The sequence below is a fragment of the Peribacillus sp. NPDC097284 genome, assembly GCF_044761765.1.
Classification (GTDB): domain Bacteria; phylum Bacillota; class Bacilli; order Bacillales; family DSM-1321; genus Peribacillus.
Window position 1 is genome coordinate 1 of sequence record NZ_JBIWCZ010000020.1, and the last position, 41,773, is coordinate 41,773.

Consider the following 41,773-nt stretch of genomic DNA (forward strand, 5'->3'; position numbering starts at 1 on the left):
TCAATATACTTGCCAAAATCCTCCGTGTTATCCCCTTTGGTATCAACCACGGAATACTGGGTACCCAACGTCACGTCTTTGATATCTAGTGTCCCATCATTATGCAGTTCAAAAACACGCGTCATCGAGTCTCCAGGAGCGATGTTGCTGATATCAATAATCTTTGTGGGTTGCACAGATAAATCGAGTGTCCCCGCCGCAAACGTACCGCTCGCATCTGCACTGTCACTAAAGTACGCGAAAGTTCCCCCCCCAATTAAAGATACCCCCATTATTCCCGCCATAATTCCCATACCTAACTTCTTTTTCAATTCCATATTTACTCCTCCTTAAGCTTTTTCCCCTTTTTTAGGGATGTTATTTTTAAACGACTATCAAGTTGTAGTTTTATAACCGAATCTAATTGATATTGTTCCTTCGCTATCTTCTTTACTTTCAATTCCCCTTAAGGTCTACCAAATGGTAAAACCTGCATTAAGAATAACAACACCCCCAGTAGAATAAGCAGTAAAGCGCTAGTCTCACTTGAATTGATAAAGTGACTGATATAACCAGTATAAGGAATTGTACCCCCAATATAGATGCCCAATGATATATAGGGGCATCCGGTACATTGTTGTGATTGCCCTTTGTTATGTATTGCGTCCCAGTCCCTTAACATTCCGATGGGTAATCAGGATTCCGTCACTTGTTTTATAAGTAACGATCTCCCCTTTTTAACATGATCGGGTTGTACACTAACCGGCTTTCTCTTCATAAATTGTCACTTTCACGTTTCCCCCCCTACGCCGTGCCTCCCCCGGCACAGAAGGCATATCCTGACATGTGTAATCTAACCTACTGCCAGACCTCAATCATTGCATATTCGTATTTTTTTGATGATCCAACATCACTTTGAAACCAAGCATTTGTTTGACAACCTTATCCGTAGATTCTGATTTTTCATTGTACTTACCGCCTATCATACTGTTACGCCAGTCCGGTTAGGTAATTGCTAGGTGTTAAATCGTTATGTTTATACCGTGGAGCCCGGTTCGGCTGAATTTACTGCCTTGTAGGTATTTCACGCGAGATAATATCCGCAAATACCGTTCCAGACGCTTTTAAATCATTACTATTTAGCTGGAGGCTTCAACATTGGTTAGAAACACGCTCCTTAATCGCCTCGCCTCCTGTCACAGCTTAATGCCTTACCTAGTTTATCCCCCCTCCAAAGCCATAAACCGTATAGTCATAAATCGGACAACACCTGCATGAAATTTACCATTTGGTTATATTTGTAAATTCAGATTTTCCAGGTGCATAGATATGATGATCTCTTTAAAAAATATTTAATAGATTCCTTTAAACCTTAGTGTTAATCATAAGCATTACTTAGTGAAAATTTTGTTGGTTTTCGGATTTATAAAAATGTTTTATTTGACAAAACCCTACATTCAATTTGTTTAATAGGTAGGAATCGACGTATTTAATGGATACCTTTCAAAGTATTTGTCAGTTGTTCATAGGTTTTGACCTGTTTTGTAGAGATATTTTTGATATAAAAAAAACTTGTCGATACCTTTAATAATCAAGTCCATGTAGAGCCTGACATTTTATACTCCGGGATATTGGCATGCTATAGAATAGTTAGAGGAGTCGATGGTTACTGAATGTGAAATGGTGCATAATTTGGATTAAAGTTAATACTTCAGAGATAAAAATGCTAATCGAAGAATGTCCAAAAATGAATGTCTAAAAGTGTAGAATTGGAGGATTAAAGAAATTATCAACGCACAGCACTCCACATGTAGTGAGTGTGGATGGTGGACATTTTATATAAAAGAGATGTAGTAGAGTCACCTTTAAACTAAAAGTTTTTTTAAATTTCTCTATATTAGAAGGTCTAGAGAAATTCGTTCCATAACCCGTCTATATAGAGAGAGATTGCGTCTTGATAGCTTAAAAATTATTATTTAGAAAAGAGTTAATAATTTCTTTATTATCTACACCTTTAATTGCAACTTTAAGAACGTCAAATTTACTATCAACATATTTTTTTATAAGATGATACAACATAGCCTGTTCTTGCTCACTTATTTCATAAAATCCCTCTATAATTGTGTTTTATTTGGAGAGGGCGGGAGTTAACCTACACCTTTTTCCTTTCAATTTCATGGAACAAAATAATCTAGAACAACTAATTACATTAAGTCTCGAAAGTTGATTTATCAAAATTCTGTATTGATTATTTCCGGTTATTAAATTCAGCTAAGAAAAATAACTATGTTAGCAATTCACTCTAGCCGATTAAAATGCAGTTAGTACGACAACAACAAAAAAGGTTAGAACCCTTGATTTATCAAGTATTCTAGCCTTTGGAAAGTGATGACCTATGAGGGATTCGAACCCCGACCCCTTCCCTGCCAATCTTATTGAGTATATTCACTGAAGTTCAACTGCGTTAAATAAGTATCAAAAAGTTTGATTCATGGATTGGATAGTTAGCAATTCTTGTTTATCCCATTCAAAATAGGCTTTGTTCCCGAACCAAATCATTCCTCAAAATGATTTGGTAATTGAGTTTCTTCACCTATGACTTGTAAACCAAACTTTTCTTGTACAACATATATATTTGGTTTTCAATTTTTATTATGCAAACTCCAACCACTCCACCGCTTCACAGTGTGTCGACTGTATGTGGCAACATATTGTGCTGATAGGTTTAATTGATTGGCTAAGTCCTACTAAAGTAGAACCTAGCTTTTTAGTATTTTAAATTTTTTATATTTGAATGTTAAAGGGAAATTTCCGTATGCTTTATAAATCCCTTCTTCCTAAGGGATCCGTTAGTTGAATGGGAAAAGAGGTACTTATTCCTGAATCGCGCCTGATAATTTTAAGGTGCTATTTCGATTGTTTAATTTAAAAAGGGAAATAAATAAAAAAATGAAAAAAGTAATTAAATTGCCTCAATCAGAAAAGGGGAAAGAAATACTCATGAAATATATGTCTGATTTTACTTTAATCAGTGAAGATGAGCAGGCAATCCCTGAAAGTATACAATTGATAAATATAACAAAAGAAAATCTCTTCTTAGGCAGGGAGATACCACTTCCATTATATGTTGTTTCATATTAAAGTGATGTGTTAGGAGTTTTTTATAGTGGATTTGATACCATCTGCCCTAGCAGCAAAATTGCGTTACCCAGAGAAACAAGTTCTAGTAATCGTTGGAGGTATGGTTTCTATCCCTCGATATATAAACATTAGCGTACCGAAAAACAGGCACCGACATTCAGCTGCCTCTATATATCAATCAAATTATGTTTAAAAACGAATTCAACCAGTTCGCTTTTTTTAGTAATGTTTAGTTTATTGAAGATTCTTGTTTTATGTGTGTCTACTGTTTTTATACTTATCCGTAGTTCACCTGCAATTTCAGTTAATGAATGTCCCTTAACAATCAGCTGTAGTACTTCTTTCTCGCGGGGGCTTATTGTAGAATACATCTTGTGAATCTTTTCTTCACTCTGCTTATTTTTTATCATTGACGTCATTTCCTTTGGCCGCAAGTATATATAGCCATCCATAACTGTATCAATAGCAGAATACAATTCTTCATCTACAGCTACTTTCGGGACGTAACCCGATGCACCCGCTCCCATAATTAATGATACATATTCCTCATCTTCGTACATTGTTAAAACAATCACTTTTGCATGTTCATATCGTGCCCTTATATTATTTAGTACCTGTAGTCCGTCCATACCGGGCAAAGAAATATCGAGGATCAAAATATCCGGCTCTAATTTATCATAAAGCTCAAGAGCCTTATACCCATCATCAGCTACTCCCACAATTTGATAAGAAGTCCGTTTTTGCAATAAAAGTTTTAACCCTGATATAAGAATGGCATGATCATCAACTAGCATAATACTAATTTTCCTTTTGAAACTCTGTTTCAACTTTACCAACTTCTTTCTAATTTAATGGTAGAGAAACGGAAATTTCTGTCCCTCCCATCTTGTTCGTCCTGATAAAAAATGTACCACCCTGCAACTCTGCTCTTTCCTTCATTCCATGTATACCAATCCTATTTTGTTGCTTAGCTTTTTCAAAATCTGCTTCATGAATTCCCTGACCATTATCATTTATTGTCAAATTGATCCATCGTTTATTAATATCCAAGCCAATCATAATTTCAGTAGCATTGGTATGTTTCACCACATTACTCATGCTTTCTTGAACAATTCGGTATAGAGCCAACGTAACATGTTCAGCTATTGTAACGTCATCATCAGGAACAAATAAATGAACTTGGGTTTTGTATTTTCCCTCAAAATTTCTCGCATATTTTTTTATCGCTGAAACAAGCCCCATCTTATCAAGAATCGGTGGCCGTAATTCGACGGCTAGATCCCTTATCTGTTTTAAAATTCCTGCAGCTATATCTCTGCTTGTATAAAGTAACTCACGTTGTTCACCATCTTTCGCCTCATTAGCCATAATTCGCATGGTTACCATTAATGAGGTGAGAGCTTGACTTGTCTCATCATGAAGTTCACGTGAAATTCTTTTTCTCTCATCCTCTTGAACAGATAATAACTTCGATATCAACTTATCACGCAATAAATCCTTTTGTTGAAGTTCCTTAAGTAAATAGTCCACTTCATTATTAGAATTAATAAGATGATCAGTCATTTCATTAAAAGCTTGTGCCAGTTTTCCAATCTCATCGTTATTGGTTCCTTTTGCTCTTAAGGAAAAGTTACCTGCCGATATGCCTAAAGCTACATCTACTAAAGTATTGATTGGTTTAGTTATCATACGGGTAGCAAAATAAGCCATTCCCATGGCACCAATTGATACTAACAATGTGGCAATCAGTAATTTAACGATTCTAGAATATATATATTCCAACGATTTTTCCTCTGACATCCCCACTCGAACATACCCTACTTCTCCTTCTTCGATAGGAACAATGACATCGTGGATATTACCTTCGTCTGAGGATAAAGTTGTATACTCTTGTTGGGTAATCCCTCTAGGCGTATGTGCCTTTAATATTCCTTTTGGCAGAATCTCAGGATTCGGAAATGTATGGGCATAAAGCATGCGACGACTATCAAAAACTAAGATATAGCGAATTTCTTCATCTACCTTTTTTGTTTCTTTAATAAGATTATCCACCGCATATTGATCGTCAAATAGAATGTAGTCTGAGCTTGTTTCTGCAACATTTTTTGCGATATTGACACCACGTTTCGCGAGATCCTCCGTCATCATATTTGTAAGTGAATCCCATATGATCCATCCAAAAATGCTAGCTAGAAAAAGTGAGGAGAACATGATAGCCCCAAGTATCTTTTGGTTTATTTTCAAGTTATTTATCCATTTCATAAAGAACCTCATAATATTCCGAGTCGAATGGGATAAAGCGATCAATATATAAACCTTGAAGTGCTATCTTCATAGAATCCTGTTCGTGCATAGTAAGAAAACTCGCTTTAATCATTTCCTTTTCTTCCTTAGCTAAATTACTTCTGATAACAACAGGTCCAGTACCTAATGGCATCGATTTTCCGATAATTTTTAATGTTTTGACTTCTTTAGGGTTTTCACGTTCCATCGTTTCAAAAACTAGGGAATTGACAGCTGCAGCATCTACGGTATTATTTAAAACGGCACTAAGGGATCGTTCATGGCTATATGTGTATACATGTCTCCCAAAAAAGCTTTTGATGTCTTCCCCCAAATTTTCCAACTCTTCTTCCACAAAAAGATATCCAGAATAACTTGAAGGATCATAAAATGCAACATCTTTGCCTTCCAAATCATTAATTGTCGAGAAACCGCTTTCAACACTTGCAACAATGTAACCATAATAATAAGGGCTCCCAAATCTTTCTTGCGTTGCAATTCCTTCAAATCCTCCGTTTTCTCTATACGTGATATAAGCTCCTGTTGGAAGCAGGGCTATATCAGCTCCCCCATTGATCATTAGGTTGTTTATTTCATTATAACTTCTGCGTTGGATTAAAATGGCTGGTCGGTTAAGTTTTTTACCGATATAATTTGCGATTTTTCGATAGTAAATAATCGTATCTGTTGGAGAAAGCACACTCGAAATGGCTAACCGGATTGGATCTTGTTTATCCTCTTTACTATCTGTAGGTTGCTTTTCATATTCTGAAAAATCAATTTTATAGGTTGATAGGTTTGACCCACAACCTATTAATAAGGTGATTATTAATAAAACCGGAATAACCTTGAATAATTTTCCCATAGTATCCCTTTCTAGGTCGAATTCCTCAACAACAATTCGCAAATTAGAGTTTTATTCCTAAATTAGTATTTACTATTATATCACAATCATAGTTTCACATTGTCACAATTTTAATAGTATTAGTCGCACAGTGTAGGATATTTTCTGACAGGTAATAGGAAATCTGCTGATAGTTTAAAGGGTTAAAAAGTAAGATAATACTATTATGTAAAACACTTGTGTTACCTACCTTTTTTTAAGCGCTTCCATTATAACAGGAGGGATGCCAATAGAAGATATTTCAAGCAGCTTAATAAAATATGCTAATAGAATCAAGACTTTAGAACTTATAATATACTGTATTGGAGTGGTTTCAGTAATGGAATTAGTTAACCAAAAACAAAATACCGAGAAATTTGCACGCTATCTCTTTCGGCGGAAAATAATTTTTCTGATTGCATTTTTAGGGTATGTATGTGCATATCTTGTGCGGAATAATTTTAAGTTAATGTCAAATAGTATCATGACTACAAATGGATGGGATAAAACAGATATTGCTTTGTTACTTTCTTGTTTAACTATTTCTTATGGATTAGCTAAGTTTTATATGGGGGCGTTAGGAGACCGTGTTAGTATAAGAAAACTTTTCTCGATTTGTTTGGGAGCAAGTGCCCTAATCGCAATTCTCATTGGCTTTTTCAACTCATCGATTGCAGTGTTAGCCATTCTCCTAATATTGAGTGGAGTTGTACAAGGTGCTTTAGCTCCTGCCTCTCAAATGATGCTTGCTAATTATTACTCGAACAAATCTCGTGGAGCAGCCATTGCAGGTTGGAATATCTCACAAAATGCTGGGTCAGCTTTACTTCCTTTGATCATTGTGGCCCTAACCAGTATGGGACTAGTCGTTCCTGAAACAGGAAATATTTTCATGGCATTTTTAGTTCCAGGAGTTTTGGTGCTGTTTTTTGCATATATATGTTGGCGTTATGGCGGAGATAGCCCTGAATTTGAAGGCCTCGATTCCTTAAGAACGATGTATGGTGACGCTGGGGAATCCAATGTGGCAACTGAAGAAGAAAAAGTAGGACTGAGCTATTGGCAATTAATTTGGAAATATGTTTTTACCAATCCACTATTATTGCTAGTATCTGCTGTGAACGTGGCCTTATATTTTCTCCGTTTTGGAATTGCAGATTGGATGCCAATTTATCTTAGTGAAGTGGGGAACTTATCGAATACAAGAGCACAATTGGCTGTTTCAGTTCTTGAATGGATTGCGATCCCGGGGTCACTTGTGTTCGCATGGTTAGCTGTTAAATATCCAAATAAAATGGCTAAAATTGGATCAATTGGCTTGTTTGCCATGGTGGCGTTTGTCTTTTTCTACGAGAGGTTAGTTAGCGGTGGTGTTACAAATTACGCATTATTCTTAGTAGTTTGTGGAATTTTAGGAGCCTTAATTTATGGACCACAATTAATTGTTAACATTCTAACAATTGACTTTGTTCCTTTGAATGTAGCTGGGACGGCAATTGGTTTTGTGGGTGTTACGGCGTATTTAATTGGAAACATGGGTTCCAATTGGTTAATGCCAATTTTAGCTGATCAATTTGGTTGGTTCTGGTCTTATATAGTTGTAGCCTTCTTATCAGCATTCGCAGCGGTAGGCTATCTAGTGTTGTCAAAAGCCGAACAGAAAGTAAAAGTTGTTTAATATCTATATTCTATTATTTATGGTGTTGATGAATCAAAATTCATCAACACCCTTTTTTGTTGTTTAGGAAATTTGAAAATAATCGATTTGTGGATAACTGTTCGGTATAATGTTCGTAATTGAATTGAAAGGTATGAGTTGGGTGATGAAAAGGAATAGTGGGGTCATTAAACGAATACTTAAAGAACATTTCGATGGTTACAGACTTAGGCTATGCAAAATGCCTTGGCTGTGAATATAATTCCGAACCCGTATTTTTTACTTTACTTGTAAAAGCCGTTTTTGTCATAAGTGTGGAAAGCAGTACACTGATGATTAGTCAGAAAAAACAACAAGAATTATTATTCGATGGTCCTCATCGTCATATCGTATTTAAAACTAAGTATTCTTTAGTTTACTAAAGGGTAACAAATTGTGAACAAAGCAAATATCTTGCAAAAGTATCTAATCATCCTAACATTTAGTGCCTTTTAAGTTAAAATAGCGTCATTTGGTTACCTTTCACAAAAGAATGTTATTCAACAATCTGGCCCTTTAGCTGAAGAAAGCATAACCCCTTTTTAGGAATTGCGCCCGATTGTTGAACATCACATTATTCTATTCAAAATAAGAATCAGAATTATTTTACCCTTAAACTTTCACAACATAAAAAGTACTTTATGTGTATACTATGTTGCCACATACCGTATGTGGCAACACATTGATGCTTGTGGATTTAAGTAATTGGCTAGGTCCTACAATCGTAGAACCTGGCCCTTTTTAGTATGCCTAAATTTTTCTTTTGGAATGTTATTAGATTAATTTTTATATGTTTTATTATAAATCCTTTCTTAACTAAAGCATCCCTTTAGTTGAATAGTAAAAGAGACGCTATTTCTATTGTTTCTATCTAATAAAGGTGTTGAAATGATTAAGATACATTTAAATTGCTTCAATTAGAGAGGGATAGAATATATGATTTATATACTCTTAAAATAAATGTCTGACTTTACTTTAATCAGCGAAGATGAACAGCGGGCAATCTGATGGATATAAAAAAGGATAATATCTTCTTAGACAAGGAGAACTTTCCTCCATTAAATGTTATTTCGTATTAATGGGGTGTGTTAGGAAGTTTTTTATAGATGAATCAGGTAAAGAAGTAACATCAAATTTTTTTACTGAAGATCAATCTATTCCAATTATCAACGAAAAGACTCAAGATGACTTATCTAAGTATTCATTAGCGTGTGTTGAAGATTGCATATTAGTTGTTGGTGATGTTGATTCTGAAAATACGATGTTTAACAAATACCCACAACTTGAAATAATGATACGCAAAATGATGGAAATAAACGTTGGTGAAATACAAGAACAATTCGGTGAATTTATTGGTTCTTCTCCAGAAGAACGATACGAATCTGTTTTAAGGAAACGCCCCGAGTTAATTGACCGTGTACACAACATCATTTAGCTAGCTATCTTGGAATTACTCCTGAGTCGTTAAGTAGAATAAAAAAACGAATTAAAAAAAATCATAAAATAGATTTCATCCTTAATTATCCTGCTTAAAAGTAGCAACTAAGCACCGAAGACTGACTCACCAAATATCATTGAACCATATATCACACTTAACCTTTGTGATACCAGCTAAAAATTTTATAAAGTATCTAGAAATTAACTTAAGTCAATGAACGGTTTTTATCTCCTTGTTATTATTAAATTTAATCAAATATATTAGCATTTGGAGGGGATTTTTATGAAGGCGATAGTTTGTGATAAATATGGTTCGCCCGATGTACTTGAATTAAAGGAGGTAAAAAAACCTTTCCCTACCAAGAATCAAGTATTAGTTAAGGTTCATTCAGCATCTTTAAACTTTGGCAACTTAGTTCTTTTGAAAGGTAAACCCTTCTTAGCCCGTTTTGCCTTTGGACTAACAAAACCAAAATACTCAATTCCAGGAGGTGACATAGCTGGTACAGTTGAAGCAGTTGGGGAAAAAGTTAAACTATTTAAAGTAGGTGATGAAGTATTTGGTGACCTCTCTGGTTGTGGCTGGGGTGGTTTTGCTGAATATGTAACGGCCCCCGAATTTGCTTTAGCCATAAAGCCAACCAATATCTCCTTTGAGGAAGCTGCTGCTACTCCTATGGCAGGCGTGACTGCCTTACAAGGACTACGTAATAAAGGTGAAATTAAATCGGGGCATAAAGTATTAATCTATGGCGCATCTGGAGGCGTTGGTACTTTTGCGGTACAAATTGCTAAATCATTCGGTGCTGAAGTAACGGGCGTATGTAGTACACGAAACGTTGAAATATTGCGTTCTCTAGGAGCAGATCATATCATTGATTATACAGAAGAGTATTTCGCACAAGATAAGGAATGTTATGATTTGGTTCTAGGCGTGAATGGTTCTAATTCCCTTGCAGCTTATAAACGTGTACTAAAACTAAATGGGAAATTTGTTCACGTAGGAGGTTCCGAGTCTCAACTTTATCAAACATTATTTCTTGGACCTTTTATTTCATTGACTGGAAGCAAGAAAATAAGTAGCCTGTTACAAAGAGCAAATCAAAAAGACTTAAATGATATAAAAGAGTTACTTGAAATGGGAAAAGTAAAACCAATAATTGATAAACGATTTAAGTTAAGTGAAATAACGGAAGCATTCAAATATTTTCAAGAAGGTCACGCTCAAGGTAAAGTGGTGATTACTTTATAATGAGTTCCTTGCTCCACCATAAATAAATTAGAAATGCGATACCAAAACTTCTAAACATTCTACTTTTTATTTTATTTCACTATTAAACCAATTCTAACCAAGTGAACTTCTCACAATTTGTAGAATGTATGTGGCAACACATTGGTGCTGATGGGTTTAATTAAATTGATCCGATTCCCATTAAAGTGGAATCGATATTTTTTTATTCCTCTTTATCGGTATATTTTATATTATTGCGCCGCAAGTGCAGTTATTGCTGTACTATTATATCAGCCGTTACTATCAGGAGATTGGTATATGGCCGTGGTGAATGGTTCGGAGACAGCCGTTTTGGTTGGTGTAATGAATGACATCGTATTTTTTCCGTTGTGAGCGAAATCTTCCTGGATATAAGATGTACTACAAACTGCGGTTACTTCAGCGCCAAAATCCACAGCAAGCTGAACAGCAAAATGCCCCACTCCACCCGATGCACCATAGATTAAAACCTTATCGCCTGCTTTTAGCTTCCCTACATCCCGTAATGCTTGTAGAGCGGTCTGTGCAGCGCATGGTATTGCGGCTGCCTCTTCAATCGTTGCATTATTTGGCATAAATGTTAGAACATTTTCTTTTGGGCAGACATATTCAGCATGGGAACCGACGCAACTTCCAAAACACGATCGCCAATTTTAAACTTTTATACATTTTTTTCCACAACTTCAACGGTACCTGCACGTCTATTCCTAGAATTTGCGTTTTTGTTTTATAAGACCATTCTCCATTCTTGTTGGCAAATAACCTTTTCGATATAGAGTTTCATATTTATTTACAGAGGCGGAGACCACTTTAATTAATACCCTATCTTCATCTTTGATGAACGGTTTCTCAACATACCTACTCTCCATTACTTCAGGGGAACCATAAGAACTATAAATTGCTGCTTTCAACTGTTTAACCTCCTGTAATTATCAAATCGTTCGATATCATCAATTCCTTTCAAAAAAAAATGAAACCACTTTATATGCTGTTTACTTGATACCTTATTGATAAATTCACTCAGTAAATTTAATTCAGCTTATTCCTTAGATATTCCTCATAAGTAATCATCCCTTTCTTTTGCATAGGATTTGTATTTTTTCCTTCAGTCAAAGAATTGTATAGTTTTCCTGAAAAAGGAATGCTTAAAACATCATTGGTTTCATTGTTAACCTTAATTTTCAACTCCGCCATTTCTCTTAATGTCATTATCTCTGGACCACAGAAATCATCTAATTTTCCTTGTGGGCCTTTATTAACTAAATCGATTAAATGTCTAGCGAATTCATTAACATCCACGCTTTGAAATTTAATCTTTCCAGGGACTATATATCTTTTAAAGAAAGGTTTTGATAAGAATAAATTCTCAACAAAGCTATGAAACTGAGTTGCACGAGCAATTGTATAAGGTACAGAACTATTTTTTAATAATTCTTCTGCTTTGTATTTAAGTTTATAATATTTGAAGGGGATTTCCTCAATACCTACAATTGATGGATAAATAAAAAGTTTTATATGATGCAACTTGCTTAAAAGTTTTTCAAACCCATCAACCTCAATGCTTTTAGAATTTTTTATCGGACTAGTTGCTGCGTGAATAATTACATCAACATCTTTTACCGCTTCTTCTAAACCTTCGCCAGATAATAAATCGCTGTAAACCCATGTAAAGTCTACTCCTTCTGGTTTTCTTCTCGAAGTTATTTTTACTTGATAATCTAAACCTTTTAATTGCTTTAACAAAGCCGACCCTAATTTTCCTGTTGAACCAGTTACAAGTATTCTCAAGTACAACTCTCCCATTCAGATGGATTATCTTTGTACTGTATATTCAGAAGTTGGTTACTTTATTCTACTAACCTCCCTATATGATTGACCAATTGTATGCTCAAAAGTTAAATGAAGGACGATCAAATGCTTATGTAAAGAAGATCCATAACTTGTTATCAAAAGCATTGCAAAAAGCGTTGAAATGGGGTCTAATTCAAAGCAATCCTTCTAAAGATGCCGCTCCGCCATCCATTCATAAGAAACACAAGCAAGTATGGACATTGGATGAAGCAAAAGGATTCCTAAAGGTTTGTGAAGCAGAAAACTGCCTCGCTCTTTTTCTAGTTGCACTGTTCACTGGCATGAGAAGAGGTGAAATCCTTGCCTTGCGCTGGAATAACGTTGATTTAGAAAAAGGTGTGATTCATGTTGCTGAAGCTTTAGCACGAACAAAAGCGCATGGGCTGAAACCGAAAGAGGTGAAAACCGCTCATTCAGAACGAGCAATATTTCTTTCTCCCAGCCTCACAGAAGCTTTGACCATACACAAACAGCACCAAACCGATAATCCTTTGGATCTCGTTTTTCCTTCGAAAAAAGGAACGTATGTCGAACCAAGGAATTTGCTGAGGATGTATAAAAGCTTAACGGAAAAAGCAGACGTTCCGTATATTTCTTTTCATAATCTTCGTCATACACACGCAACCATGTTAATGCGTTCCGGTGAGAACCCAAAGGTTGTATGTGAGCGATTAGGGCATGCACGAGTCAGTATCACGCTCGATATTTATTCACATACAAATGAGGAGATGCAGCGAAAAACGGCCGAACGATTTGACCAGAACTTTTGGACATAATGGACAAAAAAGAAAATACGACACAAGCTGGAACCCTTGACACGATTGATGTAAATGGATGTTTTGTGCAGTGTTTGTCCAATTTCTGTGTAACGCATAAAAAAACAGCTAAAAATCAAGGTGTCAGAAAATAAACAAAAAGCCGCAAACCCTTGATACACAAGGACTTGCGGCTTCCAGAAATGATGATTCCGACTGGGTTCGAACCAGCGACCTCTACCCTGTCAAGGTAAAGGTCTAATCTCCTTTTACCAACCCTACACCAAAATCCCCATCCAAATCTTTACTGCTGTTGCTAATATTAATAGTGCCAATATGACTTGAAGGATTTTTGTGTTCATTTTCTTCCCTGCCATTGCACCAAGTGGAGCTGCGATGATACTTGCAACTACCATGATGATTGCCGGATAATAGTCAACTTGGCCTGTAGAGATCTTGCCGACGGTTGCCCCAATGGAGGAAATGAAGGTAATGGCTAGTGAAGAGGCAATGGTTACCCTCGTCGGTATTTTCAAGACAACGAGCATAATCGGAACAAGTAAGAAGCCTCCGGCCGCCCCGACAATCCCGGAACCTAAACCGACGATCAGGGCAAGTGTTGCAGCTAACCATTTATTAAATTTGACCTGGTCTAATGGGATATCATCGATACCTTTTTTCGGTATGAACATCATCACCGCCGCTATTAAAGCAAGCAGGCCATAGACGATATTGATACCGTCTTCCGACATCGATTGCGAACCGAAACTCCCAATTACGCTTCCTATCAATACACTGATACCCATGTAGAGGATAAGCGGCTTGTTTAAATAACCACCCTTACGGTAAGCCCATACACCCCCGATGGAGGCGAATAATACTTGTACGGCGCTGATACCTGAAACTTCGTGGGCACTGAATGACGCTAAACCGAAGATCGGCGGGATGTATAAAAGCATCGGGTACTTGATGATCGACCCGCCTATGCCAAGCATTCCTGAAATATAGGAGCCAATGAAACCAATTAAAAATATGGTGATGATAAAAGTAATGTCCATGTCAGTCTCTCCTTTAGAAGAAGGGAACCTAATTGGTCCCCTTATCTTTATCAGCCTTTTCTAATCCAGAATTTCAACACGCCATTATCTTCTGCCATTTCAATTAGCTCATGTCCGCCTGATTTTGACCAAGCCGCTAAATCTGCTTTTGCGCCTTTATCTGTTACATGTATTTCCAATACTTGACCGGATTCCAATTCATTCATCGCTTTCTTTGTTCTTACGATTGGCATTGGACAAGCCAAGCCCTTAGCATCTAATATCTTTTCTGATTTCATCATGATAAATCTCCTCTATTCATAGTTTTTTGTGATGTTTTATCGTACCGCACAACGATTCGGTCCAATTTCCATTTCACGTTGTTTTTCCTCATCAGGCGTGATTTTCCCCATGTTCGTTTGACGGATTTCTTGGTAAGCATTCGGTTGTGGAGGTAGGTTTCCCGTTACCATCTTTCTGAACTCTGCTTCGTCTGCAATATTCAGGCCATGATTTTCTTCAAACAACGATCCTAACTTCTTAGCGACACTGCCGTCTTCGTTCAATTCTTCAATGATCATGAAATGAGATGGAAGGACAATCAACTCGTCTGATAGTTCTTTGTAACGTGTATAAAGGGTTTCTCTCAAGTCGCCAACCCAATCCTCAGCCAATCCAGCTAAATCCGGTCTACCAATCGAATCGATGAATAGAATGTCCCCTGTCAAAAGGTATTTTTCATCGACAACAAATGAAGTAGAACCAATTGTATGTCCTGGAGAATATAGAGCTTGGATTTCAATATCTGTATGACCGATTTTGACCACTTTACCATTCTCTAAAGGCTCATATTCAAAGACCACTTCCGTTGCATCTTTTGGCGGCAACCAATACGTTGCATTCGTGCTTTTTGCGATTTGTCTACCACCTGAAATATGGTCAGCATGTAAGTGTGTATCAAATACTTGTGTGATCTTTGCACCGATGCTTTCTGCAAAATCAAGGTAAGTATCAATCATCCTAGTGGAGTCAATAAGGGCTGCTTCTCCATTGGAAACGACCATGTAGGACAAGCATCCTTTTCCAAGACGGATAAATTGATAGATCTCCCCACCATCCTTCAAATCGCCAATTTTCAATGGCTCTAAGTGTTCACTCCACGCTTTCATTCCGCCCTTTAAGTAAGAAACTGTTAGCCCTGCATCAGATAGCATTTCTGCTACCATAACGGATGAGCCTTCTTTTGCACATACAACCAGAACTTCCTTATTGGTAGGAATTTTATCCATGATTTCTTCCACACCATCTAGCAATTCGAAGTACGGCATATTAAAGTAGTCGAAACCCGCTCCTTCAATTTTCCAATCGTTAAAATCATTTTCATTACGAACGTCAAAGATAAATAGCTCATCTTTATTGATTACTTTCTTTGCCACTTCTTTAGCTGTCATTTCATTGTATGGCATTCTATATACCCCCTATAGTATATTCCATTTCAAATTTTTTTCTTTTTTTTAGCTATTAAAATGTTAAAGTAACATCCGCATCTTTAGCGAATTCCAAGAAGGTTACAGCGCCGCCGACTTCAATTCCGTCAACGAAGTCTTCTTTCACTAGTCCCATAACATCCATTGTCATTTGGCATCCGATAAATGTAACGCCTAATTCTTGGGCCATAGCAAGTAATTCTGGAATGGCCGGTACATTGGCCTTTGCAAATCCTTCCGCAAAATGTTCTTTGCCTTCTGGCATCGGAAGTTGTTTATTGCCTTCCTTGTGGATTAAGTTTAATCCTTCAAATGTGAAGAAAATGGCAACCTTTTGATCTGTTGCTGCCGCTGCTGTGGCAATATTAAAAACTTTATATGCGTCAAATAATCCACCGTTACTAGCGATGATTGCTACCTTTTTAGTCATCCTTCATTCCTCCATATTAGTAGTAGTTTTTTATTAATTCACTGATTTTTCTGTCGGACCATTCCATTGGCTCATGCCAGGCATGACATTGATTACTTGCTTAAATCCTGATTCTGTAAGTTTTTGTGCAGCTAGGTCACTCCTGCTCCCAGTACGGCAAATCACGTATATCTCGGATTCTTTATCCAGTTCACTTAGACTGCCATCCAAATCACCCAGGGGAAGGGATTTCGCCGTTGGAATGTGTTCAAAAGCATATTCTGCCGATTCTCTTACATCCAACACAACAATATTTGGATTTGCCTCTATTTTTTGTTGAAGCTCCTCATTCGAAACAACGTTCGGGTGTCTCTTTTCCATACTTTCTTCTCCGCTTGACTTACGAAGGTAATGTTTCAGAACAGTTCCTTCTTCGACTGTACCTAAATATTGATGACCTGTACTCTCTGCCCAAGCTTTCATGTCGGCCGTTGAACCTTTATCCGTTGCTTGGACTTCCAATACTTCACCGGACTCCAAGGCATTTAAAGCCTTTTTGGTTTTGACAATGGGCATCGGACATGCTAATCCTCTTGCATCTAAAACAGAATTTGTTTTAATCATGTTTCTTCCTCCTCGATTTATACTGCATGGGGTATTTAACTATTCAAAAAAATTACGCGGTTGGTCCGTTCCAGGCAAGCATTCCGCCTGTCATATTGATTACTTGGTACCCATGATCCTCAAGTAGTTTTACGGCCTTTGAACTTCTTCCACCAGAGCGGCAGACCATGATATATTCTTTTGACTTGTCCAGATCTTGCATCTTGAATTCTATTAGTCCTAAAGGTATATGCATGGCAGTCGGGATTTTCCCCGTTTTCACTTCATCCACTTCACGTACATCGATAATATTCACTGGTGCCTTTTGATTTAAAAGAGTTTCGACTTCCTGTGTTGAAATTTCCTTCATAGCAGACTTCCTCCTTTTATTAGTGCCAAGCACTCATTCCGCCTTTAACATTCGTGATTTCTTTGAATCCCATTTTTTTCAATAACTTACTTGCCTTACTGCTTCTCATACCACTTTGGCAGATTACGAAAACTTCTTGGTCTTTAGAGAGTTCTTTCACTCTATTTTGCAGTTCGTATAAGGGAATGTTTTTAAATCCCTTGATATGGTTTCCCCTAAACTCATTAGGCGTCCGGACATCAATATATTGCTTACTTTTATTATTCAATTGTGTTCTTAATTCGATCGTAGTAATCTGTTTAATCCCTTTTGCCGGAATAAATCGTTCATACAAGAACCAGACAATTACAGCAATCATGAGGATATTTAATAGTGTACCCAATATAGCTTGATTCCTCCCTTACCTTAGATAAATAAGTTGACGTTACCATCTTCTGCGTCAGCTAAATAAGCAGCCACACCCGCATATTCAATGCCTTCTAGTAATTCCTCTTGCTGCAAGCCCAGTAAATCCATGGTCATTGTACAAGCGATTAGTTTCACTTCTTGTTCTTGGGCCATTTCGATTAAACTAGGGAGGGACATGGCATTATGCTTTTTCATGACATGCTTGATCATTTTAGGACCCATGCCTGCAAAGTTCATGTTGGATAATCCCATTTTATCTGCACCACGCGGCATCATTTTGCCAAACATCTTTTCAAGGAAGCCTTTTTTCAGTGTCAATGGCTCATCTTTTCGTAATGCATTCAACCCCCAGAATGTATGGAAAATGGTCACTTCATGATCGTAAGCCGCCGCTCCATTCGCAATAATGTAAGCAGCCATTGCCTTATCGTAGTCTCCACTAAATAAAATGATCGTCGTTTTTTTCTGTTCTGTCATTAGTATTTCCCCCTGAATTTAAATTACCCTATTGGGTATTTTTTAAAAGTTACCTTTATTCCATTATACACCCAGGGGTATATAATAAGCTAAAAAATAATAGTAGTCAACCCAATTGGAGAGCTGGCCAGTCTATATAATTGTGTTATTTATTGGACAATATTATCTACTTTTAATTAGTAATTCAACAGCTTCTTTGACAAGGCTATCTGTATCTTCGCCTTTCATGACATTCTCCCTCACACATTGTTCAAGATTTGCGCTAACAATGACTCCCATCGTCCTATCAATGGCATTTCGAGCTGCTGATAACTGAGTGACGATATCTCTACAGTCCTTACCTTGTTCCATCATGCCTAGCACACCTTTAATTTGACCTTCAATTCGTCTTAACCGATTGATGACGCTTTTATCGTATTCCATGATCTATACCCACCCACCTATCTATATAGACAAACAAAGAACCTGTGGAACAATTTATATCCCAATAATATACCTATAGGGGTATATTGTCAAGCCAAGTTAATCCACTTTTATTTCGAACAAAAACTAAGGACAAGACGGTTTCTATTAATCAAAAAAAGGGCTACCCCAGAAGTCATTATCCATGCCTTTTGGGACAGCGCCTTTTTATTGTTTCATCCTTTTCTTACGAATCACTTTGATTTTCTGCTTTTTAACTTTCTTTTTGTTTGGGAATTTGGGTTCTTTTTCTTTTATATATCTCACCACAATTAACAATATATAGGTTCCTAAAGCAATATAGAAAGATATCGGCACAGATTCAAATTTAGATTTAGCCACTAAATAAAATGAATAGAATAAAAACAAGGTAATAAGAACACTATTCTTCGGTCTGCCAACTTTTTTAAAGCTTGGGATTTTCATTGTACTTACCATCAATATACACAGTCCATAATATAGGATAATAAATATCCATAATGGTACGGACCCGGAAAACAAGACGAAGAAAGCCACAATTCCGCCTGCTAATGTGATGGGAACCCCTTTAAAGTATTTTACAGATTCCGCTTGGTCGGTAATGTTGAAACGAGCTAATCGGTATGCACCGAATAGAGGGAACAAACTGGCGATTAGCATCCCAACTTGTCCAAAGTCGTTGAAATATGTATGTATGGCTAAAAAGGCGGGGGCTACTCCAAAAGATACGATATCGGCAAGTGAATCCAATTCTTTCCCCATTTCATTAGATACCCCAAGGATCCTTGCTACCCTGCCATCCAATGCATCCAGCATTAACGCGATAAAGATCAATATTGTCGCATTTCTAAGATCACCAGTAATAATACATCCTATCGATAAGAACCCACATAATAAATTTCCCAAAGTCAGCATATTAGGTATATGTTTTTTCATCCTACACTTCCTTAATTCCTAAATTAAACTTTCCTTTGCTTTTACATTGATTTGAAAAAGCTTAACTTGTTCTCCTCTAATTATAACTTCATACCAGTATTATGGCTAAGATTATATTTACAAGTCCCTCTATTCCCAATTATAGGTTTCCAGGCACTATTCTTAAATATATTCTTAGTAATAAAAAATAGGACATAAACAATGATGAACATCGTCTTGTCCTTAATGTAGAATATGTAGTACGACCAAGATTTTTCAGGATTGTGAATCGTGCGGAAAGTGTAAAGGCCTATCGACGATAAGTCCTTAAACTATTTGTCCTCTTGCCTTCTTCCTCAACCAAAACCCGTCGTAAAATTTTCCCGACCGCTGACTTCGGCATAAGTTCCCTAAACTCTATCACTCGTGGAACCTTATAATTAGCCAAACGTTCATTGCAGAACTTTATGATATCCTGTTCTGTTGCAATTACCCCTTTCTTTAGCACGATTATAGCTTTGACGGTTTCCCCGCGATAGGTATCCGGAATGCCAAATACGCAAGCTTCTTCCACTCCGGGATGCTGATAAATGACTTCCTCTACTTCAATCGGATAAATATTATAGCCGCTTGCAATGATTAGCTCTTTTTTCCTGCCCACAATAAAGAAATACCCTTCTTCATCCATTGTGGCTATGTCTCCGGTATATAACCAACCCTCCCTTAATGCCATTGAAGTTTCCTCTAGATTTCCCCAATACCCCTTCATCACCTGTGGACCCTTAATGATTAGTTCCCCTGCCTGATTGTACGGCAGCACCGCTTTCCCCGTTTCGATATCGACGATTTTGGCATCAGTGTTAGGATAGGGAATACCAATGCTTCCTATCTTTCTTTGACCTTTTACTGGGTTTCGATGGGTGGTAGGTGAAGTTTCCGACATGCCAAAGCCTTCTGATATTGACACACCGAATTTACGCTCAAATTGATGGATAACTTCCACTGGAAGGGGCGCCGAGCCACAGCTGCAGTATTTAAAACTGCTGAGATCTTGCGCTGTCAAATCCGGATGATTTAGTAAAGCGATATACATGGTAGGAACACCTGGAAAAATGGTCGGTCTATGTTTTCTAATCAAATCGACGACCTTGTTTATTTCAAATCTCTCTAGAGTGATGTACGTTGCTCCCGCATAAACGGCACTGTTCATCCTGCCATTACCGAATACATGAAACAGTGGCGTCAATCCAAGCATACGCTCACCCGGTTTTTGCAGTTGAAGGGCGTTTGCTGTATAGGTAAAATCTTGTATGACATTGGCAATCAGGTTGAAATGAGTGAGCATGACCCCTTTGGCTCTTCCTGTGGTTCCTCCTGTATATTGAAGTAACGCAATATCTTCTTTTGGATTAATATCCAGCTCAGGGAGTTCATTTTCCTCTTCTGCTATCCATGAATAGTAGCTGTCTTCCTGCAATTTATTTGCTGAAATAATCGTGAGCCTATCTGCCAAACCAGTTTGTACTATCTTTTTCTTTTGTTCATCATTTCCAATCAACCATGTGGCATTGGAATCCCGTAATATATAGGCTAGTTCATTTGCCTTATACATCGGGTTCACTTGTACCACCACGCCTCCCAATCGGTGGATTGCATAATAGGCAATGATATATTCTATACAATTGGGTAACATCAATGCGATTCTATCCTTTTTTTTTAAACCCCCGCGAGTATAATGAACCTGCAAAACGATCAATTTTTCTCTTCAATTCCAAATAAGAAAGTTCTCTTTCTCCATCAATAACAGCTTTGGTGGAGGGTAATGTTGTGCTGAATGGTCCACTATTTCGTATAGAGACATTAAAGGAATTTCTACTTCAAAGGGGGTATCTTCCGGATAAGATTTCTGCCACACTCTCTTCATTGGCTTCACTCCTTCTTCTTTTTCCACCGCCAATCACTATTTTCATTCGTCTCGAATCAATTTGAATACCCCTGTACCTTTTGCAATGAGATTTCCAGCGGAATCTTTTATTTCTCCTTCTGCAAAAGCGGTTTTGTATCCCTGCTGAAGAACCTTGGCTTCCGCAAATATTTCTCCTGCTGACAGGCTGCCGAGATAATGAACAGTTAAGCTCGTCGTCACAACACGTGCTTTAGTCAGAGAACGTATCACTATCCCAAGAATGGTGTCAAGCATGGTCGCATGAATACCCCCGTGCAGCGTTCCATTTACATTAAGCATATGTTCCTCGATATTTAATTTCAGACGGACATTTCCTTCTTCAAATTGAATGACTTCAAATCCAATATATGCAAAGAATGGACTGCTCTCGAATTGGTTGCGAATATCCTCCACGTTAGTAGTCAATTTTCACTTTCCCCCTCATGATTTCCGCTTCATCAAAAAACAAAATCCTATTACCTTCCACGTTTGGAACTAGACAGATTCCCGTAGAACTGTCCAGCTCCCTTTCCTGAGATGCAGTCCTGATTGTATGCGCTCTTACATTACTTGATTCTAAAAAACACGAATCAATACTCATCCAATATATTTCTGGCAATGATGAGCCGTTGAACTTCGTTTGTTCCTTCATAGATCTTTGTAATGCGAGCATCACGATAAAAGCGTTCCACTGGATATTCTGCCATATACCCCATACCCCCGTGAATTTGAACCGCTTTATCCGCTACTCTATTAAAAACATCGGAAGCGAACAGTTTAGCCATGGAGGCTTCTTTGATCACCTTTTTCCCCTCATCAATCTTTTGTGCTGCCATCATTGTCAAGGCCTTTGCGGCTTCTGTTTCTGTTGCCATATCCGCTAGCATCCATTGTATGGCTTGATTATCAGCAATTGGTTTACCGAATTGAATCCGCTCTTTTGCATATTTGGTAGATAGCTCGATTAATTTGCCGCATGATCCTACCGCTCTTGCGGCAAGTCCGACACGTCCTTCCCCTAATATTCTAAGAGCTGATATATACCCCATGCCCACTTCACCAATGACATTTTCTTCAGGAATGATACAATTTTCAAAAATGACCTGAGATGTATACGAACCTCTTAATCCCATTTTCTTGTCCTTTTTACCGACAGTGACCCCAGGGAAATTTCTTTCTACCAAAAAGGCAGTGATCCCGCCTTTTGCCCCCTTATCTTTATCCGTTAACGCAAAAACTGTGTAAACATCAGCAATCGGTCCATTGGTGATGAAATGCTTTGTACCATTCATCACCCAATAATCGCCCTTTTTCTCTGCAGTCGTCGCCAAATTGGTCGCATCCGAACCTGCACCAGGTTCGGATAAAGCGAAAGCGGCTATTTTATTACCCGCTGCCATCTCAGGCAGATATTTATTTTTCAACTGTTCAGATGCAAGCTTTACCAGGCCCGTGCTTCCAATACCGGTATGAGCACTTATTAACGAAACAAACCCATTGTGCGTTCTGCCTAACTGCTCTAATACCGTCGCCTTTTCTACTGTATTCAAACCAATTCCACCGTATTGTTCCGGTATGCTAATCCCAAATAATCCGAGTTCTTTGGACATTTCAACAAGATGTTGTGGGATGAGATCCTCTTCTTCAATTTGTTGGGCTAGAGGCTCTACTTCCTTTTCAACAAAATTCCGAATCATTGCTTTCATTTGTTCCATTTCTTTCGTTAAAGTAATGGTCATAATTCAAATGCCTCCTAATAGTGGATTTTTTTAATTCGTCTGATTCGCAAATGGAACAATTCTATTAAAAAAATGCTAGTGAATTTCCTTCCGAATTTAAGAAAAATCAACCTTCCCGTTCTAAGATTGTGGCAATTCCTTGCCCACCACCAATGCACGCCGTAATGAGAGCATATCTTCCTTCAGATCGTTTCAATTCATGGGCCGCTTTCGTGATCAGAATTGCACCTGTGGCACCAAGTGGATGTCCGTGAGAAATCGCCCCTCCATTCACATTCACTTTGGCTGGATCCATTTCCAGTTCCCGATTACAGGCAATTACTTGCGACGCAAAAGCCTCATTAATTTCGATAATATCCATATCGTTTAGCGAGAGCCCTGATTTTTCCATGACCTTTCTTACTGCTGGAACCGGTCCGATTCCCATGATGTTGGGATCGACACCAGCAACCGCGTGTGCTCTAATCACCGCTAGAGGTTTAATTCCCAATTCATCTGCTTTCTCCCTAGACATAATGACAAGAGCAGACGCCGCATCATTTAAACCCGAACTGTTTCCGGCCGTTACGGAGCCACCTTCAAGGAATGCAGGAGGAAGTTTCGCTAGCGCTTCTTTGGTTACTTGCGGACGTGGATGTTCATCTACTTTGAATCCTACCGGCTCTCCATTTCGAACCGGGATGTTCACTGAAACAATTTGTTCAGTAAAGCGTCCCTCTTCCATCGCTCTCGCCATCTTTTTCTGGCTCTCAATGGCGAACTCATCTTGTTCTTCCCGGCTGATCTCATATTTTGCAACTAAATTTTCGGCGGTAATTCCCATCGGTGGATTGCCTACCTCTTTTGGAGATAACTGAGATTTCCTGAAATTTGGTGGAGAAGAGCTATATGGTTTATCCGGACGATCCATCAAATAAGGAGCCCGGCTCATGCTCTCCACTCCTCCAGCGATATATACGTCCCCATCACCCGCCCAGATTGCTTGTGCAGCCAAATTGACCGCATTGATTCCGGACCCACATTGGCGATCGACCGTTAAACCCGGTAATTGCATGGAAAGACCTGTCTGAAGGGCGGTTAATCGAGCGATATTGCCTCCTCCGCTTAAAACATTCCCCATGATGACATCGTCCACCATTTCAGGAGCTACATTTGCGCGTTTCAATGCCTCTTTTACCACTTCTGCCCCAAATACGTGTGCGGGTACTGTCGCTAGTGCGCCCCCTTGCTTCCCAATCGCCGTTCTTACTGCTGAAACAATGACAGCCTCTCTATTCACATCTCTATTCATTTCCTCATCCGCTCCTCTTTTATATTTTTTATGCTGGGTAACTCTTATGAAGATTTCAAATCATAATCTTCTGTTGGTCTGATTTCCTGCCCATCTTTTGACTTAGTTGGCTTAACGAACATGGCAAACAATAAGCCGAATACCAGAACAAGGGCAGCCATGAACAAAATGGACAAGTTATAGCCTAGTATTTTATTCCCCGCCGCTAAACTAATGATATAACCCGTTAGTAGAGGAGCTACAATGCCTGCAAGATTGCCTGAAGACGTTAAGATACTTGTCATCAGTCCGCCGCGTTCACGCATTTCATTGATCATGATCGTTGGTCCAATCGGTAATATGGAATAGGTGAGACCTTTAGCCAGGCACATTGCAAAAATCACCCAAATTGGATTTTGAAAGACCATGATGGAAGATAGGAATAGTGAACCCATGATCATTGCTCCAGCTACAACCAAGACCCTGGATGAACGCCAATTCTGATTTTTCTTGAATAAGTAATCCGATAACATGGAAACACCCATATAAATACATACGGAAATGACTCCAATGATTGCTATGCTCGTGCCCATCTGTCCGGGTGTCATATTTACCACTTCCACTAAATAAATCGGTAACCAAACGGAAAACCAGACGACCAGAATATACGTTGAAAAATATGCGAGTGTCGTAAATAAAGCGGTTGGAGACGCTAAAAGTACAAGAAAGTCTTTCAGTTTGAATTTCTCCATCTTTTCTTTCTTTTTCTTCTGTACCTTCTCATATACTTCAACGGGATTTTCCTTTGTTAAAAACTGAAATAAGAAGAACCAGATAAGACTTGCTACTCCAAGACTAGCAAAGGCCACTTTCCATCCAAAAATGGTAATCATGGAAACAAGAAGCGGTGCAACAATCATCGCACCAACCGTTCCCCCTCCCACCACAACCGAGTTGGCTAATCCCCGTTGTTTCGGGGGGAACCACTTATCCGCATGGCTATAAGCAATAGGGCTATAGGGCCCTTCGAATGCCCCAAGTAAGATTCTATAAATAATTAATAGTGGCAAAGCAGCGATGGCCAAAACACCAAATTGTAAAACAGTCCATGTCAGCATGATGAACCCCAGTACTTTCTTGGCCCCGAGCTTATCAGCCCATGCTGCTCCAAAAATGCCCGTTACAGGATAGAGCCAATAATAACTGCTTCCTACAAGTCCCCATTCGGCATAAGAAAGATCGAATTCCTTCATGATCGGCACAGCGGCCAGTCCGATTATTGATTTATCGGCAAAGTTAATGACCGCTCCGAGGAATAATAGAGAAAGAACAAACCAACGCATGTGAATCCCCTCGTTTCTTTGTGAATAGATAATCTTGTCTTCTTGGTGGTTGAATTATCGCTTCTGATGGTCGAATTACTTGCTATCATGGTTGAATTATCTGGCTGTGTGGTCGAATTAATGCCTTTCTTGGTTGGATTCATTACGAAACTAGAAATCTCATTAGAACCTCCAGTCACATATAGCAGTAGTACCTGGCCACTGAGGAATGAAGAACATTCATCTTCGAAAAAAGCATATCTTCCGACTTCCCGATTTTCTCCACTGGAATGCTATTGATTCTTGCTTCCACTACCTCCATTAAAAAGCTGGGTCCGCTTCAATCCTTCTTTGTCCTCTTTTCCAGTTCCTCTTTTATAAGCAACCTTTTTAATAGTTTGCCAACGGTGTTTCGCGGCAGTTCCTCCCTTACTTCAAATTGCTTCGGAACCTTATAGGGTGTCAGCTGGGTATAGCAATATCCTTCAATTTCCTCAAGGTCAATGTTGGCATCCTTCTTTGGAACAATGAATGCCTTTACGACCTCTCCTAATTCTTTATGCGGTATCCCCACCACAGCCGCCTCCTGAATATCCGGGTGCTGATAAAGGACACCTTCCACCTCTTGCGGATATATATTAAACCCGCTAATGATGATCATTTCTTTTTTTCTGCCGACAATGTAGAAATACCCCTCTTCATCCACTGAAGCAAGATCGCCTGTATACAACCAGCCATTTTGGAGAGCTTTTCTCGTTTCCACCTCGTTATTCCAATATCCCTTCATAATTTGTGGGCCTTTTATAAGCAGCTCTCCCACCCCTTTGGATGGCACTTCATTATTGTCCTCGTCTACGATCATACAATCGGTTCTAGGAAAAGGAATGCCGACACTCCCGATTTTCCTTTTACCTAAGGGTGGATTACGATGTGTGGAAGGAGAGGCTTCTGATAACCCAAAACCTTCTCCTATAGAAGCACCTGTCAGCTTCTCGAATCGATTAATGACTTCAACTGGCATGGGTGCTGAGCCACAGGAACAATTTTTCAGACAATCCAGTCCATATTTTTCGATTTCAGGATGATTGACGAACGCATTGTACATCTTTGGAACGCCTGGAAAAAAAGTCGGACGGTACTTTTGAATATTCATTAGTACATTTTGAATCTCGAATTTAGGAAATAATAGAATGGCAGCTCCCATATAAATTCCGAGATTCATGGCACTTGTCATCGCGTAAACATGATAAAGCGGTGTCGCTGCCAGCACGACTTCCTTTCCGGGCACCATCAAATCCCCATACATTTCAAAGCTCTGTATAACATTGGAAGTCAGATTGTAATGGGTAAGCATCGCTCCCTTCATTTTCCCCGTCGTCCCTCCCGTATACTGGATGACCGCAATATCTTCAAGAGGATTTATCGTTTCAACTTCCTTGATTTTTTCTCCATTTTCTATCAAAGAACGTAGGGATAGGCCGTCTAATTGGTCATCGTCCGTCTTTATGCAGATTGAAAAATCATATATCGCTTTTGTTTCTTCAATGGTAGTAGCGGCCAATTGGTCATACACAATATATAGAGCATTAGAATCCACTAATATTTGGAGCAGTTCCCTAGGCTTATACATAGGGTTCAGTTGAACAACAATGAGTCCCAGCGCTTGTGCAGCGTAATAACTGATGATGAAATAAGGATGGTTGGCCATCATAAGGCCAATTCTTTCACCTTTCACGAACCCCATTTCTTTCCACTTACCTGCAAGTTTATCTACCTGTGATTTCAGGCTTTTATAATCCATGAGATGGCCTTCAAAAATAATGGCTGTATGATCAGGGAATTTCTTTGCTGATTGGTCCAGTAGTGTATAGACGGAAATTTCCGGTAGAAGTAATGACGACATTCCTTCTGCATACCATTGCTCCCATGGTTGTTTTACTGTTTTTCGCACCTTTAACCCCTCCATTTTTCTCAAATCCGATTCTTCTACATATGGTTTACACATATAACAATGCAAGTTTCATGCCAAATCACACACTGGGGAAACAGCTAATTTTTTAGAGTGATCAAATTCATTTTTGAATCTTACTCGTTATAAAGCCTTTGTTTTAAAGGATTCATCCATAACCTGATAATTCATTTTTGAATTTTTCTCATTTACCAGAAAATCAAAAAACCCAACCTTCTACAATAAGGATGGGTATACTAGCATATTAAGAGAAAGTGCAGGTATAATCGGTGGCTAAGTTTTGTGTTTTAATGAGTTAAGCTTAGTGAAGAGTTTTTCAAATCCCTATTAAGCCAATTCCAATAAAATGGCCATCCCTTGTCCACCGCCAATACATAGGGTTGCCATTCCGTATTTCTCTTGGCGCCGTTGCATCTCGTGAATTAATTTGGTCATGATAATGGCCCCCGTTGCCCCTAGTGGATGGCCTAATGCAATGGCTCCACCGTTGACATTGACATTAGCGGGATCTAGCTTGGCTTCCCGTATAACAGCCAATGATTGTGACGCGAATGCCTCATTCAACTCGAACAGTCCGATATCTTCAACTGCCAGTCCAGTCTTTTTCAATAGGTTCTCGATCGCGGGAACGGGACCGATTCCCATATAACGTGGATCGACACCAGCTGTAGACCAGTTTACAATCTTGGCAATCGGTTTGATATCAAGATTAAAAGCCTTTTCGCGGGTCATCAAAACTAAAGCACTGGCACCATCATTACGGCCACAGGCATTACCAGCCGTGACTGTTCCATCACTTTTGAAGACGGGCTTCAAATGGGACAGTTTTTCTATCGATGTTTCTCTTGGGTGCTCGTCCACTTGAAATACTGTTGTGCTTTTCCTAGTCTTTATTTCAACCGGAACGATTTGAGATTCGAAGGAACCAGACTCAATCGCCTTTCTTGCCCTTCTTTGGCTTTCTACAGCAAAGGCGTCCTGGTCTTCCCGGGAAATTTGGTAGGTTTCCGCTACGTTTTCTGCTGTTATCCCCATCCCCAAATCTTTTCCATACACTTCGGTTGGCTGCTGTCCATTTTCAAGATTAGAATCAACTAGATGAGGGTTTCCTTCTCCAAATCGTGAATTTCTGAGGTAAATGGGGGCTCTACTCATATTTTCCGCTCCACCTGCCACGACAATATCATCCGGATTAAAAGCTAGATGCTGAACACCGGAAATCACTGCCTGTATGCCTGAAGCACATAGGCGGTTTACTGTATAAGCCGAAGCTTCAGGAGGGATACCCGCTCTTAACGCGGCAACACGTGCTAGATTTGAAGATTCGGTCGACTGGCGCACTTCACCAAAAATCACTTCATTTATCTGCTCGGGTGCCAGACCTGCTCTCTCGATTGCATCCTTAATGACCGTTGCCGCTAGATGACCCGCTTGTACATCTTTTAGTTGTCCTCCCATTTTACCTATAGCCGTACGGTTCGCACTTACAATGACAAATTCATGTTCCATTCCAGTTCCTCCTAGCTTCTTAAAGAAAAAAAGGAAAGCAGGTCAATCTGCTCTCCTCGATTTTTCTGTTTATACTGTTATCTTCTTCATGAACGAGTCTAAATCCTCTTTAGTTTCGTGCATTAATTTTGCTTGTATCGATTAATGGTTTTGCCAGCACCAAAATTTTATCGGTATTCACTTCGTATGGCTCGTATGGCGCAAAGATAATAATCATTGCACTGAAAGAAAATCACCGTTGTGTTTGTATCTAATCCACATATATTTTAGTTAAGTTAGAAAGTTTTCCTAATTATCACCATTTTCGATACTTCCAACATATAATACAAACAAAGGCAAAACCGGGGGTATCCACATGCAAGATAAACTACATGATGTACAGATGAATGAGGTAAAGGTTTTTGATGAATGGGTGAAAAAGTTTTTTCTTAATCCGGAGACAAGTAAATTGGACCATCAATTATTTACAATTGACATTTACGAAAGTGATGACGAGTATATGGTGGAAGCAATATTGGAAAACCATGAAGCAAAGGATATTAAAGTGCGTTTAAAAGATAACGAAATTTTGATTACCGTTGAAAAGCCTCACAAACCTTTTCAAAAGCTATTTCATAAAGATAAAGCGATTACATCACCTACACAACGAAAAATTTCTTTCCCTTTTTCCATCTGTTCACGAAGGATCACTGCCGAGTTTACCCACCCATCATTAGTGATTCGTATTCATAAGTATTCCCCCGGTAAAGACCAAGATAGTATTCAGATCGAATAGCTTTAAATAAAAAAGAATGGCTCCTGAAGCTACTTGCTTCCAGAGCCATTCTTTTTTTATTAGCCAGCAAAATTAAATGTTGTGGTGCTTCCATTTTGAGTGGATGTGACTTGAAGCTGTGCATCGATTCGTTCTTTCAATTCAGGAACATGGGAAATGATGCCGACTAACCGTCCACTACTCTGGATATCCATTAATGCTTCAATGGCATGATCCAGTGATTCAGGATCGAGAGTACCGAAACCTTCATCTATGAACATCGTTTCCAGGGAAATTCCTCCTGCATTCTGCTGGACAATATCTGCAAGCCCAAGAGCAAGGGCAAGCGAGGCTTTAAAACTCTCTCCGCCAGAAAGCGTTTTGACATGCCTTTCCTGTCCGGTATATTGGTCATATACTGACAGCTCCAACCCACTTTGAATATTCCTGCGAGTTAGGTCAAGCTTTCGCAATAGCTGATAACGACCGCTCGTCATCTTTAACAGTCTCAGATTAGCTTCTTTAAGAATATCATCTAAAAAGGCAGCCAATACATACCGTTCAAACGTAATTCGGAATGAATTTTGGCCTTTTGAAATCTCTGAAAGATGCCCAACGATGCTATATTTTTCATCCAGGCTTTTCTGCTCTTCTCTAATATATGCCAATTTCTGCTCGATTTCCTGGTTATTCTTTTGTTCAGCCTGTAGTTCATTCTGTGTGTGACGCAACTTTTCCAATTCACCGTCAATGAATTCAAATGTTTTCCTTAACCCCTCCAAGTCCGGTTTTGGTACATCTTTTAACTTCATTTCCAGATCATGAAACAAGCTTATGACACTTTGCCAATTTTGTTCGTATAACTGTACTTGTTTTTCCATAGATTCAAGCACATCTTCAGTCCTTTTGGCTGCTGTATATTCCTTATAAGTAGCAAATCCTTGGTTGGACATTTCCACAACCAGCTTTTCACGCTCTTGATTTAATTCAAGCGTCAATGCATCTATATTCCCTGCGAGCGATTCCTTTTTCGCATGGATGCCCGATTCTTTTTCTTTAACCAATTGAAGGGCTTTTTGTGCCTCTTCCAATGATTTTTGTAACTGCTTCTGCCTTCTGACTGCCGCATCAAATGCCCTTGCATATTCTACTTCAGTACGAATTCCTTCTGGAAGGGAATTCGTTAGGCCTGTAAGCTTTGTTGAGTTCTCAATATACCTGGTCTTTGTAACATCTTCCATTTTCTCTAAAGATGCCAAGTTCTCTTTCAATTGAGTACCCTTCTCTTTTAAGGCAATCAATCGTTTCTCCAATTCGCTTCCTGCATCCTTCTTATCCATTAATGATTGTAAATGCCCTTGTAACTCTCTTCCTTTTTCCTCATACGACTTCAAGTATTCGTCGATAAGCTCGGAAGCGAACTCCGGAACGTCATTTTGTAAATCTGTGTATCTTTCATTCTTGGTGTCTGTGAGTGCCTGGAATTTCGATTCTGCCTGGTAAAATTCACTTTCAGCCTGACTTTTTTGTTTATCGGCCATTTTCACTATATTTTCCTGCTGTTTCAATTCTACATCCGATGGCATATTCTCATGCAAGAGTGCAGGCTCAGGGTGATCAATCGAACCACAGACGGGACAGTTTTCACCATCATGAAGCATGGATGCTAGCATACCAGCCTGGCCGGCACGCCAGTTTTGATTGATTTCCTCTAGTTTTTCTTTTTCCTGGAGATGATGATCGAGCATCTTTTGAAATGTAGACTTTTTATTTTCCAAGACATCCATCATGCATTTACATTCTGAATAAACAGCTTGTAGCTTTCTAAGTTTTGAAAGAAGCTGTTGATTTCTTTCAAACTCTCTTTCTTTCTCTCCATAAAGGATCGCCACTTTTTCGGCTTCCGCCTTTTCAAGGCTGATTTTCTCCATGTCCGTTTCGATTCTAGCAAGCTCTGAAACATTATGTTCACGGAGTTGCTTACTTTTCTTCCACTCTGTTTCATCTAAAGTAACCTGTTCTCTAAGACTTGAATAAGTCAAAACGGCTTCTTTCACTTGTTCAAGCTGATGTACATTCCGTAATGCCTGTTCTCGATCCTCTTCCTTTTTAAGCTCTTGCTCATAAACTTCCTGTTTCTTCAGGCGCTCCTCTAACAATAGTTCGGCCTGCTTGGTTAAATTTTGAAGTTCAGACGTCACCTCTTTTACCTGTTTACCGATTCGCAAGTAATATTGCTCTTGTTTTTCTAGAGAGGCCGCTTTATGAGCCATTTTCATTTGTTCTTTTAACTCCATAATTTCCGGGCGCCTGTTTTCTAAGTCTGCTTTTTCATTTTGTAATCTGTCTTTCTCAGCAAATCTATTCAATAAATCGGCCGCTTTGGATAGCTCTTGGTTGACCTGATCACGGGCATTCTGCTTTTCCTTTAGAAGCTCACCTAAATGTTGATGCTTTTCTGTAGCCGTTGATATCACCGAATGAAGCAAAGGAAGAATTTGTTGTTCATTTGGTTCAGCTGCTTCCAATAAAGATTGAAGCTCCGCATGATCACCCGGTTTGATGCCCTTCATTAATTCAATGCGACGCTGTGCGCTTTTTTCACTTTGTTTCTTAAGAAGTGATGCTTCCTCTTTTAATCTTTCTTCTATTCTCTTATATAATTCGGTATGGAATAACTTTTGCAAAATCTGTTCCTTATCTTTACTATCAGATGTTAATAGTTTACGGAATTCATTTTGCGGAATCATCAGGATTTGCCTAAACTGGTTCGCATCCAACCCAATGAGTACTTTGATTTTCTCTTCAACCTCGCGAACATTGGCTCCCAGTAACTTTCTCCCCTCGCCTTGTACCAATTCATATAGTTCTGCTTTCGCACTAACGGTTGTGGTACCCTCTCCTGATTTCTTCTTTCGTTCCTGCTGTGGAGATCGGGTAACCAAATATGTTTTTCCACGGAGAGTGAATTGCAATGAAACCTCCGTCAAGACGTCATCCTCGGCAAATTGACTTCGTAAATCTTGTCCACTACGGTCTTCACCGCTCGCTTTCCCATATATAGCAAAGCTAATCCCATCAAAAATGGTCGTTTTCCCGGCACCGGTCTTTCCTGAAATGACAAACATGGTCCGTTCTCCCAGTGTATTAAAATCAATGATTTCCTTACCCGCATATGGACCGAATGCTTGCATCGTCAAAATATGAGGTCTCATTTCAAAGCCTCCTCTTTCTTGACAGCTTCAATGACAGAAACCATCAGTTCCTGCTTTTGAGAATCGAACTCTCTATCTGTCATCTCCTGATAAAACGTCTCAAACAAGTCTATTTCAGACTTCCTTTCATCTTTTACGGAGGAATATGATTTTTTTCGTCTCAAATCGGTCAGATCCCATTTCCGTTCCAGATGAAGCACATTCGGGTAAACTTGACGCAATCGGTTAATGGGATCGATGAGCGATCCCTCGTCATTCAAGGTAATCTTCAAATAATCGTCTACTTTTTGGTTTTGATAAAAAGTAACGTCAAGTAATTCTTCCATCGTGCCTGAAATCTCCCTCATATCATACTTAGGGGTCAGGGACCGATAGCGAATCTCAAAGTTACCATCTTCTCTCATTTCAACGATGGATAGCGACTTATTTTGTTTAGCTTCAGAAAATGAATACTTTAAAAGTGATCCGGAGTAATAAACCTTTTGATGTCGAATTGCATCCGGGCTATGTAAATGCCCAAGTGCCGTATAATCGAATGCATCGAATAAATCGGCTGTCACACAACCAGATCCACCCACTGACAGAACCCGTTCTGAATCGCTCGTTTTACCACCCAATACAAAAGCGTGTCCCACCAATACATTCGGCTCGTTTGGATTAAGCTTTTCCTCTATAGCCCCTGTTATCCTTCTCATCGCCTCTTGATGGGAATGGATGCTTTCATCCTCGAAAACGTGACGAACCGTCCCTGGTTCTGCATAAGGAACACAGTAAAAATTAACACCTTTGATATGGACTGGTTCACATGTTTTTGTCAGTTTCCCGTGAATGTATAACTGGCTATGGCGGTACCATGATGAGCCAAATGATAACCTTTCAGCCGAATCGTGGTTCCCTGATATGGCCACAATGGGGATTTTCATTTTTACATTGATCGTATAAAGAATCTCATCAAGTAGCTCAACCGCCTCAGTCGGTGGTACGGAACGGTCATAAAGATCACCGGCAATGACCACCGCATCGGGTTTTTCCTCTTCGATTATCTCAATAAATTGTAGCAGGGCATGACGTTGGTCATCCGTCATATGGACCCCGTGAACAATTTTCCCTAAATGCCAATCGGCCGTATGGATAAATTTCATCGTTTCACTCCGTCCTCGTTTTTCTTACTACTATTATATCAAATATTAAAAAGAAAGCCTTGATAGAGTACAAACGTTCTAATTATTACCACAATCCATAATAAAAAAGGCACACTCTAAAGAGTATGCCCACCCTGCCTTCAGCTAAATAAATGCTGATAGGGATCCATATTCACTTGTCGTTCCGTCAACTTTTTTTGTAAAAACTTATGATCTCGTTTGGGTGTGGCAATGATATACCCACGAATCACCAAATCTTCTGTTATATCCGGTGCCTTTTCTTTCAAAGCCAATTCACCGATTTTACCAGCGATTTTATGACGGGCCACATCACGAAAAAGTTCCGGTACAGGGCTTACTAAATCTTCAAGTAAATCCTTTTGCTGTTGTGACCATAAGTGGTTCGTTTGTTCCAAGTAATACTCTTCCCAATCCATATCTGATTTCCCGTCTTCTTTCGGGAATCTCTTTAAGAACTTCCGAAACATGAAAAAGCCACCAATGCTCATCAACGTTACTAAAAGGACTACCCAAAAAAGGATAAACCATAAAAACCAGCCTCCTAGCAAAGAACCACCTCATATGTATAAATTAATTTATCGTTACCATTATTATAGACAATAACCCATTTCTTTACAAGGCTGGTAATGGAATCAATCTTGAGAATCTACTTCGATTAACGTAAGGGAAAAGTCTCCCACAGCATTTTCTTCATATAAATTCGTAAGCGATGTTGAATAGTTGAAGATTTCTGCCCGGTATTCTTCTCTTGTCTCAGGAATCTTTAAATCAAAAACCATTTGATAGAGCAGCGTTGTGATATCATGATACTCCTCGCTCGTTACTTTAAAATCAAAACTAATCTTTCTAAGTTCTCCGCTTTCAGGGTTCTTTATAGATTCGGCATGAAAATTTGTGACCTGCAGCGAAACATCATTCAATACAACTTCATCAACCATTTCATTAACAACTCCTTAGTATATTAGATTAAAGTTATGTTACCACTCCGACTGCTTAACGCCAACGATTTAGCTTCAAAATAGAAAAAAACGTGCTAGGGAATCCCCGGCACATTTTTTCTATTAATTCCCTTTTTTAACGATTATACGCCATTGAGCGTCATCGACTTGTTCAAATTCCGTAATTTCATGACCTTCCGTTGCAGCCCAGCGAGGGATACTTTCCGTTGCTTGGGTGCAATCGAAATTGATGATCAATTCTTCCCCTTTTGTCATACCTGCAATTGCTTCTTTAGCCTCTACTAATGGAAACGGACAAACCATTCCTGATGTCTCTAATACCTTTGCCATTTTACTCCACTCCTCTAATTAATGTGATAAAACTCAGGCAGCCTTTGATGCACTTGAACTCTTTTGCTTACGGATGATAGTGAAATAAGCCGCTACCCATGTTCCTAATAAGAAAAAGACAATCGCGACCCAGCCTTGCCACGCAAATAATGCTGAGTTAACCAGTCCATTACCTATGGTACACCCGCCGGCGATACTCGCGCCAAATCCCATAATCACTCCACCAAAAGCATTATTACGCAATGTTTTCATATCAGGCAGTCTCCAACGGAATTCCCCGCTGCCTTTGGCTGCAATGAAAGCACCCAAGAAAATGCCCAATACTAAAAATGTACCCCAATCGATGAGCGCGTCATCTCCTGTGATAAGGAACGTTAAAATATTCGCAGAAGGTGTAGTAATCCCTAAACCGAACATTCGCCCGGTCATCGCACTTAAAGGCCAAGCCACGATGGCAATAAGTCCTACCAATAATGCAGTGACAAAGGGATGCCAGCGTTTTTCAAATAAAATATGAGCCAATCCCGTTTTTTTCGGTTTCATCTTGAACATAGGAAGTTTAGGCTTTTTAAATTCCCTGATGACCAAGATACCAACTATGATTATCAAAACAATGACCAATAACCAAGGTGACACATTCAACGTTTCATGAATATACGTATCACTCGTACGATAAGAAACCAGATGATCCCCTGTAGCTTTCCACACGCCGTACTTCGTCATTGCAGCTCCAAGCATATAACCGAAGAGTGCGACCCAACTACCGATCATACCCTCTCCTGCCCGGTACCATGTTCCTGTCGCACAGCCTCCTGCAAGAACCATCCCGATACCGAATATAAAGCCTCCGAGGATGGTTCCTAACCAAGGAAAACCATCATTACCAAATTGAATGATTCCTGTATCCCGTAGTGCATACACACCAACGCTTTGTATCGCAATGACAATGAACGTAGCTAAAAACATTCGCCCGTCTTTCGCTATAAGCAAATCACGATATGCACCAACAACACAGAAACGGCCTCTTTGAAGCACAAATCCTAGTAGTAAACCACAAATAATCCCTAACACAATCATTTGTAACATAAACCGTTTCCCCCTTAAGTAAACAACAATAATATTAATATAATATAATTCGCATGAAATTACTATGATTTTTAATGAATTTCTCCTCTAACCTAATTTTGAATAGAACAACTAAGTGTTTTTACCAAACAAAAAAACCACATGTGTCAACATGCGGTTTTCACTGGGTAAAAGTCAAATCATCTTACCTTCACTAAAAGAAGCTGCTTTGACTTTTTTATATTGGTAAAGCATCACAACTCGCCAAGGAACAATCATACCGAAAGCAAGAAGGAAAAACATCCCACCAAGCACTCCAATTTCAATCGTGCTTCCCAAAATCAATTTAGCTACCAAACGAATTACCATAATACCGATTAAAATAAAAATAAATGCTTTGGAACGCTGGATATATATTTGTTCATCACGCACTTCGAATTTCGAAGTCTTGATTAATAAGATAGAAAATAACATACCAGCTATAAGAGCTTCTAAAAGTTCAGAACGTGTTACTTGAAACATCGGAAAAAGAAACATCAAAGCTCCTGTACTCATGAAAAGAGGCGGTAGTATAATCTTTTTCGCATTCACCGGTCTTTCCGTTTCCTTCATACGCAACTTAAAAACAACTAAAGCCATCAAAATAGCCATTCCTGTTGTTATATATATCATTTAACTCATCCTTTTTAGCTAATAGTAAGTAGGTACACACTAAGAAAACTATATAATAATTATAACCTTAAACAAAGTATATAGTACCTAAATCAGATTAACAAGGCGAGTATTTAATCCAATACCCTATTAACGGCATCCAAGACTCGATTCTCATCAAAAGGCTTTACAATAAAGTCCTTTGCTCCAGCCTCAATGGCTTCCACAACCATTTTTTGCTGCCCCATAGCTGAGCACATAATAACCATTGCAGAGGAAAACTCCTTTTTTATTTCCTTAACTGCATCAAGCCCGCTCATTATCGGCATTGTTATATCCATTATGACTAAATCGGGATTCAGTCTTCGATATAGTTCAATCGCCTCTTTTCCATTTTCACCTTCACCAACCACTTCATGGCCTGCTTTAGTCAATATATTTGAAAGTGTCATTCTCATAAATTTAGCATCATCAACTACTAATAATTGGGCCATAGCCGCTCCTCCTCATTTCAAACAACAAGCAGAACAAATAAAAGATATTCAAAGTTATATATTCCTAGAATATCTAACTTAAGTCCTAAAATCAACGAATTTTATAACTAAAGGAATAAAAAAAAGAGACCAAAGACTCAATGAAAAGCCTATACAATTCAAAAAATATATTTTTTTACATGAAAATGCACTAAAATCCAATAAACCCACCGAATAGTGTAGTTAAAACGGCAATGATTTTAGTCATCCAATCAAAAAATAAGATAATCCCCATAACAATCATTAAATAACCGCCAATTTTCATAATGTACTGACTGTAGGTTTTTATCCATTTTAATTTCCCTACAAAAAAGGATAAAACAAAGAATGGGATGGCAAATCCTAATACATAAGCAATCATATAGTTCATAGCGGCACTAGGATTTGTTACCCCTAGCGTCATGACAGTACCTAAAAGGGGACCCGCACATGGCGTCCACCCAGCTGCAAAAGCAAGACCAATAAGAATCGATCCCAAGTAACCACCAGGCCTGTTCTTAAATTCAAACCGGCTATCCTTCATTAAGGACTTCGGTTGGAAGATTCCCACTATGAATAACCCAAAAAGGACTATTAAGATGGCACCAATTTGACGAATTAACTCTTTATAATCCGAAAAGAAAGAACCTAAATATGTAGTACCGAATCCTAGCGCTATAAATACCAACGAGAACCCTAGCAAAAAGAACAACGTATGCAACATGCTTCTTTTTTGCAGCATAGTATTATCCGACTTGATTTCTCCCACGCTCATACCTGTGATGTATGATAAAAAAGCAGGATATAACGGCAAGCAGCATGGAGAAATAAAGCTCAAAAATCCAGCTCCAAATGCTAAGAAAATATTAATTTCATCCAAGACTTCCACTCCTATGTAAGACAACCTATAAACATTGTATCAAATTAGATAAAAAAATACATTTTTGGAATTGATAATTTTTCGTGACACCTGAAAAAGCTAATTAAAATGATCTTTACCCATAAGTGAAAAACTTATTTGATAACAATTCATCAAGGCTTTATAATTGTTATATTCATACATATTTTACAACAAATCTAAAAAAACGCCAATGCATTCGGATTAGAAAGGAATAGCTATGTTAAAAAGTAATGAATGTCTTGAACAAATCGAATTAAAACGAAGTGAACTTATTACTATAGTGGAGCGAAATGGGTTAAGTTCACATCTTGCCATCGAACTTAGTCAACAGCTTGACCAATTACTCAACATCTATCATGAAAAACATTATAAAACGGGTACTTGACTAAAGTGATACTGGTTTCAGTATATGACGTATATTCATCTTCATTCCTCAATGACGTGCACTTATTGCTTACCTCTCTTCTTCTCATTCCTAATCATTAATAAATAAAGACAAACTCCGCATAATAACATGTATAACCGTATTTCCTGGAGGAAACTATTGTGAAAACTTTATTTATTGCCCTATCCCTCATTATTTTGTTTCCTGCCTCGTATAACGAGTCCCAGGCAGCAACAGACAGCAGAGCAGTTTACGAAAAAACAGGAAATGTTATTTGGGAAGTGAATACTCAAGAAAAAATTGTTGCCATTACATTTGATGATGGGCCCCATCCAGACTATACTCCTCAGATCCTGGATCTTTTAGCAAAATATAACGCAAAAGCTACTTTCTTCGTAGCGGGTAATAAAGTGAAGAGCAACCCCGATGTTTTAAAAAGAGAGATTAAGGAAGGTCATGAAATTGCCAACCATACTTATACTCATCCATATGATAGGAATATAACTGCTCATAGACTATCATCGGAATTAGATGATACGGATAAGATTATATGGGACCTTGCACAATATAAACCCTCTCTTTATCGTCCTGTAGGTGGTTTCCATAATGACACAATCATCAATACTGCGGTTAATAAAGGATTTAAAGTGGTACTCTGGTCTTGGCATCAGGACCCAAAAGACTGGGCTAGGCCTCCAGCCAATAAAATATCAAACCACATCATTAAATCCTTGCGACCCGGAGATATCATTTTACTTCATGATTGGAGTGACCGCCCCCAAACAGTTCGTGCTTTAGAAACAACACTAGCTTATCTTTATAAAAATGGGTATGAATGTGTAACCGTATCCGAATTATTGTATCGTTCAAACCTTACCTTACCTGAATTTTTCAGGGTTTTCCCATTGAAATAGGAAATATAATACGTTTTATTTATTCGGTCAACACTAGTAATAGGCCACTCTAATCCAATCGATATGTCACCCCAGTATCAGTCAGGATGTTTCAATCACTTTAAGCCCTTATATAGTGGAGGAACATCTCTTTTAAAAACTGTTGTTGATCAATGGGGGTAATTCCCGAAGATGGTATAGCTACCTTTTCATGTAAAGTGATTCTCGTTGAAAATATGCTAAAACAATTTGTTATTGTTTGAAGAGCTAGCTCCATATTTATATCCGAACGGAGAGAGTCATCTTCAACCCCTTGCTTTATGATTTTGAAAATTTCACGTGATAACTCTTTTTGTATGTCGATATAGGATTCAATATTTTCTAGAGGCTCGTTTTTATATGAGGAATAGCTTTCAAAAGCCTCACGAAATAAGGTGACTTTTCTAGCTGGTCCATTCGCGATCTCTAAAAAATATTCGAATAACTCTTCAAATTTTTCGTATGCGTTCTTTTCTGAATCAGCAATCTTTTTTAGGTCGTCTTGGAAATCACTTAAAATGAATACAGCAACCTCAACGATTAAATTTTCTTTTTTAGGAAAGTAACGAAATAAGGTGGCTATACCGACATTTGCCTTTGTAGCGACATCTTGCATCTGTACATCATATAATCCTTTTTCTGAAAATAATTCCTCCGCTGCAAGGATTATTTGTTCTGTCCGATGCTTTTTATTTTTTTCTCTAGTATTTGAACTCACGATTCATCGGTCCTTTCTCCTATTGCTTGATATATTCTGTTAAATAGTATAAAATAAAAATGCATAAAATGATAGTTCAACTATCAAAAAAATAATAATGAGGTGTTATTTATGGAAAGGTTATTAAATAAAGTAGCGATTATCACTGGCGCAGCAGCCGGTATGGGTGCGACTCATGCGCGTAAATTTGTTGAAGAAGGCGCAAAAGTTGTTTTAACCGACTTAAATGAAGAAGCCGGAGCAGCCCTAGCGAAAGAACTAGGCGAAAACGCCATATTTATTAAACAAGACGTTTCTAGCGAAGCCGATTGGCAGACTGTCGTTACCGAGACTGAAAACACATTTGGCCCAGTAAACATTTTAGTAAACAATGCAGGAATAAGCCTTAATAACTCCATTGAAGATACAACCTTAGATCAGTACCTTAAAATCGTAAAAATTAACCAAGTATCCGTATTTTTAGGAATGAAAACCGTTGTTTCATCCATGAAGAAAACTAAAAACGGATCAATCGTCAATATTTCTTCAATGAACGGGCTAGTGGCTGGTGCAATTGGTTATACGGATACAAAATTTGCCGTTCGCGGAATGACAAAAGCAGCCGCAATTGATTTTTCACGTTATGGAATCCGCGTGAATTCAGTACACCCAGGTGTGATTGAAACACCAATGGTAACCCAAGGCGATGCTGTTGAAGTCATCAAAGAATTTGCCAAACATATTCCTCTTAAACGCGTGGCACAGCCAGAAGAAGTCTCCAATCTCGTTCTTTTCCTAGCTTCCGAAGAATCAAGCTATTCTACAGGAGCTGAATTCGTAATTGACGGCGGATTAACTGCACAATAATATAAAATGACACATACAACACAGGTTGCCCCCTTTTATCTTGGGGCAACCTCAGTTTGTCGACAAAAGGGGTCCGGAATGATTTCATTCCGGACCCCTTTTTGATATTTTCTTGAAATTTCGCTCAAAATTTAGAATATAGGTCT

43 protein-coding genes, 1 tRNA gene and 2 pseudogenes are annotated in these 41,773 nt (G+C 38.6%); 10 read left to right on the forward strand and 36 right to left on the reverse strand.

Going from position 1 to position 41,773, the window contains the following annotated elements; genetic code table 11:
* Positions 1-317: TasA family protein (locus tag ACIQXU_RS19830; protein WP_402991875.1), on the reverse strand; the 317-nt coding region annotated here is incomplete at its 3' end.
* A gap of 2,578 nt (positions 318-2,895) precedes the next feature.
* On the opposite strand from ACIQXU_RS19830, the gene ACIQXU_RS19835 reads away from it, so the two are divergent.
* A complete protein-coding gene (locus ACIQXU_RS19835; protein WP_402991878.1) occupies positions 2,896-3,120 on the forward strand; it encodes a hypothetical protein in 225 nt (74 codons plus the stop codon).
* A 167-nt stretch (positions 3,121-3,287) separates the two neighbouring features.
* Here ACIQXU_RS19835 and ACIQXU_RS19840 read toward each other — a convergent pair whose 3' ends face one another.
* Genes ACIQXU_RS19840 through ACIQXU_RS19850 form a run of 3 tightly spaced genes read right to left on the reverse strand, consistent with a single transcriptional unit; the run spans position 3,288 to position 6,268 of the window.
* Complete coding sequence (locus tag ACIQXU_RS19840; protein WP_402991881.1) at positions 3,288-3,914, reverse strand: response regulator; 627 nt, start codon at positions 3,912-3,914, stop codon at positions 3,288-3,290.
* Between the two features lie 49 nt (positions 3,915-3,963).
* A complete protein-coding gene (locus ACIQXU_RS19845) occupies positions 3,964-5,382 on the reverse strand; it encodes a HAMP domain-containing sensor histidine kinase (protein ID WP_402991884.1) in 1,419 nt (472 codons plus the stop codon).
* Positions 5,366-6,268 carry a substrate-binding domain-containing protein gene (locus ACIQXU_RS19850; RefSeq protein ID WP_402991887.1) on the reverse strand — a complete coding sequence of 301 codons (903 nt, stop codon included), beginning with the start codon at positions 6,266-6,268 and terminating at the stop codon, positions 5,366-5,368. Before ACIQXU_RS19850 ends, ACIQXU_RS19845 begins: the two co-directional genes overlap by 17 nt.
* A gap of 262 nt (positions 6,269-6,530) precedes the next feature.
* On the opposite strand from ACIQXU_RS19850, the gene ACIQXU_RS19855 reads away from it, so the two are divergent.
* The 4 genes and pseudogenes from ACIQXU_RS19855 to ACIQXU_RS19865 all read left to right on the forward strand — a co-directional run bounded on the left by ACIQXU_RS19855 (position 6,531) and on the right by ACIQXU_RS19865 (position 10,671).
* Positions 6,531-7,964: an MFS transporter gene (locus ACIQXU_RS19855; RefSeq protein WP_402991890.1), complete on the forward strand. Its 1,434-nt coding sequence runs from the start codon at positions 6,531-6,533 to the stop codon at positions 7,962-7,964.
* Positions 7,965-8,109: 145 nt separating this feature from the next.
* Positions 8,110-8,338 (forward strand): annotated as a pseudogene (locus tag ACIQXU_RS20970) (transposase zinc-binding domain-containing protein); the annotation flags it as partial.
* A 644-nt stretch (positions 8,339-8,982) separates the two neighbouring features.
* Positions 8,983-9,515 (forward strand): annotated as a pseudogene (locus ACIQXU_RS19860) (Crp/Fnr family transcriptional regulator); the annotation flags it as partial.
* Positions 9,516-9,702: 187 nt separating this feature from the next.
* Complete coding sequence (locus ACIQXU_RS19865) at positions 9,703-10,671, forward strand: NAD(P)-dependent alcohol dehydrogenase (RefSeq protein WP_402991893.1); 969 nt, start codon at positions 9,703-9,705, stop codon at positions 10,669-10,671.
* Positions 10,672-10,940: 269 nt separating this feature from the next.
* Here ACIQXU_RS19865 and ACIQXU_RS19870 read toward each other — a convergent pair whose 3' ends face one another.
* The 3 genes from ACIQXU_RS19870 to ACIQXU_RS19880 form a co-directional block, all read right to left on the reverse strand.
* Positions 10,941-11,264 (reverse strand): MDR/zinc-dependent alcohol dehydrogenase-like family protein, encoded by a 324-nt coding sequence (locus ACIQXU_RS19870; RefSeq protein ID WP_402991896.1) that lies wholly within the window; start codon positions 11,262-11,264, stop codon positions 10,941-10,943.
* A gap of 132 nt (positions 11,265-11,396) precedes the next feature.
* Positions 11,397-11,600 (reverse strand): hypothetical protein, encoded by a 204-nt coding sequence (locus ACIQXU_RS19875; protein WP_402991899.1) that lies wholly within the window; start codon positions 11,598-11,600, stop codon positions 11,397-11,399.
* Positions 11,601-11,718: 118 nt separating this feature from the next.
* Positions 11,719-12,477 carry an SDR family oxidoreductase gene (locus ACIQXU_RS19880; RefSeq protein WP_402991901.1) on the reverse strand — a complete coding sequence of 253 codons (759 nt, stop codon included), beginning with the start codon at positions 12,475-12,477 and terminating at the stop codon, positions 11,719-11,721.
* Between the two features lie 152 nt (positions 12,478-12,629).
* Here ACIQXU_RS19880 and ACIQXU_RS19885 point away from each other — a divergent pair, with 152 nt between their 5' ends.
* The gene (locus tag ACIQXU_RS19885) at positions 12,630-13,316 is read left to right on the forward strand and encodes a tyrosine-type recombinase/integrase (RefSeq protein ID WP_402956444.1); all 687 of its coding nucleotides are present in this window, start codon (positions 12,630-12,632) and stop codon (positions 13,314-13,316) included.
* A gap of 186 nt (positions 13,317-13,502) precedes the next feature.
* On the opposite strand, the gene ACIQXU_RS19890 is transcribed toward ACIQXU_RS19885, so the two are convergent.
* The 19 genes from ACIQXU_RS19890 to ACIQXU_RS19980 all read right to left on the reverse strand — a co-directional run bounded on the left by ACIQXU_RS19890 (position 13,503) and on the right by ACIQXU_RS19980 (position 29,196).
* Positions 13,503-13,580: transfer RNA gene (locus ACIQXU_RS19890), tRNA-Val, on the reverse strand.
* The gene (locus ACIQXU_RS19895) at positions 13,574-14,353 is read right to left on the reverse strand and encodes a sulfite exporter TauE/SafE family protein (protein ID WP_402991906.1); all 780 of its coding nucleotides are present in this window, start codon (positions 14,351-14,353) and stop codon (positions 13,574-13,576) included. The genes ACIQXU_RS19890 and ACIQXU_RS19895 overlap by 7 nt, the downstream gene beginning before the upstream one ends.
* A gap of 50 nt (positions 14,354-14,403) precedes the next feature.
* Positions 14,404-14,631, reverse strand: coding sequence for a sulfurtransferase TusA family protein (locus tag ACIQXU_RS19900; RefSeq protein WP_402956509.1), 228 nt, complete (start codon positions 14,629-14,631; stop codon positions 14,404-14,406).
* A gap of 39 nt (positions 14,632-14,670) precedes the next feature.
* Complete coding sequence (locus ACIQXU_RS19905) at positions 14,671-15,798, reverse strand: MBL fold metallo-hydrolase (RefSeq protein ID WP_402991911.1); 1,128 nt, start codon at positions 15,796-15,798, stop codon at positions 14,671-14,673.
* Between the two features lie 55 nt (positions 15,799-15,853).
* Positions 15,854-16,249 (reverse strand): DsrE/DsrF/DrsH-like family protein, encoded by a 396-nt coding sequence (locus ACIQXU_RS19910; RefSeq protein ID WP_402991914.1) that lies wholly within the window; start codon positions 16,247-16,249, stop codon positions 15,854-15,856.
* Positions 16,250-16,282: 33 nt separating this feature from the next.
* Positions 16,283-16,852 carry a sulfurtransferase TusA family protein gene (locus ACIQXU_RS19915; RefSeq protein WP_402991917.1) on the reverse strand — a complete coding sequence of 190 codons (570 nt, stop codon included), beginning with the start codon at positions 16,850-16,852 and terminating at the stop codon, positions 16,283-16,285.
* Positions 16,853-16,904: 52 nt separating this feature from the next.
* Positions 16,905-17,201, reverse strand: a complete 297-nt coding sequence (locus tag ACIQXU_RS19920; RefSeq protein WP_402991920.1) for a rhodanese-like domain-containing protein — start codon at positions 17,199-17,201, stop codon at positions 16,905-16,907.
* A gap of 19 nt (positions 17,202-17,220) precedes the next feature.
* Positions 17,221-17,586 carry a rhodanese-like domain-containing protein gene (locus ACIQXU_RS19925; RefSeq protein WP_402991965.1) on the reverse strand — a complete coding sequence of 122 codons (366 nt, stop codon included), beginning with the start codon at positions 17,584-17,586 and terminating at the stop codon, positions 17,221-17,223.
* Positions 17,587-17,606: 20 nt separating this feature from the next.
* Positions 17,607-18,086, reverse strand: a complete 480-nt coding sequence (locus ACIQXU_RS19930; protein WP_402991923.1) for a DsrE/DsrF/DrsH-like family protein — start codon at positions 18,084-18,086, stop codon at positions 17,607-17,609.
* Between the two features lie 162 nt (positions 18,087-18,248).
* Positions 18,249-18,509: a metal-sensitive transcriptional regulator gene (locus ACIQXU_RS19935; RefSeq protein ID WP_402875404.1), complete on the reverse strand. Its 261-nt coding sequence runs from the start codon at positions 18,507-18,509 to the stop codon at positions 18,249-18,251.
* A gap of 207 nt (positions 18,510-18,716) precedes the next feature.
* Complete coding sequence (gene pssA / locus ACIQXU_RS19940) at positions 18,717-19,463, reverse strand: CDP-diacylglycerol--serine O-phosphatidyltransferase (protein WP_402991926.1); 747 nt, start codon at positions 19,461-19,463, stop codon at positions 18,717-18,719.
* 289 nt (positions 19,464-19,752) lie between these two features.
* On the reverse strand, positions 19,753-21,198 hold the full coding sequence (locus ACIQXU_RS19945) for a long-chain-fatty-acid--CoA ligase (RefSeq protein WP_402991929.1): 1,446 nt from the start codon (positions 21,196-21,198) through the stop codon (positions 19,753-19,755).
* Positions 21,199-21,207: 9 nt separating this feature from the next.
* Positions 21,208-21,366, reverse strand: coding sequence for a hypothetical protein (locus tag ACIQXU_RS19950; RefSeq protein WP_402991932.1), 159 nt, complete (start codon positions 21,364-21,366; stop codon positions 21,208-21,210).
* Positions 21,367-21,408: 42 nt separating this feature from the next.
* Positions 21,409-21,813 (reverse strand): PaaI family thioesterase, encoded by a 405-nt coding sequence (locus ACIQXU_RS19955; protein ID WP_402991935.1) that lies wholly within the window; start codon positions 21,811-21,813, stop codon positions 21,409-21,411.
* A gap of 164 nt (positions 21,814-21,977) precedes the next feature.
* Positions 21,978-23,126 (reverse strand): acyl-CoA dehydrogenase family protein, encoded by a 1,149-nt coding sequence (locus ACIQXU_RS19960; RefSeq protein WP_402991938.1) that lies wholly within the window; start codon positions 23,124-23,126, stop codon positions 21,978-21,980.
* Between the two features lie 106 nt (positions 23,127-23,232).
* A complete protein-coding gene (locus tag ACIQXU_RS19965) occupies positions 23,233-24,405 on the reverse strand; it encodes a thiolase family protein (protein WP_402991968.1) in 1,173 nt (390 codons plus the stop codon).
* Positions 24,406-24,461: 56 nt separating this feature from the next.
* The gene (locus ACIQXU_RS19970; RefSeq protein WP_402991941.1) at positions 24,462-25,739 is read right to left on the reverse strand and encodes an MFS transporter; all 1,278 of its coding nucleotides are present in this window, start codon (positions 25,737-25,739) and stop codon (positions 24,462-24,464) included.
* Positions 25,740-26,058: 319 nt separating this feature from the next.
* Positions 26,059-27,669 carry a long-chain-fatty-acid--CoA ligase gene (locus tag ACIQXU_RS19975; protein WP_402991944.1) on the reverse strand — a complete coding sequence of 537 codons (1,611 nt, stop codon included), beginning with the start codon at positions 27,667-27,669 and terminating at the stop codon, positions 26,059-26,061.
* A gap of 345 nt (positions 27,670-28,014) precedes the next feature.
* Complete coding sequence (locus tag ACIQXU_RS19980) at positions 28,015-29,196, reverse strand: thiolase family protein (RefSeq protein ID WP_402991947.1); 1,182 nt, start codon at positions 29,194-29,196, stop codon at positions 28,015-28,017.
* Positions 29,197-29,551: 355 nt separating this feature from the next.
* Here ACIQXU_RS19980 and ACIQXU_RS19985 point away from each other — a divergent pair, with 355 nt between their 5' ends.
* Positions 29,552-29,971, forward strand: coding sequence for an Hsp20/alpha crystallin family protein (locus tag ACIQXU_RS19985; RefSeq protein ID WP_402875388.1), 420 nt, complete (start codon positions 29,552-29,554; stop codon positions 29,969-29,971).
* A 59-nt stretch (positions 29,972-30,030) separates the two neighbouring features.
* Here the strand turns inward: ACIQXU_RS19985 and ACIQXU_RS19990 are convergent, their stop codons facing one another.
* From ACIQXU_RS19990 to ACIQXU_RS20030, 9 genes are all read right to left on the reverse strand, one after another.
* Entirely contained in the window at positions 30,031-33,165 is a 3,135-nt protein-coding gene (locus ACIQXU_RS19990; protein WP_402991950.1) for an AAA family ATPase, read from the reverse strand.
* A complete protein-coding gene (locus tag ACIQXU_RS19995; RefSeq protein WP_402991953.1) occupies positions 33,162-34,307 on the reverse strand; it encodes an exonuclease SbcCD subunit D in 1,146 nt (381 codons plus the stop codon). Before ACIQXU_RS19995 ends, ACIQXU_RS19990 begins: the two co-directional genes overlap by 4 nt.
* Positions 34,308-34,447: 140 nt before the next feature.
* Positions 34,448-34,876, reverse strand: coding sequence for a DUF2621 domain-containing protein (locus ACIQXU_RS20000; RefSeq protein WP_402956425.1), 429 nt, complete (start codon positions 34,874-34,876; stop codon positions 34,448-34,450).
* An 84-nt stretch (positions 34,877-34,960) separates the two neighbouring features.
* The gene (locus ACIQXU_RS20005) at positions 34,961-35,266 is read right to left on the reverse strand and encodes a DUF3219 family protein (RefSeq protein WP_402956423.1); all 306 of its coding nucleotides are present in this window, start codon (positions 35,264-35,266) and stop codon (positions 34,961-34,963) included.
* A 123-nt stretch (positions 35,267-35,389) separates the two neighbouring features.
* Positions 35,390-35,617: a sulfurtransferase TusA family protein gene (locus ACIQXU_RS20010; RefSeq protein ID WP_402991956.1), complete on the reverse strand. Its 228-nt coding sequence runs from the start codon at positions 35,615-35,617 to the stop codon at positions 35,390-35,392.
* Between the two features lie 33 nt (positions 35,618-35,650).
* On the reverse strand, positions 35,651-36,703 hold the full coding sequence (locus ACIQXU_RS20015) for a YeeE/YedE thiosulfate transporter family protein (RefSeq protein ID WP_402956419.1): 1,053 nt from the start codon (positions 36,701-36,703) through the stop codon (positions 35,651-35,653).
* Between the two features lie 174 nt (positions 36,704-36,877).
* Positions 36,878-37,354 carry a CcdC family protein gene (locus ACIQXU_RS20020; protein ID WP_402875374.1) on the reverse strand — a complete coding sequence of 159 codons (477 nt, stop codon included), beginning with the start codon at positions 37,352-37,354 and terminating at the stop codon, positions 36,878-36,880.
* 113 nt (positions 37,355-37,467) lie between these two features.
* Entirely contained in the window at positions 37,468-37,827 is a 360-nt protein-coding gene (locus ACIQXU_RS20025) for a response regulator (protein WP_402875372.1), read from the reverse strand.
* Between the two features lie 190 nt (positions 37,828-38,017).
* Positions 38,018-38,725 carry a cytochrome c biogenesis CcdA family protein gene (locus ACIQXU_RS20030; RefSeq protein WP_402875369.1) on the reverse strand — a complete coding sequence of 236 codons (708 nt, stop codon included), beginning with the start codon at positions 38,723-38,725 and terminating at the stop codon, positions 38,018-38,020.
* Positions 38,726-38,963: 238 nt separating this feature from the next.
* Between ACIQXU_RS20030 and ACIQXU_RS20035 the strand changes: the two genes are divergently transcribed.
* Both ACIQXU_RS20035 and ACIQXU_RS20040 read left to right on the forward strand, forming a co-directional pair.
* A complete protein-coding gene (locus ACIQXU_RS20035; protein ID WP_402875367.1) occupies positions 38,964-39,131 on the forward strand; it encodes a Spo0E family sporulation regulatory protein-aspartic acid phosphatase in 168 nt (55 codons plus the stop codon).
* 158 nt (positions 39,132-39,289) lie between these two features.
* Complete coding sequence (locus ACIQXU_RS20040; RefSeq protein ID WP_402956503.1) at positions 39,290-40,045, forward strand: polysaccharide deacetylase family protein; 756 nt, start codon at positions 39,290-39,292, stop codon at positions 40,043-40,045.
* Positions 40,046-40,145: 100 nt separating this feature from the next.
* Here the strand turns inward: ACIQXU_RS20040 and ACIQXU_RS20045 are convergent, their stop codons facing one another.
* Positions 40,146-40,781 carry a TetR/AcrR family transcriptional regulator gene (locus tag ACIQXU_RS20045; RefSeq protein WP_402991959.1) on the reverse strand — a complete coding sequence of 212 codons (636 nt, stop codon included), beginning with the start codon at positions 40,779-40,781 and terminating at the stop codon, positions 40,146-40,148.
* A gap of 111 nt (positions 40,782-40,892) precedes the next feature.
* Between ACIQXU_RS20045 and ACIQXU_RS20050 the strand changes: the two genes are divergently transcribed.
* A complete protein-coding gene (locus tag ACIQXU_RS20050; protein WP_402991962.1) occupies positions 40,893-41,627 on the forward strand; it encodes a glucose 1-dehydrogenase in 735 nt (244 codons plus the stop codon).
* Positions 41,628-41,773: the final 146 nt, after the last annotated feature.

Excerpts from the sequence above, each read along its gene's own strand:
- ACIQXU_RS19990 (WP_402991950.1), bottom strand. The coding sequence starts at position 33,165 with ATGAGACCTCATATTTTGACGATGCAAGCATTCGGTCCATATGCGGGT.
- ACIQXU_RS19980 (WP_402991947.1), bottom strand. The coding sequence starts at position 29,196 with ATGGAACATGAATTTGTCATTGTAAGTGCGAACCGTACGGCTATAGGT.
- ACIQXU_RS19865 (WP_402991893.1), top strand. The coding sequence starts at position 9,703 with ATGAAGGCGATAGTTTGTGATAAATATGGTTCGCCCGATGTACTTGAA.
- ACIQXU_RS19970 (WP_402991941.1), bottom strand. The coding sequence starts at position 25,739 with ATGCGTTGGTTTGTTCTTTCTCTATTATTCCTCGGAGCGGTCATTAAC.
- ACIQXU_RS19995 (WP_402991953.1), bottom strand. The coding sequence starts at position 34,307 with ATGAAATTTATCCATACGGCCGATTGGCATTTAGGGAAAATTGTTCAC.
- ACIQXU_RS19920 (WP_402991920.1), bottom strand. The coding sequence starts at position 17,201 with ATGAAGGAAATTTCAACACAGGAAGTCGAAACTCTTTTAAATCAAAAG.
- ACIQXU_RS20025 (WP_402875372.1), bottom strand. The coding sequence starts at position 37,827 with ATGGCCCAATTATTAGTAGTTGATGATGCTAAATTTATGAGAATGACA.
- ACIQXU_RS19950 (WP_402991932.1), bottom strand. The coding sequence starts at position 21,366 with ATGAAGAGAGTGTGGCAGAAATCTTATCCGGAAGATACCCCCTTTGAA.
- ACIQXU_RS19870 (WP_402991896.1), bottom strand. The coding sequence starts at position 11,264 with ATGCCAAATAATGCAACGATTGAAGAGGCAGCCGCAATACCATGCGCT.
- pssA (WP_402991926.1), bottom strand. The coding sequence starts at position 19,463 with ATGAAAAAACATATACCTAATATGCTGACTTTGGGAAATTTATTATGT.
- ACIQXU_RS19895 (WP_402991906.1), bottom strand. The coding sequence starts at position 14,353 with ATGGACATTACTTTTATCATCACCATATTTTTAATTGGTTTCATTGGC.
- ACIQXU_RS20015 (WP_402956419.1), bottom strand. The coding sequence starts at position 36,703 with ATGTTACAAATGATTGTGTTAGGGATTATTTGTGGTTTACTACTAGGA.
- ACIQXU_RS20005 (WP_402956423.1), bottom strand. The coding sequence starts at position 35,266 with ATGGTTGATGAAGTTGTATTGAATGATGTTTCGCTGCAGGTCACAAAT.
- ACIQXU_RS20010 (WP_402991956.1), bottom strand. The coding sequence starts at position 35,617 with ATGGCAAAGGTATTAGAGACATCAGGAATGGTTTGTCCGTTTCCATTA.
- ACIQXU_RS19935 (WP_402875404.1), bottom strand. The coding sequence starts at position 18,509 with ATGGAATACGATAAAAGCGTCATCAATCGGTTAAGACGAATTGAAGGT.
- ACIQXU_RS19905 (WP_402991911.1), bottom strand. The coding sequence starts at position 15,798 with ATGCCATACAATGAAATGACAGCTAAAGAAGTGGCAAAGAAAGTAATC.
- ACIQXU_RS20035 (WP_402875367.1), top strand. The coding sequence starts at position 38,964 with ATGTTAAAAAGTAATGAATGTCTTGAACAAATCGAATTAAAACGAAGT.
- ACIQXU_RS19910 (WP_402991914.1), bottom strand. The coding sequence starts at position 16,249 with ATGACTAAAAAGGTAGCAATCATCGCTAGTAACGGTGGATTATTTGAC.
- ACIQXU_RS19985 (WP_402875388.1), top strand. The coding sequence starts at position 29,552 with ATGCAAGATAAACTACATGATGTACAGATGAATGAGGTAAAGGTTTTT.
- ACIQXU_RS19845 (WP_402991884.1), bottom strand. The coding sequence starts at position 5,382 with ATGAAATGGATAAATAACTTGAAAATAAACCAAAAGATACTTGGGGCT.
- ACIQXU_RS20020 (WP_402875374.1), bottom strand. The coding sequence starts at position 37,354 with ATGATATATATAACAACAGGAATGGCTATTTTGATGGCTTTAGTTGTT.
- ACIQXU_RS19855 (WP_402991890.1), top strand. The coding sequence starts at position 6,531 with ATGCCAATAGAAGATATTTCAAGCAGCTTAATAAAATATGCTAATAGA.
- ACIQXU_RS19930 (WP_402991923.1), bottom strand. The coding sequence starts at position 18,086 with ATGACAGAACAGAAAAAAACGACGATCATTTTATTTAGTGGAGACTAC.
- ACIQXU_RS19900 (WP_402956509.1), bottom strand. The coding sequence starts at position 14,631 with ATGAAATCAGAAAAGATATTAGATGCTAAGGGCTTGGCTTGTCCAATG.
- ACIQXU_RS19960 (WP_402991938.1), bottom strand. The coding sequence starts at position 23,126 with ATGACCATTACTTTAACGAAAGAAATGGAACAAATGAAAGCAATGATT.
- ACIQXU_RS19840 (WP_402991881.1), bottom strand. The coding sequence starts at position 3,914 with ATGCTAGTTGATGATCATGCCATTCTTATATCAGGGTTAAAACTTTTA.
- ACIQXU_RS20050 (WP_402991962.1), top strand. The coding sequence starts at position 40,893 with ATGGAAAGGTTATTAAATAAAGTAGCGATTATCACTGGCGCAGCAGCC.
- ACIQXU_RS19915 (WP_402991917.1), bottom strand. The coding sequence starts at position 16,852 with ATGATTAAAACAAATTCTGTTTTAGATGCAAGAGGATTAGCATGTCCG.
- ACIQXU_RS19850 (WP_402991887.1), bottom strand. The coding sequence starts at position 6,268 with ATGGGAAAATTATTCAAGGTTATTCCGGTTTTATTAATAATCACCTTA.